The sequence below is a fragment of the Micromonospora sp. NPDC023869 genome (assembly GCF_055559695.1).
On the sequence record NZ_JBVHKD010000014.1, the window covers coordinates 56982 to 113949 of the forward strand.

Sequence of the window (56968 nt, forward strand, 5' to 3'; positions counted from 1 at the left end):
CCTCGCCCAAGATCATCGTCGGGGACTACACGTACTACGACGATCCCGACGACGCGACCGGCTTCGAGCGACACAACGTGCTCTACGGCTACGGACCGGAAAGGCTGATCATCGGCAAGTTCTGCGCGATAGCGGCAGGTACCCGGTTCCTGATGGCCGGCGGAGACCACCCGGTCATGGGCCCGTCCACCTTCCCGTTCACCCTCTTCGGCGGCGAATGGGCCGAGCGGACCCTCGATGTCGTGAGCGCCATGCCCAGCCGCGGCGACACCGTCGTCGGCAACGACGTGTGGTTCGGCTACCGGGCCACTGTCATGCCAGGCGTACGCATCGGCGACGCAGCGATCATCGCGGCCGGCGCGGTGGTCGCCACCGACGTCCCGGCCTACACCATCGTCGGCGGGAATCCGGCGAGACCGATCCGGCAACGCTTCAGCGACCAAGACATCCACCGGCTGCGGCGGGCCGCGTGGTGGGACTGGCCCGCCGACCTGATCGACCAGCACTGCCGCACCCTGATGGCCGGCACACCGGCCGAGATCGAACGCATCGCCATCGAGAACGGACTGGAGCAGGCCCCGTGACATCAGCCGTCATTCAGGAACACGCAGTGACCGACGCCAGCGGCGGTCTGTACGCCGTCACCACCGGCCCCGACAGCGCCCTGTGGTTCACGCTCGCCCACAGCGGCCAGATCGGACGCATGGTCCCCGGGGAGAAGCCCACCACGTACCAACTCGACCCCGCCGGGCAGCCCACCATCATCGTCGCCGGCCCCGACGGCGCACTGTGGTTCACCGAGTCTCGGGCCCACCACATCGGCAGAATCACCACCGACGGTGAGACCACCCGATTCCCCGTACCCAGCCGCAACGGCGGACCATACGGCATCGCCCCCGGGCCCGACGGCGCCCTGTGGTTCACCGAGATGAACGCCGATCGCATCGGCCGGATCACCACCGACGGCGAGACCACCGATTTCCCACTGCCGGTCACCGGCGCCTACCCGTCGGCCATCGCCGCCGGTACCGACGGCGGAATGTGGTTCACGATGAACCAGGCGAACGCGATCGGCCGGATCGACACGGACGGCGCCATCACCACGCACCCATTGCCGACGGAAGCCGCCGCCCCCGTAGGGATCACCGCCGGCCCCGACGACGCCGTCTGGTTCGTCGAGATCGCTGCCGGCCAGATCGGGCGGATCACCCCCGACGGCACGATCCACGAGTTTCCGCTACCCGACCGCGCCAGCCGCCCTCACGCCATCGCCACCAGCAACAACGGCGACCTATGGTTCACCGAGTGGGAAGGCAACCGGGTCGGCTCCATCACCACGAACGGGAAGATCGAAGTCCATGATCTGCCCACCCCCCGCTCCGAGCCGCACGGCATCACCCTCGGACCCGACGGCGCCCTGTGGACAGCGCTGGAAAACGGCACCCTGGCCCGCATTACCACCCCTGGTCGCTAATGGCGGCTGCGTCCCGATTGACCGTTCGGACTGCAAATCGCATGATCGTCCGTACGCACCTGCCGCCGACCGCGCATCGTCCGTCGGCGGCATCGTCGCACTCCGTGCACTGTAGTTCGACGGCTGGAGCCTCCCTGCGGCACGCTCGCCTTCGCCGGACTTGCGAGCGGTGTGGATTTCAGCGTCTCTTCTGGAGTGCTCGGCTGATGTCCTGCCGCAGATGCGCCGCTTCTTCGTCTCGGTCACACAGCAGTAGAACCTTGAACGGGACGGCCTTTCCCTCCGGTTGCCCGAGGGGGCTGGCCCAGTGGTGAACTGCCTGGGCGAGGATGCGGAAGAGTGTGTGCCGGTCCTGGGAGTTGTCCGGCAGTAGCTGGGGCGCGTTGTCGATGATCACCAGGTAGCCGTCCGCCGGCAGCCAGTGCAGATCTCTGAGGCAGTCGGACAGTGCGTTCCAGTTCCAGCCGAAGTAGCTCGGAAACAGCAAGGCGTCCGAGAAGTCGTAGGAGACGTGGTCGGCGTCCGCCATTCTCGTGCCGTCGAGGCGGGCGACCACGAACCGGCCGGACGCCGGTAGCACCGCGGCCAACTCCACCAGCGAACCACGCGAGTAGACCATGAGCGGTTCCCTGGAGCGATGCCACGCTTCGTCCGTCATCCTGTCCACCTCGATCGACGGTCTCTACAGCAACTACGGCATCATGCGCCAGACCGCTCAGCACTGCCGGCCTCCGACAGGTTCCTGACGAGTCGAGTCTGTTGTCGGAACAGCGCCGGAACTGAGCGTGCCCTGAGCGTCACCCGAGTGGCTCGCCTTCACCGTCTTGCAGCGAACCTGCGGCTGCGGCTAGACGCCGGTAACGGCCATGTTCAATAGTTGTGGCCGCTACCAGGCGGTCTGAAATCAGCCGCTTCGACGGTTGCCGTACTGGCGAGGACTCTGCACCGTGCCGGAACGGCCGTGGGCGCGGCTCGGGGTACCCCCGGTGTGGTTGGCGGTCGCCTTGCCCTTGGACCGGCGTGCCGCCCGGTTCTGGAAGGGCTGTGGCTGCTCCTCGGCTTCCGTTTCCGCGTCGGCGGTGGGATCGGCGTCGCTGGTGGCGTCGGTCATCGGTGTCTCCTCGTGCTGTTCAGGACTGGGCTATTCGCGGCGGATCTGGAAGCGTGGCCGCCGCGATACGCAGACGGTAGCGGGCAGGCCGACCCGAGTCGGGACCGACTGCCCGGTTACACCATCCAGCCACGCCAGAGCCCTCGCCAGGGTGATCCAACCACGACGCCGTCCGAGCACCATCCGTACCTCTGCCGGTTCCCACCGCACGTCCGCGAGCACCGTAGCTGGGATCCGACGCCATCGCCCTAACGATTTGCGGGATCACGACGACGCTCAGGTGTCCGGATCTCCCGCGACCCGGAAACGAGGGCGAACGGTGGGAGAGCAGACTGAGCAGCACGAATCTCGTGTAGTTCGATGCGTTAGTCGAGCCGCTGCGTCAGAAATCGGTGGCCTCGTCAGCCGAGCAAGGCTTAGCGCTCATCGAGGGACGCACCGCCACCGCCGCCGAGGTTGCCAACCTAGAGAAGCAGCTCGGCGTGACGTTGCCCGAGAAGTGCGGCGGGCTCGACGGACGTCGCCAAGGCTGCGGTGACAGATGCCTACAGCGGCCTGAAGAACCTGCTGCGAGGCCGCCTGGCCGGACGCCCGCAGGCGGAAGCGGCACTCGATGCGCGAGAGATCGAGCCGGGCCGCTGGCAGGCTGCGCTGAACGCCGACCTGACCGACAGCGGCGCGGACACCGACGAGCAGATCCTCGCCGCCGCACGTCTGCTGCTGGCGCTCGCGGACCCAGGTGGGGTGGGGGCCTGCAGGCATCAGGTCGACGTGCCCCATCCCGCCCGCCGCCGGGCTCGCGCTGTCTCGCGAGGGTCCAGGCGTTGCGGGCGGGACGTTTGCCGCTGTGGTGGTGTGCGGTCAGCAGCAGGTACCGGTGGTGGCGGGCTGCTTGTCGGCGGCGGGGGTGTCGCAGGCGCTCGCGGTGGTCTTCTCCAGGTGGTCGGAGTCGGCCTTGACGGTGTAGACCTCCCAGGGTTCGTCACCGGGGCCACGCACCCAGACCTTGTCCTGGAGGGCGTAGCAGCATTCGGTGCTGTTCTCCTCCAGGGTGATCAGGCCGGATTCGGTGAGGCGCTGGGTGGCCGCGTTGACCTCTTCGGTGGTGGAGACCTCGACGCCCAGGTGGTCCATCACGGTCGGCTGGCCGGGCTCGCCCGCCAGGAGCACGAGCTTCAACGGCGGGTTCTGGACGGCGAAGTTGGCGTAGCCGGTGCGACGCTTGGCCGGTTCGACACCGAACAGCTTCGAGTAGAAGGCCACGGAGCCTTCGAGGTCGGACACGCGCAGGGCAAGTTGAACGCGGGACATGGGCTCTCTCCTCTCGACAGGACCGCCATCACCGACCCGTCCTGCCTAGATGAATTTCGAATCAACCCCCACGTTGCCCCTTGTTTTGAAATCTGTCAACCTAGACGCATGTCGAAACAAGCCGTACCGGTGGTCGACCTGAACGCCGTGGCCTGCTGCGCCCCGATCGCGGCCCGTCCGATGGACGACGACCAGGCGGCAGTGGTCGCCCCGATGTTCAAGGCCCTGGGCGACCCGGTCCGGCTCCGACTGATGTCGATGATCGCCTCGGTACCGGAGATCTGCGTCTGTGACCTGACCCCGGCGTTCGACCTGTCCGGGCCCACCATCTCCCACCACCTGCGGGTGCTGCGAGACGCGGGCCTGGTGGACTCCGAGCGGCGGGGCACCTGGGTCTGGTACCGGGTCCGCCCGGAAGCCTTCCGGCAGCTCGGCGCACTGCTGGACATCCCCACGGCCCCCCGGGTCTGCGGGTGAGCCTCGCGCTGGCCCGGCGGGCAAGCGCAGAGTTCACCGGTACGGCCCTGCTGGTCACCGCCGTCGTCGGCTCCGGGATCGCCGCCACCCGACTCTCCCCGACAGATGTGGGGCTCCAGCTCCTGGAGAACGCGGTTGCCACCGCCCTCGCGCTGGGCGCGTTGATCCTGATGTTCGGCCCCGTGTCGGGCGCGCACTTCAATCCGGTCGTCTCGGCCGTCGACTGGTGGCTCGGCCGCCGGTCCGCGACCGGTCTGACCTTCCGGGACCTGGCCGGCTACGTCTGGGCGCAGGTCACCGGGGCCGCCGCCGGGGCGGTTCTGGCCGCCCTCATGTTCGGGCTCCCGCCGGTCACCTCGTCCCACACCGACCGCACCGGCGGAAATCTGTGGCTGGCCGAGGTGGTCGCCACCGCCGGGCTGGTCCTCCTGGTCTTCGCCCTCGCCCGCTCCGGCCGCACCACCGCGGCCCCGGCCGCCGTCGGCGCCTACATCGGAGCGGCCTACTGGTTCACCTCCTCGACCTCCTTCGCCAACCCGGCGGTCACCATCGGCCGGGCCTTCACCGACACCTTCGCGGGCATCGCCCCCGCCTCCGTGCCCGGCTTCGTCGCCGCCCAGCTCGTCGGCGGCCTGGTGGCCGTCGCCGCCCTCGCCGCCTGGTACCCCCACGCCGGACACGCCGCCGACGCGGTGGTCGTGCCCCACCCCACCCGAGAAAGCGAAGCTCGATGACCGACAAGCCCAGCGTCCTGTTCGTCTGCGTCCACAACGCCGGTCGCTCCCAGATGGCCGCCGCCTGGCTCCGCCACCTCGCCGGGAACACCGTCGAGGTCCGCTCCGCAGGCAGCGCACCCACCGACCAGATCAATCCCACCGCCGTCGAAGCCATGCGAGAAGTCGGCATCGACATCACCGACCAGACCCCGACCCGACTCACCTGGGACACCGCCGAAACCAGCGACATCATCGTCACCATGGGCTGCGGCGACGCCTGCCCCGTCTTCCCCGGCAAACGCTACGAAGACTGGAAACTCACCGACCCCGCCGGTCAACCCCTCGACGTCTTCCGCCGAGTCCGCGACGACATCAAGACCCACGTCACCGAACTACTCGCCAGCATCAAGCCGGAGACCTGACAACCACCCACCCGCAACTCCCGGTCTCCCTGAGGGGGTCTGCTGCGGAGGTGGGGGACGCGGTTGGTGTCGGCGTACTCGGCGTGGCGGGTTCAACGTCCGTCACAGGCAGACCAACGAACGCGAACCGAACTCGATTCGCCTTTCTCAAGGCGGATGGTTCGCCGGACCCATCGCCGTAACCGTCGAACTGATCGCGCGCCGCCTGCTGGTCGGTGATGCCCGCCTGGGTTGAGGCGACGCGGACAGGTGGACGCGGCCTCGACGGCCAGCTGCGGGGCCGGGGGTCGGCCCAGGGCTTCCGCCTACCCGAGACTGTTTCCGGTGGTACCCGGTGCGCCCCGGTAGGTGAGGCGGCGCAGCGCCACCTCGGCCGGTCCGCGTACGCCCCGGCGGCGCATGAGGTCGGCGAGCAGCACCGTGGTCAGCCACACCGCCACCGCGATGCCCACGCCCACTGCGGGTGAGGTCAACTGCAGGTGGAGTGTGTAGGAGGAGAACAGTGCCGCCCAGGCCACCGACTGGGCCAGGTAGAAGGTCATGGAGCGCTGTCCGAGTGCGGCCAGGGCGTTGGCCACCGGTCCCTGCCGGCCGGCGAGGCGGGCCGCGACGAGGGCGATCAGCGCCGCATAACCCAAACCGCCCGCGTAGCCGCTCGCCTGGTGCAGGGCGGTGGTGACCAGGACGTCTCCCGGGTTGACGTCGGTCCACACCCCCGCCTTGTCCAAGGCCAAGGGGAGACCGGCCACCGCGGCCAGGGGGATACCCACGAACGCGGTCACGCGCAACAGCCGCAGGTGCTCGTGGGGCCGCTCCAGAAGACGGTGCCGAGCCGCCAGCACGCCGAGCAGGAACGGGACGAGGGTGCTGACGAGCATCATCACGAACAGGACCGAGTACAGGGTCAGACGGAAGACGAGTTCGTTCACGAACCCGTCGGGCAGCACTGGCATGCCCTGCCCCGTCATGGCCATGTCGGCAGCGACCAGGGCATGGACGGCTGCAGCCACGGGCATCCAAAGCACTGCCAGGAGCACCAGGGTCCGGTCTCGCAGCCGCAGAACGCCCACCAGGAGCAGCGCCACCAGGCCGTAGACCGCCAGGATGTCCCCGGGGAAGAGCAGCACCGCGTGTCCCAGCCCGAAGACGATCAACCACAGGCCGCGCCGGCGTAGCAGCCCCCGGGTCCGGGTCCAGGCGTGCTCCTGCTCGCTGCGGCGTCGGTAGATCACGGCCAGGCCGTAACCGAACAGGGCCGCAAACATGGGGTAGCCGCGCAGGTCGACGAACATGACGGTGCCCGCGGTGGTGATCTGGTCCGCAGTGGTGAGGGAGTTCTCGGGACCACCGATGAACACGGTGAACAGGTGCGTGTGGGCAAGCGCGATGACCAGAAGCATGACGCCACGGGCCAGATCCGGCGCCAGGGAACGGCGGTCGAGCGGGAGCGGACCGGAAGCGGGAGCGGTCCGCTGCCCGGTAGTGGACGTGTAGGACATGGTGGCCTCCAAAGGGCCGCAGATTATGCGAAACGGCGTACGCGTCGAGGTGCACTCTCCGGGGCGGAGTGTACATAGTAAACACGCTGTAGATTTCCGTGTTGAGCCCCGTTGCGCCGGTATTACCACCCTAGAAGCACTAGTGCAGTAAGGGCGATGGAAGACTCGCGGGTTCAGCCTGGCGCCTGGAGAACAGGCAGTTCGCGCTCCCCTGTGCACTAGTACACTGAAGCGATGGGGAACAGTCGAAGGGGCCAGTGATGTCCGCCACTGCGGAACAGAAGTTGCCGCCCTACGCGCAGGTTGTCGCCGATATCCGTGCGCGTATCGAGGCCAGGGAACTGCGACCGGGCGAGCGGGTGCCCTCCACGAGAGAGATCATGCGCGAGTGGGGTGTGGCCATGGCCACCGCCACCAAGGCGCTTGCGGCCCTGCGCCAGGAAGGCCTGGTCGAAGCGGTGCGCGGGGTAGGGACCCTCGTGCGGGATGCGCCCGTCGCTACGCCGAAAGCACGTGGGCCACAGGGGCAGCGGGTGCGCCCGCGTCCGGCGGAGGCAGGAGGAGGCCGCCCGACCACCGAGACCGCCATTACCAGAGAGGCCATCGTTCGGGCCGCGATCACCATCGCCGACGCCGAGGGCATCGACGGCCTGTCCATGCGCAGGGTCGCCACCCACCTGAGGGTGAGCACCATGGCCCTGTACCGCCACGTCGCGAGCAAAGAGGCGCTGGCAACGGCAATGATCGACCAGGTCTACACGGAGCACGCCCTGCCCGAACCGCCGCCCGCCGACTGGCGACGAGCCCTCGAGTTGGCGCTCCTGACTGAGTGGGACATCTACCGGAGGCACCCCTGGGCAATTCGACTGACCATGCTCGCCGGGGCGGTCCAGTCCCCTGGGCTTGTGGAGAACGCCGAGTGGATGATGAAGGTGATCACCGCCCCGGGGCGCTCCCCGGACGACGCCCTGGCGATCCTCACCTTCGTGTCCGCCTACACCTCCGGCATGGCTCTCCAGGCCACGCGGGCGGTGGTAGAGGAGTACGAGTTCGGAATGGACGCCGAACACTGGTGGAGGTCCAGGGGTCCGGAGTTCCTCAGGATCGCCGAGCAAGGCCGGTTCCCCCTGACGTTCAGCGTCTCGGGGCCGCCCGACGTACACGCGATCTTCGGCCTCGGTATGAAACACCTGCTCGACGGACTCGCGCCGCTGATTGAAGGTCGAGGAGGCTCACCACAGGATCTGACGGCAGAGCCGTGATGGCACTCAGGGTCCGGGGCTACCGCCGCATCACCGCCTACGCGGGAGGCCGAGCTTGTAGCGGGCTTGGAAGCGGATCGCCGGGTCGTTGTCGTCGGCCAGGATGCGGAGAATCCGCGGCGGGATGGGGGACTTGACAATGAGCGACCAGCGCACGTGGACGGAGCGGTCGGTGGCGAGTCTCGTCAGGTCCTCGTCTTCGAGTTGGGTCTGCTGTGCCGATAAGTGACGTCTGAGTTGGCTTGGCCTGGTGGCAGGCTGGAAGGAAATCGCTGTGCCCGAGCCTAAACCCCCTTACGAGGTGGCCCGGTACGGCCGCGAACACGACAGGCAGTACCCGGCACTCGGATGGTCCTCGCCCTGCGCGACCACCCATCCCGACCATGGATTGAGAGTATGACCTCCTCCTGGACCACTACCCCGATCAGCACGGACCTCCTACGCGGCGCACTCGACGTCGAGCACACCGCATGTGGGCTGCTGCCGCACAGGCTGCCCGCCTGGGCACGCGCCCAGAACACCGACGGACAGCTCGCCATGGTAGAGGCCCAGCCCGCCGGCGTGCGGCTGGCCGTTCGGACCCAGGCCACCGCAGTCGAGCTGGACACGCTGCCCACCCGATACACCTACCCCGGCCTGCCGTCCCGCCCCGACGGCGTCTACGACCTGCTCGTCGACGGCCAGCTGGCCGGCCAGGCCAGCGTCACCGGCGGCGACACGGTGACCATCGACATGACCACCGGGACCACGGAGCGTCGGCCCGGTCCACCCGGCACCGTCCGCTTCACCGGCCTGCCCGACCGGATGAAGGACCTCGAGATCTGGCTACCGCACAACGAGACAACCGAGCTCGTCGCCCTGCGCACCGACGCACCGGTGACACCGACACCGGAGCAGGGACGCCGGGTGTGGCTGCACCACGGCAGTTCCATCAGTCAGGGCTCCAACGCGACCAGTCCCAGCGCCACCTGGCCCGCTCTCGCCGCGTCCTTCGGCGATGTCGACCTGGTTAATCTCGGCTTCGGCGGGAGCGCGTTGCTCGACCCGTTCACTGCCCGATCCATGCGCGACACCCCGGCTGATCTCATCAGCGTGAAGATCGGCATCAACCTGGTCAACACCGATGTGATGCGGCTTCGGGCCTTCGCCCCGGCCGTGCACGGCTTCCTCGACACCATCCGCGAGGGCCACCCGAGCACGCCGTTGCTGGTCGTCTCCCCGATCTACTGTCCGATCCACGAGGACACCCCCGGCCCCGGTGCGTTCGACCTCGCCGCCCTCAGCGCCGGCCAGGTGCGGTTCCGGGCCACCGGCGACCCGGCGGAACGGGCAAGCGGGAAGCTCACCCTCGGCGTCATCCGCGACGAACTGGTGCGGATCACCGCCCAGCGCGCGGCCCGCGATCCGCATCTGCATTACCTCGACGGCCTTGACCTCTACGACAAGACCGACTTCGCCGAGATGCCGCTGCCCGACGAGCTTCACCCGGACACCGCCGCCCACCGACGCATCGCCGAACGTTTCGCGAAGCAGGCATTCACTGGGGAGTGTCAAGTTAACGGCTGATCTTGGTTGTTGAGGTGGTCAGTTGTTGGCCGGGGTGAGCCGGCCTTCGAAGGCGATCTGGAAGGCGTTCAGGGGTGCTTTCCAGCGCATGGTCCAGCGTCGGCGCCCGGTGCCGGTCGGGTCGAGGCTCATCAAGGCCATGTAGACACACTTCAAGGCGGCTTGCTCGTTGGGGAAGTGGCCGCGAGCTCGCACGGCCTTGCGGATGCGGGCGTTGACCGACTCGATCGCGTTGGTGGAGCAGATGACCGTGCGGATCTCGACGTCGAAGGCGAGGAAGGGCACGAACTCGGCCCAGGCGTTCTCCCACAGCTTCACGATCGCCGAATACTTGCGGCCCCACGCCTCGGCGAACTCGAGGAACCGTTCGGTCGCGGCGTCCTCCGTCGGCGCGGTGCAGACGGGCTTGAGCGCTTTGGCGATCTTGTCCCAGTCCTGCCTCGCCGCGTAGCGGAACGAGTTGCGCAGCAGATGTACCACGCACGTCTGCACGATTGTGCGCGGCCACACCGTCTCGACCGCCTCGGGCAGGCCCTTGAGCCCGTCGCAGACGAGCATGAGCACGTCGGCGACGCCGCGGTTCTTCAGCTCGGTCAGCACGTGCAGCCAGTGCTTGGCGCCCTCGCCGCCGTCACCGGCCCAGATACCGAGGATGTCGCGGTGGCCGTCAACAGTGACCGCCATCGCGAGGTAGATCGGCCGGTTCGCGACCTGCCCATCGCGGATCTTGACGTTGATGGCGTCGATGAACACGACCGGGTAGACCCTGTCGAGGGGCCGGTTCTGCCACTCGGCCATGCCGTCCATGACCTTGTCGGTGATGGTGGAGATGGTCTGCTTGGACACCTCAGCCCCGTAGACCTCGGCCAGGTGCGCGGCGATTTCGCCGTGGGTCAACCCCTTGGCCGACAACGACAGGACCATGTCGTCGACGCCGGTCAGGCGGCGCTGCCGTTTGCGCACGATCTGCGGCTCGAACGTGCCCGCCGCGTCTCGCGGAACGCGGACCTCGACCGGCCCGACGTCGGTGAGCACGGTCTTGGTCCGGCTGCCGTTACGAGTGTTCCCACTACCACGACCAGTAGGGTCGTGCTTGTCGTAGCCGACGTGATCGGTGATCTCACCGTCCAACGCCGACTCCAGGACCCGCTTGGTGAGCTGCTGCAACAGCCCACCCTCACCGGTCAGCTTCAGCCCGTCACCACGAGCTCGATCGACCAGCATCGCGATCAACTGCTCATCCGTGACCGCATCCGCCGGCCTCGCGGCCGGCTCCTGTCCCGAGGTGATCTCGGTCGTCATCTGGCGTCTCTCCCTTGATCGGTCGATCAGCCGTTATTTGTACAGTCCCGCGCCTGGCTGGCCCGGCATCCCCGCTTTCACATGCACTTCACCCCAACCGGCTCCAGCTGGCTCAACCAGGTCGAACGCTGGTTCGGCCACCTCACCGACCAGAAGATCCGCCGCGGCGCACACAAAAGCGTCCAAGCCCTGGAAACCGACATCCGATCCTGGATCGCCGACTGGAACGCCAACCTCAGACCGTTCACCTGGACCAAGACCGCCGACGAGATCCTCGAATCACTCGCCCGATTCTGTAAACGAATTTCCGGCGCAGGACACTAGCGGCACCGCCTCGGCGGTCAGCGCCCGGGACCGCTGGGATGACTCGTCGGCGGCGCCGCCGGCAGCACGCGGATCCGGATGAGTTGTCCGGCCTGCGTGGTAGCCCACACCGCGCCGCCGGCATGAATGACCTGGCGCAGCCGCCCGACGGTGAAACGGCCGAGCGGCTGGAGGTCCGCCGTCGACACCAGATGCAACGTCCCCGCGTCCGTGCCCAGCCAGAGCCCCTCCGTGCCACCGACCAGCGCGGTGAGCTCGTGGGTGGATGGTCTGCTGCCGAGCGCGGTCGCGGAGTCGGGGCCGAGCCTGCTGATCACCCGGTTGGTCCGGTGCCCGCCCCATGCCCCGGCTGGGTCGCAGCCGAGCAGGTCGCCGTCGGCCGATCCGCGCGCGGCCTCGCCACTCGCCGGGTCGATGCTCCAGCTCTGGCCGTCCCCGGCCACCCAGATCCGGCCCTGGCAGACCTGGAGTGCGCTCGGTGCCGCGTCGATGGGGAAGCGGGCGGCGATCCGGCCCGTGCTGACGTCCAGGCGCAGCACGGCCCGGTCGCTCGGGCTGGCGAGCCAGAGCGAGCCCTCGTGCATGACGATGGCTGTCACGCCGTCGGGGACCGGATGGTCGGCCGTGATGCGCTCCGCACGAGGATCGATCTGGGACACCCGGGACGGGCCGCCCCGCAGCACCCAGAGGCTGTCGCCACCGACGGTGAGGGCCCCGGGCGGACCGTCCACCGGGATCCGGCTGGCAACCCGACCGCTGCCCGCATCCACCCGAAGGACGGTCCGGGTGGCCTTGTCGCCCACCCAAATCGCCCCGAATCCGCCGGCCAGCCCACTCGCGTCCGCCGCGACGCGGCTGCGGAGCAGGGACCCCGGCGCGGAGTCGACGGCGTCGTACGAGGGGAGCGCGACCACTTCGGAGGCCGTGAACCACGAGACGGTGCCGTCCTTCGCGTTCGCCACCCAGACCTGGTCCCCGGCCACGACCGTCGTCGTGGGGCCGCGCCCCACGGCCACCGCCGCGGTCCGTCTGCCCGTGGCCGCGTCGTACCGGGCGACCAGGTCTGCTCCGTAGCTCGCCACCCACACCGTGTCGCGGTCGATCGCTATCCCGTACGGCAACGTGGCCGCGTCTCGGCGGTCCCCGCTCGCGCCAGCACCGGCCGGGTACCGCCCAATCGACTCGTCGCTGCCATCGTCCGTCGGGTGCGAGATCCACACGTACGCCTCGTCGGCCGCCATGCCCAGGACGTTGCCACCCGGCTGGAAGCGCTCCACCTCGCGGTTGTTTGCCAGGTCGATGCGGTGCACCGTGTGGGCCGGTGCGGCGCTGTCACCGACCCAGAGCATCGTCCCGTTGGTCGCCAGGCTGATCGGGTTCCCGCCGACCGGAACCCGCTCCGCCACCCGCCGCCGGGCCGGGTCGACCCGGGCGATCGACCCGCCCATCGTCTCCGCAACCCACAAGCTTCCCCGGGCGACCGCGAAGGCCGCCGGTCCGGCACCCACCGGCAGCGTCTGCACCACCTTCCGCTTGCGGGGGTCGATGCGGGCCAGGGTGCTGTCCTCGTTGTTGGCCACCCATACCTGCCCCAGCGGGTCGAGCGCGATAGCAAGCGGCTCGTCACCGACCGGGATGGTGTCGGTCGGCTCCCCGCTGGCTCGGTCGAGCCGTGTCACCGTGTCGTCGTCCCGGTTGGCGACCCACACCGCGTCGGAGCCGACTGCCAGCGCGGTGGGCGCCTGGCCCACCGTCGCGACGTTCACCCGAGCCAGGTCGGTGTCGTCCAGCACGGTGCCGGCCGGCGCGGGGCCCGTCGGCAGTCCCAGGAGAACTGCGGCCGCCACGGTGCCAACAGCCGTGACCGCCGCCAGGGCGGCGGTGGCCCGCCGCACCGGACTCCAGCGGGTGTGGATTCCGTTGGCGCGGATCCGCGCCACCACCTTCTCGACGTCGGAGCCGGCGCCGCGCAGTGGTTGCGGCAGGCAGTCGCCGAACTCCCGGATGTCGTCGGGCAGTGCGTCGACGGGCGGCAGCGTGGCCGGCCGGACTACCACCGGGATGATCGGGATCGCCCGCTCCAGTGCCGTGCGGATCTCCCAACGCACCCAGTCCTGCGGGTCGTCGAGGCGTCGGCGACCGGTGACGTCCCGCGCGTCCAGCCACTTGCAGTCAATTACCACGGTCATCACACGGCAACGCCGCGCGGCATCCCGGATAGCGCCGCTGTACCGGTCCCCCGGGCGCAGCGAATCCACGTCGCGGAAGACCCGGTCGGCGCCGAACCGCTGGCGCAGCCGCTCGTACAGCCACGCGGCCTGCTGCGCGCCGTCCGTGACGCGGTAGCTGATGAAGATGTCGGGATGTGAACGCTTCGCCACGGCACCGGACCTGTCGTCAGTGCAGCGGAGACAACCGCAGCAGGGAGTTCGACCGGGTACAGGTGAACCAGGTGTCGCCGGCGTAGCCGGTGACCGACTGCGGAAGGTCGCACACGGACAGCCGCAGGGTGACCTCGAGCTCCCGCAGGTCGATCGCCTGCAGGGTCGGCTGCTCTGCGGTGACGACCCACACCCGATCCGCGTCCGCGCTGAGCCCGAGCGGGCCGCCGCCGACGCTCACCTGGCCCGTCTCCCGCCCCGACGCCGGGTCCAGCCGGATGACGTCGCCCTTGCGTGCCTGGCTCACGAAGATCCCGTCGGCGGCGCCGACGACGCCGCCCCCGGGCATGCCCTCCACCGGTCCTGTCCACAGCACCTGGGTCGTCCGCGCGTCGAACTTCGTTACGGCGCCGCCGGACCCCGACAGTGAACCGCCGTTCGCTACCCATATGGCACCGTCAACCGCGTCCACCCGTAGGGGTCGGCGCGCCGCCGGCACCCGAGCGACCTCCGCCATCGAGGTCGGGTCTATCCCGACGAGGACGTCGGCGTCCGCGCTCGTCAGCCACACCCGATCGACGGAGGCCGCCATGCCCAGCACCGTCGGTGGAATGGGCACCCGGCGCACCACCCTACCGGTCCGATGGTCGATCTTCGCGAGTTCGTGGCTGTCGTTGACCGCCACGAAGATCGCGTCAGCGCCGGCCGCCAGGGTGTGCGGCGACCCACCCACCGGAACGGTGCGCCTCACCCGACCGCTGACGGCGTCCACCTCGGTGACGGTGCCGTCGTCCGCGTTGCCGACCCAGATCGAGCCGAACGCCGCGACCACGCCGACCGGATCCTCCCCGACCCGTACCGTCGTAAGCACCGCGTGAGGATGGAGCCGGGCCCCCGCGTTCAGGCCGTGCAGCTGCGCGCGGGACAGCCGGGTCACCGTGCCGTCGGCCATGCCGGTGGCCCACAGCGAATCCCCGGCCACAGCGACGGCGGACGGTCGGCGGCCCGTCGGCGCCACGCCGACGACCTGCCACGTTCGCATGTCGATCTCGATCAGCCGGTTTTCGTTCACCAGCGCCGCCCACGCCGATTCGTCGTCCACGGCGACCGCCGCCGGAAAGTCGCCGACCTCGACCGCGGCGATTGGGTGGTCGTCATCGAGGCCGATCCGCAGCACCGCGTGCGCCGTCCGGTCGTCACCGGGGCTCGCTACCCACAGTGCGCCGGCACCGGCCGCGATGCCGAGGACGGAACGACCGACCGCGATCACCTCACCGGTGCGGTTGTCAGCCGGCAGGATCCGGGTGACGGTGTGATCCTCGAAGTCGGCCACCCACAGGGTGGAGCCATCGAAGGTGAGCGCCCCAGGCAGCCGACCCACCGGGATCCTGGCGAGAATCTTTCCGCTGCGTGGGTGCAGGCGCACGACGGCGTCGGCGCCCGAGACGGCCACCCACACACCACCCGCCGCGACCACCACCCCGGTCGGGGCACTGCCCACGGGGATCCTCCGGACGACTTTCCGGGTCTTGCCGTCCACCTGGAAGACCGTGCCGTCCTCGTTGTTGGCGACCCAGACCTGGCCCTCTGCGTCGACCGCCACCCCCATGGGTTGGTCTCCCACCTTGACGGGGGCGCTGGCGTTGCCCGACCGACGGTCGATCCGGGTCACGGTGTCGTCATCCGAGTTCGCCACCCAGATCGCGTCGGGCCCGACCGCTAGGGCGCGGGGGTCGGCGCCGGTCGTGTACACGTCGTTGCGGACTACGTCACGATCCGTGGTGTGTCGCGCCTCCCCGGGCAAAGCGACGTCACCCGGCCACAGAGCCACCCCCGTCCCCAGGACCGCCGCGGTCACGACGCCGGCGACAGCCCCGAGAAGAAGCCGCCGCCGCCGCGGCGGCACCCCCACCTGCCGGGGAATCGCCGCAGCGTCCAACCCCGCGGTGTCGTGCCGAATCCACCGTGCCTGGATGCTGGCGAGCGGACGCAGGTCTTCGGGCAGGTCATGCGCTTCCGGCGATTCGGCCCGGTCGACCAGAATCGGCACCACCCGCACCGACGGGGCGCATAGCGCAGCGGCCACCGTGCGACGGAGCGCGTCGTCCACGTTCCACAGCAGGGGGCGGCCCTGGTCGTCCGCGGCGGTGAGCCACTCGGCGTCCATGACCACCAGCACGAAGCTGCACCGCCAGGCGAGCTCGGCCGGGTCCGACCCGCCGGTGGCATGGTGGTCGACGGTGCGGTGTACCCGGCGGGCACCCACCCGCCTCGCGCACGCACGGGCGAGGCGGTCCGCGGCGAAGTCGCCCGGACCGGGCCGGCTGCAGATCAGGATGTCACCGTCGACGCCCCGCCCGAACTTCAGAACTTCCCCCCAATGTCGCAGGCCGAGCTGCAATCGGCACCGTTCGGATGCCTGCATTGAACCCGACCGCCACGGCGCGCCACAACCGATCGACTGTCGTATCAGCGACACCGGAACGCGATACGCGGATGACAGACTGACCGGTGAGGGGAGGACCGCCGTGCGGGCGACGCCGCCGTACCGACTCGTCGTCCTCGGCGCCGATCGCGCCTGGGCTGACGAGGTGGCGGGGGCATGCGACCGGGCGGTCAGTGCGATCGTCGGACTGCGGCCCATGATCGCGGTCGACCGCCGCCTGCCCGAGTCGGAGGATCCGGCCGACGCCCCGCCACACTCCCTCGTGGTCTTCCTGGCCGACCGGCGCAGCCGCCGCGACGGGGAGCTGCTTGGGCAGGTGGCGAGGGCCCGGGCACGATCACTCCCGGTCCTGCCGTTGGCCCGCTCCGCCGCCGACGTTCCGTCGGCCTTGCCGTCGGCGCTACGACCGCTGCACGCCGCCGTCTGGACCGACCCGGGCACCATCCGCGCCGTCCTGCGGCTGCTCGGCCTGGTCGAACGGCGACGCCGGCTGTTCCTCTCCTATCGTCGTCAGGAGACCAGCGAACTCGCGCTCCAGCTGCGGGAGCACCTCTCACGGCGGTCCTTCGACGTCTTCCTCGACCGGTTCAGCGTGCCGCCGGCCGCGGACTTCCAGCGTCGCATCGACATCGAACTCTCGGACAAGGCGTTCGTCCTGTTGCTCGAGGGCCCGTCCGCCACGGAATCGCCGTGGGTGCAGCACGAGGTGACGTACGCGCTGGCCCACGGCATCTCCCTGATGGCGCTCACCCTGCCGGGCGTGACCGACCGGGAGCGGTTTCCCACGGTGGACGAGGCGTTCCGATATCGACTCACCGCCCGCGACCTCTCGGCGGCGGGCCCGGATGCGCCCGGCGAGACCGGCGTAGGCGGGCCCCCACTTACCGCTGCCGCGCTGGCCGCGGTGCTCGACGAGATCGAGAACCGGTACGCCCGACAGCTGCGTCAGCGACGTGAGCAGTTGCTCGGTAGCCTGGCGGGCTGGCTTGACCTGGCCGGCCACCGCCCGACGTCGACCGACAACGAGTGGGCACTGGTCACCGCGCCGCCCCGGGGACGGGCCGTTGCCTATCTGGTCACCCCGCGCGCCCCCGCACCGTCCGACGTGCGGGACCTGGACCGGCTTCGGGGCCCGACTGCGCGACCTGGCGGTCGCCTGCCCGACGGATGCCTGGTTCACGCGGCACGGACCCTTGACCCGGACGAGGAAAATTTGATCAAGTGGATCATCCACAACCGACCGTTGACCACGCGTCCGCACCACGCGGTGCCCGATCTATTAGGCCTGTCATGACCACGCTTGACAACCAGCGCCTGTTCCTTTCCACGAGCTTTCCCAGCGGTGAGCGCGGGGAGCGGTTCCGCCCGTACGACGTGGGGGCGATCGCCGACGCGGTGACCGCTCTCGTCCGAGCGATCCTGCGAGCACGCGGCCAGCTGGTCTTCGGTGCTCATCCGACCATCAGCCCGCTCGTGCTCACGATCGCCGATGAGATGGACGCTTCACCTACCATCGAGATGTATCAGTCGCGGCACTTCGCCGAGCAGCTACCCGAGGAGACCCTGCGGCTGATCGACCGCGGGCTCGCCCGGGTCCACTGGACGGAGCGGGATCCCGACGGCGACCGTGAGCGCAGCCTACGCGTCATGCGGGAGCAGATGGTGACCACTGGTGCGCTCACGGCCGCCCTCTTCGTTGGCGGGATGGAGGGGGTGATCGACGAGTATGAGCTCATGGGGCGTCTCCAGCCGGCGGTCCCCCGGTTGCCGCTGCGGGCACCGGGCGGAGCGGCGCGGCGACTGCCGTCCGGTGCTCACCCGGTCGAGGAGCACCTGTCCGAAGCGTTGGCCTCTCCGCGCTATCCAGCGCTCGCCCACGAGGTCGTGGCGACGCTTACGGCCACCCTGCCATGACCGATATCCCGCAGATCAGCGAGCCCGCCGTCGTCGCTGGCGAGAGCGTGCTCGGCACCGACCGGCTCAAGCACCTGGAGTTCATCCAGGCGATCGTAGCCCGGCTGGGAAACAGTTCCTTCCTCATGCGGGGATGGACGCTGACGATCGTCTCGGCGCTGCTCGCGCTCCTTACGACCCGATTCCACCCGTGGCTGGCCGCGGCCGGGCTCGTGCCGCTCACTGCGTTCTGGTTCCTCGACGGCTACTTCCTCTGGCAGGAGCGGCTGTTCCGGGCCCTGTACGACGACGTGCGCATGGCATCCTCATCGGTGCCTCTCATGTCGATGGACGTGCGGCCCTACACCCGAGTCAGGACCTGGCGGGCCGCCACCTTCTCTCGGACGCTCGCGCTGTTCTACGTTCCACTCGGTCTCCTGAACGTGGCTTTAGTCACCGCAGCCGCCATCGCTGGTTAAGAGGCGTCTGCACGGCGGCTGCGCCCGCCGTTATACGGAATCCCCGGCAGCTCTGGATCAAACCGCAGTACGTCGCCGACCACCTGTGGCTCACCGTCTAGTGCCCCGTCATGCAGCCTTGAACGGGTAATCTGGGTGGCGGATCTTGGATTTGATCGCGAATTCGGATTCGGGCGTGCTCGCTGGTTGCGCCAGCGGATGTAGCCTCCGATGGCCAGGGCCCCGGCAAAGTTGTCAGGTGATGCCGAGTAGGGCCAGCGGGCGGGTGCTGTCGCGGGCGTGATGCCGGTTGGCGGCGGCGATGTTGGTGACGCCAGCGGTGCGGAGTGCGCCGATGGCAGCGTTGCGTAGGGCGGCCATGACTTGGGCTCCGGTGCCGGTGCGGATCTGGCTGCGGTCTTCGTCGTAGGTGACGTCGCGGACCCAGTGGATCTTGTTCTCGATCGACCAGTGGCCGCGGACCCAGCTCGCGAGTTGCGCCGGTCTGGCCTGGTGCACGCGGAGGTCGGTGATCGCGTAGACGGTCTCGGTGGTGAATCGTTTCGGCTGGTCGAGGCGGCGTCTGCGGCGGCGGATCTGCAGGGCCTGAGCGGCCTGTGGGAAGTCGATCCCGGTGGAGACGGTGAGGATCTTGCAGGTGCGGATCTCGCGGCGGCCGTGTCCCCGGTCGATGTCGCGTGCGGCGTCGGGGAGGGCCCGCCAGGGCAGGCCGGCGAGTTGGGCGTGCAGGCTGGGCTGGTTGGCCTTGACGGTCAGGATCCAGTGCGCGCCGCGCTCGGCGAGGTAGGCGACGTGCTCGCGTTGGCAGTGCAACGCGTCGGCGGTGATCACGGTGTCGCGGAGGTCGCTGATCTGGTCGAGCAGCGGTGCGAACCGGGTGATCTCATTGGTCTTGCCGTCCACATCGGTGCTGGCCAGGACCACACCGGTGACCTGGTCGCAGGCCGCGAGGACATGCTGGGCGGCGACGTCACAGGTGCGGGAGCCGCGCAGGGTCTTGCCGTCCACGGCGATCACCCGCCGCTGGGCTGGCGATGTCGCCATGGCCCGGGTGGACAGCCACCCGCTGACGGCCGCGGTGAGCAGGTCCGGGTCCAGGGCCTGCAACAACCGGCGGATCATCGCCTCCGACGGGCGCCGGTCCGGGGCGATACCTAACGCAACGATGGTCGCAGCGGGGACATCAGCGATCCACTCGGCGATTGCGGTATAGGAGCGGTAGCCGGCCACCACGGCACAGACCGCTGCGGTCACCACCACGGTCAACCGGTGCCGGACACCGCGACGGGCGCGAGGATCCGGCAGACCTGTCAACGCAGCGGGCAGCCCAGCTGCGGCTTCGTGCACGGTGACAGCCGGTGCGTCGGACACGGACGAGATCAGCGATGATGGCAAAGCGGGCATGGCTCACTTCGGACGATCGATAAGGCGTAGGAACCTCGATGATCATCTGAACCGGTCATGCCCGCCCTGCTACCACCAGCAAGGGCGCGTCTACACCAACCACATCAAGCCGGGCACCCCACGACTTTGCCGGGGCCCTGCTCCGATGGCGGCGTCCTGCTCGGCATGGCTGCGGTGGTCGGTGCCGTTGAGAGCGAAGTACCGCACTGCGGCGAACTCGGCCTCGATCCAGTTCAGCCACGACGCGTAGGTCGGTAGGAACACCAACTCCACCTGACCGGCGGCGCACCAGGCGCGAACCTCGGGATGCTTGTGCAGGGAGAAGTTGTCCACGATCAGGTAGAGGCGCTGGTCGGGCCAGCGGCGGCGAAGGGTTCTGAGGAAGCCGAGGAACTCGCGCCACCGCTCGCGGTCACGGATGCGGTAGTGGACCTTGCCAGTCGCCAAGTCGAGGGCGGCGATCATGTGCCGGACGCCCTGGTCACGGGTGCAGGTGGCCCGCAGCCGCACCGGCTCGGCCTGAGGGCGCCAGGCCCGGCCGGGGCGGGGTTGCAGGTTCAGCGGCCCGAACTCGTCCACGCAGATCACCCGCCCGTGCGCAGACGGGTGGTCGTAGAGGTCCAGGACCCGGCGCATCTTGGCCGTGAAGTCGGGATCGTTGCTGGCCTTCCACGTCTTGGTGGCCTGCCAGGAGACCCCTCTCGTGCAGGACGCGCCGGGTCGCCTCCACGCTGATGGTGCTCACGTAGCCGGCCTCGATCAGGTAGTCACGCAGCTTGACCAGGGACCAGCAGGAGAACGGTTTGCCGAGGAAGCGGGGTCGCACTGGGCGATGACGCAGATCCAGTCACGGGTCTGCTCATCGATCCGTCTCGGTGCGCCCCCGCTCCATTTTGGGGACAAAGCGTCGAACCCCCGCTCGTTGAACGCGTGGATCACGTCCCGGACATAGTCCTCGCTCGTCTTGAGCAGGTGGGCGATGTCCGGGGCCGGCTGGCCCTGGGCGGACATCAACACCACGATCGCCCGCCGCAGCTTCACCGCGTCCTTCGCCGTTCGAGTGATCCGCTGCAACCGTTGCCCCTCGGCCATCGACACCCGCCGGACGAACACCTCCGGGCATCTACCCATCCGGCACCACCTCCCACAGCCTCAACCGCCGAGAGACAGCCTGCTTGACCGGTCTTCAGAACCGGCGGATTGGGCCTGTTTCCATAGACCCCATTTAGCAGTTGGGGTTGGGCAACAATTGGCCGGGCGCTTGCCTGTTCGCTTCCGACTCCTTCTCCTGGGCGCCGAGGAGAGGAGCATCTACCTCAGCTCGCTGACGACCTCGGCGATCCGTCGCTTCGCAAGGTCGATATCTTTCTCGCTGGTCCATCTGCCGACGCCGATTCGGACCGTCGCTCTGGCCTCTGAGGGGCTGAGGCCGATGGCGCTAAGTACGTGCGACGGCTGTGAGGTTCCCGTCGTGCAGGCCGAGCCGGCCGAGAGCGCGATGTCGGGAAGCGCCTGGATGACGTCGGTCGCGTCGATGCCGGGAATGGTCAGGCTCAGGTTTCCGGGTAGTCGGTGTCGGGCGCTTCCGTTGGCGTGGGCATCTGGGATGGCGGCGAGCAGTCCATGCTCGAGCCTGTTGCGCAGACCGCTGACGCGGTGGGTTTCCGGGGTGCGTTCCTCGATGGCTATGCGCAGTGCGGTGGCCAGCCCGACGATCCCAGAGAGGTTCGTCGTGCCGGCTCGCAGGCCGTACTCCTGGGTGCCGGTGAACTGTGCTTGGATCTGGGTACCTCGGCGCACGTAGAGTGCCCCGACGCCCTTGGGGCCGTAGATTTTGTGGGCGGAGATGGTCAGCAGGTCGACGCCGAGTTCGTCGACGTTGAGCGGCAATGCTCCGGCGCCTTGCACTGCGTCGACGTGGAGTAAGGCGCCGCGCCGTGTGACAACGTCTGCTATTGAGGCGATCGGTTGGATGGTGCCGATCTCGTTGTTCGCCAGCATGACGGAGACCACAGTTATCTGTGGCGTCATCGCGGCGGCAATGTCTTCTGGGTGGACGAGGCCTTCGCTGTCCACGCCGACGGTCGTGACCGAGTACCCCTGCTTTCTCAGCCGGTCGCAGGCGGCGTGGACTGAGTGATGTTCGATGGCGGTGGTGACGATGTGGCCGCCGTCCAGCCGCTGCCTGCCCGCGACGGTGCCGATGATTGCGAGCGTGTTTGCCTCCGTCGCACCTGAGGTGAAGATGATCTCGCTCTCATGCTTGGCGCCCAGTGCGTGCTGCACGCTTTTTCTGGCCTCGCGCAGACGGCGCTGGGTCTGCCGTCCGAAGTGGTGTGCACTGGAAGGGTGGGCGTACTGGTCGGTGAGGAAGGGCATCATCGCCGTCAGGACTCTGGGGTCAAGCGGCGTGGTGGCGTGGTGATCGAGATACACCAGTCGTGGGCTGTTGGCGTCGCTGCTCATCGCGGGACACCTGGTCCGAACTTGCGGGCGGCGTCGACGATGTCCCAGTACACGGATCGGCCGTCGCCTAGGTCGGAGACGGCGGTGGCCAGGCATCGCCAGTCACGGTTCGGGTGTGTCACGGCGATGCCGAAGGCGGCGTCGAACCATGCCCGGGCGGTGCGCAGCACTCGCATCGTGGGGTCGGAGTCGTTCCAGAGGCTGGTGTAGCCGTGGGTGCGTAGCCACCGCTCGGCATCGGCTCTTGTTTGGCCGGGTAGGTGGGTTGCGAGCCGTTCCAGGCGTTGAGTGCGACGTGTCTGCTCGGCATGTTGGTGGAGGAAGCGTGTCACGCGGAAGTCGTACAGCCAGGGCTTGGCGTAGCAGCGCCAGTTCACGTCGTCCATTGATAGCCGGACTTGGGGATGTATGCCGCCCCGGGTCAGGTCGCCGACGTCGTAGCCGGGGCCGAGCGCTTCGATGGTGAATGAGCCTTTCCCACGGGTGCCGTCGCGGTCCAGCCGCAGCAGGACCGTGAGGCGGTTGATATATCTATTGGTCGGTTCGAGGAGCAGTACGGCGCGGCCGCCGGCCAGCAGCGTTGTGGCGTGCGGGACGACCTCGTCGAGGGGGTAGCTGTTGCCGCCGCGGTAGTAGTCGCGGGTCTCAACGCCACCGTCGGATCGGACCATGAGTCGTGTTGCCGATGTCGCCGAGGCGAGCAGAGCTGCCGCGCTCGGCAGGTCGTCGGCGTGTTGCGGCGGGACGCAGACGGCGTTCAGAACGGGAAGCCCTAGCCAGTGCAGGTGGCACATGGTCGACCATTTGGGCCATCGTCTGTCCCTGGCGACCTCGGCGAGGCCGTCACGATCGATGCTGTGCAGCAGTCTTGGGCGGTAGAGATCGGACATGCTTCCCGCCCGCCCTACGCCGCCGGACGTACCGCTGTGCGCAGGATGCGCAGGGTGTCCTGCTGCGTCTCGTGGAAGGGGTGGTCACGCCAGTCGTATTGGTCGCCGATGCCGTGCAGTCGTGCGGTGACTCGGCGCACGAACTGGCGGGGGAAGCCACGGGCACCCCAGATCAGATGCTCGTTCGGGCGTATGGACAGGTACAGGTAGGCGCCGGTTACCGCCGCAGGCAGGTCGCCCATCCCGCTCAGCCTCTGGCCGGCGCCGCCGACTTCACGGTATGCGGCGACGACGGCATCGGGATCGGGGACAGGGATCAGGTGAAGGTGACAGTGGGTGCAGCAGGAGGCGCCGAGGTCGCAGTCGCGTGCGCCGTGCTCGGCGACGATAGTTGGGCCGAACGTGGACTCGAGCAGGGTGCGGTGGCGTTCGATCGCCTCAGTCGTGCTTTTCAGGTCCAGCGGGGCCAGGTCGGCGGCGGCGTCGACATGTTCGATCGGCATGAAAAGGCAGTAGCCTGGCGTGAAACAGCCGACGGTTGGCAGGAGGACCCAGCCGCCGGCCGAGGTGATGATTCGTGTGGCTCCCGGCGCTGCAAATTCGAAGCAGAATGCACAGTCCATGGCGGTCACCTACGGTATTTGTCGGCTGCGAATTCGTCGGCGAAGCGGCTCCCCAGATGTGAGGTTTCGGCCTCGCTGCCGTAGTAGGGATGAGGTTTGGCCACTGTCCGCGACCCTGTCGTGGTGAACAGGACCAGACGGGCGACGGGCATGTCCCGGTAGATCCGCAAGGTGGCAGGGCCGTGATTCTTTAGTTCGAGGGTGAGATGGCCATTCCATCCCGGCAACACCCATGGGCTGGTGATGTGCGTGGCGAGGCCGACGCGGGCCAGGTGGGACAGGCTGGCGATGGCGCCGACCAGACCGTCACCAAGGCGCAGGGGCTGGGAGGTTGGACACAACACCAGTTGGTGGGGTTCAAGGTGACAGGACGACCACCGTGGCTGGGCAGGGCCGTAAAGACAATTGATGCTGCCTTGGTGAGCGAGATCCACGAGATTCGGCGGGTCCGCGCTGACCAGAGTTTGCAGCGGGGTTCCGAGGCGTAGGAGTAAGGCGTCACCGCGCAGCTCGCCGCCCCAGGCCAATTCCCCGCAACCGATAAGTCGAGCGATTTGCGCCGCCGTCAGCATATTGATCGAGCCTCCCGTTGGGGCCGCCCCGTTCGTCAGACCATACCATCGAGAAGCCCGGTTCATAGAGTATGAAAAATGTGTCAGATGGATTACACTGCCAGGCGTCCGGCGAGTGAGATAATGCGCCACAGGGTCTGCCGCCACGAGAAGGGAGTGCGCGCGTGAGATTGGCGTCGGTGAACCTGAACAAGCGCCTCGGCAACCCCGCGGTGCGCGCCGCCGTGTCGACGTGGCTCGAGCAGCACGGGGTGGACCTACTGATCGCGCAGGAGGCGTGGAAACCGGTCGACCGCCCGGCGGTGGAGTTGGCCGGGCTCCGCGCCGTCGGCGGTGACGGCAACTTGCACGTCTGGATGGCCGAGCGCTGGAGCAAGCCCTCGCAGAGTCGTCCGGAAGCCTTTGTTCAGCGGATCGAGCTGGACTGGATCCTGATCTTCAACACCTACTTGAGCGCGTACTCGCCTTCCGAACGTGGACTTCAGCTCACACGCCTCAATGAGCTGCTCGCCAGTGAGAAGGGTCGCCCCAGCCTGGTGTGTGGGGATTTCAATCTCGCCCCTCGCCCCTGCGATGGGCTGACGGCGGGGCGGACGAGCACGTTCAACAACGCCACAGACAGGGCCCCGTTCCGGGCGCTACTCACCGAGCACTGCTTCGTGGACACGACCGCGGGCACCGAGTTCAGCTACACCGTCGAGCGGACGGTGAGGGATCAGTTGGTCCAGTTCCGCTGCGACCTTGCCCTGGCGCCCGACCACCTAGCGCCGGAGCTGCACGTCTCCGTTGACCACACGCCACGCTCGGGCAACGCGTTCACCGATCACTCAAGTGTCATCCTCGACGTGCCGATCAGCGTGCGTCCGGCGACGGCCGAGGAAGCCGACACGCTGTTTGCGTTCCTGCCCCAGCCGATAGTGCCCGAACCTGTGTCGGAGTATCAGCCGCACAAGACCGCGATGAGCAGGAGAGCCGAGTCGAGCTATGCCCGGATTGTTGTGGAGGTTCTCTGCCCGCAGTTCGGTCTGAAATCGGTGTTGGACCATGGTTGTGGGCGCGGAAGCGATGTGAGCTTCTATCGCGGCGTAGGGTTGGACGCTGATGGCTGGGACCCACATCCGGGCTTTGGTGCCACCGCCGAACCGGACCGCCAGTACGACCTGGTGACCAGCATCTTCGTGCTCAATGTGCTGCCGGATCCCTGGCAACGCATCCAGGCGCTGCAGCACGCGGCGCGCTTTATCAAGCCGGACGGATACCTGCTGGCAGTTGCCCGCTCGCCGGCCGAGATCGACACCCGGGCGGCTGCGGCGAACTGGCCGGTGCATCACGACGGCTACTGGTCCAGCGCCGCGAAGGGGACGTTCCAGAAGGGGGTGAGCGCGGAGGAGATCATCGCGCTCGCACGGCGGGCTGGCCTCGTCCCCGCGGACAAACAGCGCCTGTTGTCCCCCTCCCCCCACTCCGCGCAAGCGCTGCTGCGCAAGCCAGGCTAAACGTCGGCGACGGGAGTCCGGCCAACGGCGCCAGTTCCCCTCGATCCTCCGAGCTGGGTGTCGACGATGGCGCAGACGGGTGCTCGCGACGATCCGTCAGGTCAGCTTGGGACGATTTCCGTACCAGACGATCCGCTGCGAGAACCCGCCACGCTTGGACGCCTTGTGATCTCGGATTTGCTCCAGCGTGTCAAACTCGGTACCAAGGTCGACGACCAACGCTCTGACCACCTCGAGCACGTCGGCCAGTTCCTCGACATCGTCCGACGCTACGAATTCCTCGACCTCCTCGCGGAGCTTGAGGCGCAGCAGTTGCCGGTACTCAGTGTCGTCGGCGATCGACGTTATGGGCTCTTCTCCGCTCGCCCGCACAAGCTGGGGAATCTTGTCGCGGACCAGTTTCGCGGGACGTGATGCACGGGCGATATCGTCTGGAACAGACACAGAGTCATCCTGTCGTGGCGGCTTACGACACGGACGGCCCGCGCCGACGGGCTGAGTCTAGGAAGGTTGGGACTGTCCCGCTGCCCCCGACACGCCCGTCAGGGTCGGCAAGCATCGTCGCAGCCAAGCAAGCAGCGACGATCACGGAGGTGGCGTCATCGCGGCGGCGAGCCTGGCTATCGCGTTGTCCCAATCGTCAATAAGACTCACCTGCTGAAGGTCGTTCAGCGTCTCCCCCGGTCCGATGGGCGCGTCAGGCACGACGTGAGCGCCCAGTGTCACCGGGAGGAACCAACGGCGGTGACGAGGGCGTAGACGCAACTCCTCCACCGCTACCAACAGCTCCTCGTTCATGTAGGTCTGGCGCCGCTGCATGTAGGCGGGAGAGAAGACCGCAAGGAAGTAGTCACCCTCGCGGATCGCTTGCCTGATGGCGTCCTTCCATCGCACTCCGACCTGCAATCTGTCGCGGTCAAGCCACACCTCGATGCCTCTGGCCCGCAGCTCGTCGGCGAGCCGGGAAACCTCTGCCACATCCTCACGCACGTAGGAGATGAAGACCCGCACCGACAGGGCCGCTTTCTCGGATCCCTGCTCCGGCAGCTTGGCCAGCCGGTCGAGGTCTGTTTCGTCGAACTCCACTGGTACCCGGCCTCCCTGTTCAACGCGCGTGGACAACACGCTGAGGAACCCCACGTCCATGGTACGCAAAGGCACATCGGACCAGTTCATGCCCAGAAGCCGCCGACGTAGGCGCGCCAAACGCTCATCATCGGCTGCGCACGCCAATTGCGCGGCGGCGAAGGCCACCCGGACTGCCAGTACCGGCTCCGGCGCATCCCAGTCGGCGCCGATGTGCGGCTCTATCAGCCGCCCTATCGGGTTGAGCGCATCCCGCAGCGCTCGGTGCACGTCGGCGGCCAGGGGTGCCGGCATGTAGATCCCCAGATCAGCGACGATCGCGGCGGTGTTGACAATCCACGGCATGCCGCTCATTGACCACCGGTCTGCATGCCACCGTTGCGCGAGGTAGCGCCAGGTGCGTGCCACGGCCCCGGTCGCGGTGGCTTTGAAGCTCGGCAGCTCCGGCACGGTCCCTTCCCAGCTCGGATCAAGGCACACCGACGAGAGCAGTTGCTGCGCGTACATCGAGGAGTAGAGGGTGGAAAGCGCCTCGGGCTCGTTGCGGAACTCGCCCCATCCACCGTCGTGTTTGATGCTGATCTCGGCTTCGGTCAGCACGTTCCACGCCACTTCGGCGGCCAGGTCCAAATGGCGTTCGGCGACGAGAAGGATCATGGCAGCACGGGCGGTGTGGCGAATCGTCTGTACCCGGCGACGGCCCAGCGGGGGTGGCGCGGCATAGTCCTCCAGGTCGACGCCGATCCAGCCCGTCTGGCTCAGGCGGTCGGCGACAGCGACGGCAGCAGCCTCAGCCTGCGAGGCAAAGAGATCCGGCAGCAGGATCTTCGAGCCGACGAGGCCCCAGTAGGTGTGGTAGTAGGCCGGTCGGGCGGTCAGCTGCTCGCCGCGGTGTGGCTGGTAGAAGCGATCTTCCATGCGGCCACCAAGGCGGGCGAACTCGCCCCGCCGGGGTCCGTCCCAGTGAAAGTCCTCCCTCAGGTGGCGGCGTAGTACCTCGTGGAGGTTCGCGATCTCGCTTCGCGACCTTCCGGCCACGGAGGCGTTGCGGCGTGTCTGTGCCACCTCCCAATCCCAGTCGCGTCGGTGTCGGGACAACTGCGCGAACTCCAGTGCCGGGCTGGCGGCGGCTGACCGGCGGGAGGTTGCCCAACAGGAACCGCACACGGCGGCGAGATTGTCTGGATCATGGTCGGCTGGTAGCTCGTTGATGAGGTGCACGCGTGCCTGCACATCCGGTTGACGACAGACACAGCATGTGCCATCGGCGCGTCGCAGCACGTCAGCCTGCAGGTCTGCTGCCAGCGCCCGGGCCGGTTCCAGAGCAATTCCATCCGCGTTCAACTCCCGCCGCAGGTCGCCCAGCGCCACGCGCCCACCCAGCCCCCCAAGGGCTGCAGCAGCTATTCCCAGCCGATCCAGCAGCGCGTCGGCGTACGCCGAATCCTGGCAGACATGAAGGGCCACCGTGTGGGCGAATCGCTCCTCCCACTGGCCGGGTCGGTGGCACAGACGAAACCGCCGCCCGAGGCCTACGGCATCACTGCCCAACTCGCGACTGAGGGCCGACATCATCGCGTTGTCGGAACTTCGTCCGGATGAGGAGGCGGCTTCGGCCCACGCTCGCAGCGCCTGGGTGGTCGATGTGTCCTCGTCGTACACCACGACGTAGTGCTCGCCGCGCGGTTCATCGGCGCTGCGCCGAAGCCACGCGAGCAACTCATTGTCAGTCGGGCACGGCAGGATCTTCAGAGCGGGGCTGCGGGGCGAGGCGACGCGAAAATCGAACTCGGTTCGGCGATCGGCAGTGGGAACCTCAATAGTGATCGTCTCGGCTGACACCGCATCGTGCGAGGCAAGCTGTCGCAGCAGCTCATTACGCACCACGGCTGTCCAGTAGGTCATGGCTGGTCCCCGCTCGTCACCGGACATCGCAACGCCTCACTTACACCTGTGGACGGAGTTAAGCGACCTTCGCATCCTCTATTGTGAGCGCATGACTACGTTCGCGTCTCACGAGCGAGTCTGGGCGCCATCAGTGGATGGCGGGAGGTATGAGCCGGACCTACATGTGACGCTGCGTGATGGCCGAGGCGTGTGGGCAACCACGGCAGAGGGCCGGCACCTGCTGGACGCAAATTCCGGACTGTGGCATCTGAGCCTCGGCTACGCGCCACCCGACGTCACGGATGCCGCCGCCAACGCCCTACGCCGCCTCGGCGGCACCTCACTGCTCCGCCGCCTGCACACCGACGTCGGTCCCCTGGTCGAACTCCTGACGCGGCTGCTGGCTCCGATGGACCCCGTCTTCTTCTTCGCCACCTCAGGAAGCGAAGCCGTCGACGCTGCTTTGCGCATCGCCGCGGCCGACGCCCACCTGCAGGGCCGCACCACCATCGCCTACCTCGCCGGCGCCTACCACGGCGCTTCCTTGGGCCCGTTGGCGCTCAACGACAGTCCCCGATACCGCAGCGGAGCCCCATCGGCGTTGCCGACCGTGCAGTTGCCGTCGCCGACCGAATGGTCGAGCAACCCCGCATCCTGCGCCACCCGGGTCGAGCACGTCTTCGCCGAACGAGGTGCTGATCTTGCCGCGGTGATTGTCGAGCCCATACAGTGCGTCGGCGGCATGATGGATGTACCTCCGGGCTACCTGCGCCTGTTGGCAGCGTTGGCGAAGGCGCACGACTGTCTCCTCATCGCCGACGAGGTCAGCACCGGAGTGTTTCGTGCCGGCCAGTTTGTCGCCTCGGCGGCTGCCGGCTTCCCCGCCGATGTCGTCGTTCTTGCGAAGGGCCTGACCGGCGGGCTGTCTCCAATGGCAGTGGTAGCCGTGGAGCGTCATGTCGCCGATCGGATTCGGTCATCGGTGCCGATGCACCGGCTACCGGGCTCGACTCAGGCTGGCGACCCGGTGGGCTGCGCCTGCGCGGTGGCGGTCTTGCGGCGCTGCCTCACCCCGGAGTTGATGCAACAACGGGCGCAGGTCGCGGTGGCACTCTGTCGCCAGGTCACGGCACTGTCCCACAATCCTGCGGTGGACGGGGTATCCGGATCAGGCCACCTCTGGGGCATAAGGGTGCGCCCCGATCTCGTCGGCTCCGGTCCGTTGTTCATCCGACGCGTCACCGCCTTCGGTCTTGACGCGGAGCTGCTCCTGCATCCGTTGTCGGTGGGCGTCATCCCCCTGGTACCCGCGTTGACCGCCACCGAGAAGGAGACCAGTGAAATGATCGACAGGCTCGAAGCGGTACTGACTCGCCTGGGTTGAGAGCGCGCCCATCGCCGTTACAGATCTTGAATGATCAGGTTGTGTCGGGTTCGAGGGTCAGTCCGGTGTGAGCGAGGAAGCCGTCGAGTAGGTCGGTGCGGTACTGGATGCTCTTGAGTCGGTTGCGGATGATCGCTTGGAGGTGGTCGACGCCGGTCACGGCGAGGTTGCCGATGCTGCGTTTGAGGTGGGACCAGACTGCTTCGGTCGGGTTCAGGTCCGGGGCGTAGGCGGGTAGCCGGATCACGGTTAGCCAGTCCCGGGCGTCGATCATCTGTCGCATGGCGGCGGAGACGTGGGTGTTCAGGTTGTCCCAGACGCACACGATCGGGCCGCCGAGTTGCTGGTGGGCGGCATCCAGCAGGGCGATGTAGTCGCGTTCGCTGAAGCTGCGTCGCTCGTACTTGCGTCCCCGGTGCACGAGCGTGCGGTAGATCAACCGGGACCGCTGCCCGGGTCGGTAACAGGTCAGCCCGGCGATCGAGACACGGCCGGAGCCCTTGCCCGATACCGGGACCACCGGGGTGTTCCCGCGTCGTCCCCAGGTGCGTGCCTTCGGTGGGCGCAACGTTTGACCGGCCTCGTCCTCGAAGACCAGCCACGCCTGCCGCTGCGCCGCTACCGTTTTCCCGCCGGCCACGTCTCCCGCCGCCACGTGATGATCGCGGCCTCGTCCCGCTCGACCGCACGATGTGTGGGGACCTGCACCGACCAGCCCAACCGGTACATGATGTTCGCCGTCCCGCGCAGCGTGTACCGGGTACGGAACATCCGAGCGATCAGGTCTGACACCCGGGCCAGGGTCCACCGCTGATCGGCACCGAACCCGTGCGCCGCCGGACCCTCATCCAGGGCATCGGCCAGCCGCCGCAACCGGCCATCATCCAAGACGGCACCGAGACCCGCCAGGCCCTTTCGATGCCAGAGCCTGCTCACCACCGGCCCGCCACCGCTTGCGCCAGCCGTACACCGCGGTCTGCGACAACCGCAGCCGACGCGCGATCTCCGGCACCGACACATCCTCGGCGAACCACCCGGCCGCCTGCCGTCGTACCGCCTCACGCTTCGCCCGCCCCCGCGTGGACAACCCACCTCCATCGGGATACCTCATCCCACGGATCTACCCGAGCCCCAAGCCGTCACACAGACCACATCGGACGAACCTGACAATTCAAGATCTGTAGCTGGCTGCACCTCGCTCGCAAGTGCGAGGCCGCCGGATTCGACGTCGTACTCGTCGCCTCATCCTGGCTCGGCGGCCTCGCCCTTGTCGCTCTCGCGGCCGCTGCGGCCGTCACGTCGACGATCGGGCTCGGCTCGTACGTGTCCAACGCCGTGGTCCGCGAACCGATCCTGCTCGCGGCCGATGTCGCCACGCTCGACCTGGTCTCCGGCGGACGCGCCCGCCTCGGCCTCAGCGCCGGCCAATCCCCGGGCGAGTGGGAGACCATCGGGCGGCCTCGTCCCGATGTCGCCGGGCGGGAGATGACGCCGACGTCGTCGGACTCACCGGATTGACTGGCCACGCGCTTTGTGTTGATCGGCACCGAGGCAGCGATCAGGTCCGCTTGCGGCTCGCGTTCTCGTCAGCGAGCTGCTGCACGCGGGCGGGGTCCGCATCCTGGGCAAGGGCGACGTAGTGGTCCATGACGGCCGGCCGGTAGCGCACGGGCATCGTCTGTCCTGGGGAGAGTCGGGCGAGCTCGGTGATCGTGAGGTCTTCGTCTGCGATGCCGCGGAATGAGGAGCCGTCGGCGGTCTCCACGTCGAACATCAGGACCACGCGGGGGCTGCCGTCGCTGCTGACCTCCCGCCAGTCGACGAGTACGCCGAGCGCAAGCGCCCCCGTACGCAGTTCCGCATTGCGCTTCCGTGCAGCTCTGCTGAGGAGCGGGTTCGGCGCGACGCCCGGGAAGTCGGGCCCGACGCCGAGCGATTCCCGACTCAGGTCGGGCCTGAGCTGCGCCACCAGGTCGTTGAGCTTCTTCCGACCGAACACCCTGACACCTCTCTCACACCGGTGCCGAAATCCCGGCCTCGCGCTTCGCCCGCACCGCGATCCTAGGTCGCCGGCCATTCCCTGTTGGAGCGCGACGCGAGCAGCCTCCCGTACGCCCCGAACCCGCCACGGTGGTAGGCGCCCTCGTCCTCGGCGCATGAGGCCTCAGCCGCTGCGCATGCCCCGGTCTCGGGGCGGGATCCGATCGTTGTAGGCCCCCGGCGGACCGGAGTAGCGCCTGCCGTCGAGGTACGGCAGGCCGTTGGCCGTGCAGCCGTGCAACCCCAGTGTCTGCTGCTGCATCACCGGAGCCGGTCGGCCACGTCCCGGGCACAATTCGTGACCCATGCCGAGGCGGTGACCGACCTCGTGGTTGACCACGTACTGGCGGTAGCCGTCGATGTTCTTGCCGAAGCCGGGCGCCCCCTTGACCCACCGGGCCACGTTGAGGACGACCCGATCGCCGTTGCGGCAGGAGGTGTAGCCGTCCGGCGTGTCCTGGCACAACACGTCCCGGGTGACGGGGGTGGCCAGGTAGACGGTGAAGTCGGGCCGGCGGCCGGGGCCGACCCGACGCAGTTGCCACCGTCCGCCTGCGGTCCAGCCCTGCGGGTGGGCGAGGGCCTCGGTGACCTGGTCGGCAAACTCGGCTAGCGGAATGCCCTGGATGCCGCGTTCCATCGCGACCTGGTAGCGCAGCAGCTGCCCGGCGCCCCGCCGCCCCGAGGCCGGCTCGCCGTGGGCGATGTCCCACGTGTTGTCGCCCCTCGCCGGATAGCCGACCGGCGGCGGGGGTGGTTGCGCGAGGGAATCGGCGGTCACCGCCGGTGCGGCGGTCACCGTCGGCCCGGGGGATTCGGCGGCCCGCGCGTCCGCGTCGGCGGTCGGGGCGCATCCGGCCAGCAGCACGGCGATCAGCGGTACGGCCAACGGCGGAAACGGAATCCGGCCGGTACGCACCCCGGTGTCGAACGAGCTCATGGTCCTCCGTCCATGTGCCTGCCGCTGGTCGTGGCAGGTGGGAGAAGGACGGCCGACGTTTCCGGAAAGTTGATCCGCTGGCGGCTCAACCTTTTCGCGGTCCCGTCCGTCAGAGACGTCGTGAGGCAGCATGGCCAGGGGTGACGCGGAGTTCGTCGAGTTCGTCCAGGCGGCATCGGGACGGCTGGCACAGGCCGCATACCTGATGACCGGCGACCATCACCAGGCCGAGGACGCCGCGCAGGCCGCTCTGGTCCGGACGTACGCCTCCTGGTCGAGAGTGCGACGCGACGACCCCTACGCCTACACCAGACGGGTGATGACCAACTACATCGTGGACGGTTGGCGGCGTCCGATCCGGGAGCATCCCACCGACGAGATCCCGCACCGGCATCGAGATGACGTCGCGGACGAGGTCGCCGCCAGGCGGACGTTGCAGCACGCTCTCGGCACGCTCACCGCTCGTGAACGGGCGATCGTCGTGTTGCGCTACTTCTTCGACCTGCCGGAACTGCAGGTGGCCCGCGAGCTGGAGGTCTCGGTGGGCACGGTGAAGAGCACGAGTTCCCGCGCGCTGGAGAAGCTGCGCCAGACCCTTGTCGAGCTTCCGGACACGCGGGGAGGGGATCGATGACCGAGGCAGACCGCCTCCGTGCGGCGATGCAGGCGACCGAACACGCCGAGTGGGGCCGGTTCGACGTCGAGGCCATCATGCGCGATGGCCGTCGGCTGCGCCGTCGCCGCTGGGCGGTCCAGGGCGGTGCCATCGTGCTCGCGATCGTGCTGGTCGTCGGCGTCGCGGTCGCGTGGGACCGACCTCGCCCCCCGGAACCGGCCTCGCCACCGGATCCGGCACCCAGTGCCACGGTGACCGCACCGACTGACAAGACACCCACCGCCGCCGCGACACCCCCGCCGGTGATCGGCGAGATCGTGCGGACCGGCATCTGGTACGGCGACGAGGAGCGGGTGTTCTACGTCGTCCCGGTCAGCGTGCCCCGCGCGCCCGAGGTGACGATCGGGTTGGGCGCCGGCCGGCGTACCCCCACCGGTCGATTGATCCTGGATTTCCTGGTCAACGACGTCGAGGGCGCCGACCGCCGGCCCGGTTTCCACCAGATCGGGTACGAGCCGTCGGGTGAGGTGCTGCCGGACGACCCGGTGCCCACCTTCGGATACTTCGTCGGTCCCGCCGCGCGCATCGACGGCACGGCCGGCGGCCAGACGGTCACGGCGCGGTTGGCTCGCTGGAGCGAGGACACCGACGTGGTGATCTTCTGGTTTCCTCCGCAGGCGCTACGGCCGGGGCAGCGCTTGGACGGCATCCGCGCCTGGGACGCAGGCAACCGACGACTCCGTTGATGCGCTCTGGGGTCAATATCAGACTCCTAGCGTCATAAGTATACGGATCGGATGTGACCCTTGCCTCTTTATCGACGGTTCTCTATGGTTGTCGGAAAGCGCTTTCCTATCCCATGTAGCAACGTCTGAAAGGTGACATCCGATGAGACGCAAAGTCGCCACGCGGTGGCTGGCCGGCAGTGCCACTGTGGTCGCAGGTGCCGTCGTCGCGCTGGCGCTGCAGGTCCCTAACGCCTCGGCCGCCACGAACCTGAGCCTCGGTGCCGGCGCCGACGGCTCCAGCAAGGCCAGTGGCACCAGCTATGGCAACGTCATCGACGGCAACGCCAGCACCTACTGGTCGCCGAGCGGCTCCACCGGCACGGTCTCGGTCAAATGGGGCAGCGCCACCACGGTGTCCTCGGCCGTCATCGTGCAGGCCTCGGGCGGTGGTTCGATCAGCGGCTGGCAGCTCAGAAACCACGATACGGGCACCGTCCTGGCCAGCGGCAGTAGCGCCCCGAGCACCATCAACTTCTCCTCGACGTCGCTGAAGAAGATTTCCTTCGTCATCACCAGCGGGTCCGGCACCCCTCGGATCGCCGAGTTCGAGACGTACTCCAGCGGCGGGTCGACCCCGACCACCAGCCCCACCAGCGGTCCGACGGCCGGCCCGACCGGCAACCCAGGCGCGCCGACCGGCGCATGGCCGTCATCGGCTGGCCCGGCGAGCATCTCGGGCACGGTCAGCGTCTCCGGCACCTTCGACGGCGGGATGAAGACCTACTGCTGCATCGGTGACGGTGGACAGGGCGAGTCGCAGGACCCGATGTTCAAGATCGCCAACGGCGGCACGCTGCAGAACGTCATCCTCGGTTCGCCCGCAGGCGACGGCGTGCACTGCGAGGGCACCTGCACGCTGCGCAACGTGTGGTGGAACGACATCGGTGAGGACGCCGCCACCTTCAAGCAGACCAACGGCGGCACCTCCTACGTCATCGGTGGTGGCGCGCGCAACGGCAGCGACAAGAACTTCCAGCACAACGGCAACGGCACGGTCAACATCTCCGGCTTCTACCTCAAGGGGACCGGCAAGCTGTACCGCGCCTGCGGCAACTGCTCCACCTCGCACACCCGCCACGTGCGGATCGACAACGTCCTCGTCGACGACATCGACATGCTCGCCGGAATCAACAGCAACTGGAACGACACCGCGACGATCACCCGCGTGGTCGTCATCGGCTCGGCCACCATCTGTGGCAAGTACAAGGGTGTGCCCAAGGGCAGCGAACCCAGCTACCTCGGTGAGGGCTGGAACGACGCCAACTGCAAGGTCAACAGAAGTGACGTCACCTTCCGGTAGTCACCAGACACGCCTGTTCACGAAGGGGCACCCGCCGGCCGGCGGGTGCCCCCCAGTATCTGTTGCACCAGTAGGGGAGCGGCCGGGGTGACCGGTGCCGGCGTACTCCGGTCAGCCCGGCCTTGTGCAGGGATCGGGGACCGTGGTGGCCGAGGTCCGAGCGGCCTGGCCGTCCACACCGGTTGCTTGTACCCACCACGTCACCGTCTCCGTCCGCAGGCGCGGCACTGTGGCCTGCGCCGAGGTTCCCTGTCCGGTCATGGCCCGACTCGCCGTACGGCCACCCGCCGGCCTCCAGTACACCTGCGCCGCCTCGACTGTGGTGCTGCCGGTGGCCTGGACGACCAGGCTGTAGCTGTCCGCGCCGCAGCGCACGTGCGCGTCGGCCGAGACGGTGAACGGCGCGACCAACCGCGCCGTGGCCGACGGTCGGGGCGCCGTCGGGCGGGGGGTGGTCGGCCGGACCGGGCTCGGCCGCGCCGTGGTCGGCCGCGCCGTGGTCGGTCGGAGTGCTGTCGGTCCTGCGGTGGGCGGCGCGCTCGGCGCGGGCGGCGGTTCCGCACCGACGGTCCCGCCGTCCTGCCGGGGCGGAGGTGCACCGCCGGAGAGGCCGTCGGCGTCGTCCCCTCGACGGCCCGCCGGGTCCGCAGCCCCGGCAGTCCCCGTCGGCCCGTCGGCCGGTACGCCGGCGACAGTCACCCGGTCACCGGTGAGCGGACCGGGCGTCAGCGCCCAGACACCGGATCCGACCAGGAGCGCCCCCAGGAGGGCGGTCGCGGCCACCCGACGTCGCCGACGCGACCTCGCGGACGCCTGACGACCGGAAGACCCTGCGGTACGCGCCGCCCTCCCGCCTCGGGCCGGCCCGCCGCTACGGGCCGTCGGCTCGTCCGTCTCGGCGGCGGTGTGGTCGCCCGCTTCCACGCCCTGCCCCGCCCCACCGACAGACCCCCCGGACCGCACCGCCACCTTCCCCGACGAGCCGTCCTCCGCCACGTCCCTGGAACCGTCCCCCGACGGACCCTCCGGGGAGACGTCCTCCGACGAATTCCCGGACGAACCGTCCCCCGACGGACCCTCCGGCGAGACGCCCTCCGAAGGGTCCCCGGACGAACCGTCGCCCACCGGATCGCCCGGGGAGACGCCCTCCACCGTCTCCCCGGACGAGACCGCATCGGTGCCGTTCTCGGCCGTCTCGGAGGTGGTCGGGCTCGGCCACGTCGCGTCGGCGGCGACGAGGAACGCCGGTGCCGTGTAGGCCGACAGCAGCGCCGCCGGATTCAGCTGGTCCCGCCGGAGCAGCCCGCACTGCCCACAGTCGTCGACGTGCCGGGCGACCCTTTTCCGCAGGGTCGGGGTGAATCGGCCCTGCCAACCCGCCACCAGGTCGCCCAAGGCCGGACAGTCCCGGGCACCGCTGCGCGCGACGAGCAGGGCGCCGAGCGCCCGTTCCAACTGCGAGCGGGCCCGGGACAGGCGGGCGTGGGCATGGTTGGCGGGCAGGCCGAGGGCCGCGCCGATCTCGGCGGACGACAGGTCGTGGCGGATCGCCAGGTGGACCACCTCGCGGTCACCGGGGCTGAGGGACGCCGCGGCGGCGTGGACGAGGGCGCGCACCTGGTCGGCGTTGACACCCGCCCCCGGGTCGGGAAGGTCAGCGACCGGGTCGTCGGTCTCGCCCAGCGGCCTGGAACGGGCCCCCTCGCGAAGGTGCCGCAGGCACTCGTTGCGCACGATCGCGTACAGCCAGGGCCGGAGCCGGTCGGGGTCGCGTAGTTGATCCATGCGCCGGCCGGCGACGAGGAACGCGTCGTGGAGGGCGTCGGAGGCGGCCTCCGGTTCGTGCACCATCGCCCGGGCGTACGTGTGGAGCCGGTCGGCGTAGCGCCGGTACACGCCCTCCAGCCCGGCCGGGTCACCTCGGCGTACCGCCTCGACCAGGCTTCTGTCGTCCTGAAACGCCGTATCCATCCCTGCTCCCGCCCCCGTCGACGATTCCATTAGAGCGAAGGGGAAAAGTTTCTGAACTTTTCTGTTGGCATCCCGACCGTCGGCTGCTCCTACCGGTGTCACCGCATCACCGACATCGAGGAGACACCGATGACACCGACACGTTCCGTCCACCGGCGGGCACCCGTCCGCCGCCTGCTGGCCGCCGCCGTGGTGGCAGCACTCGCCGGTGGGCTCGTCACGTCCACCCCGCTGGACGCCGTCGCCGCGCCCACCCCCGACGGCCCGGCTACGGCCTCCGGCACCAACTCGGCGCAGCCCCTGGCCTTCCGGGTCGACCCGGCACTGTCCGCGCCCCGGTCACCGATCGACCCGGTGGGTCGGCTCGGCACCGACCGGGAGGTCGGGGTGGTGGCGGGTCCGAGCGGGTCCCCCGCCGGGCTGGTCCTCGACGAGGTGATGGTGCGGATGGCCGACCAGGCCGAGTTGGACGCCTTCCTGACGCGCTGGGGTGGCCAGGTCCTCGACTCGTTCGCCCCCGACGACCAGGGGCAGGACCACCTGGTCCGGGTGGACGCCGACCGGGCCGACCCGGCGGCGTTGGTCGGTGACCTGCTCGCCGCCGAGCCCCGACAGTCGGGGGTGTACCGGGTCGGTGACGAGCGGGCGCTGCGGCTGCTCGCACTGGCCGCAGCCGAGTGGCGGGTCGGCACCGAACTGGTCCTCGACTGGCTGGTGGAGCCGACCGGCATCGCCGACGGTGAGGTGTTCGAGGCGCCCGACTTCGAGCACAACGTCTTCGACTGGTCGTTCATGCGGGCCGGGGGCGCGATGGACACCGGCGTCGCGCCTGCCTGGCAGCTGCTCCAGTCCAAAGGCCGGCTGACCAAGCAGGTGAAGTACCTGGTGCTCGACGGCGGGTTCACCCACAACCCCGACTTCCCGGACAAGGTGTCGCTGCACACGGTGGAGTGGGGCAAGGCCAACACCAACGACTGCACCGGCGGTACGCCCTGCCCGTGGCACGGCACCGACGTCGTCCTCGCCGGGATGGGCCGGGTCGACAACGACTACGGCACCGCCGGACCGGCCGGACCCGTGGTGAAGGAACTCGTCGCGGTCCGCAACGGCATCGACTACTGGACGGTGCTGCGCCGGCTGGAGAAGGCCGCCGAGGCGACCCACCCGGACGTGGTCAACCTCAGCTTCACCCGCGACGTCGACCTCGGCAAGTCCCACGCGCGCACCTGGACCGACCGGCGGATGAAGAACGTGCGGGACACCGGCGCGTTGATCGTCGCCGCCGCCGGGAACAACGGTGTGGACATCGACGGCGACACCCTCTACGTGCCCTGCGAGAGCACCCACGTGATGTGTGTGGGGGGCATGCGGGACAACGCGGCGGTGGCGGGCGGGTCGAACTACGGCACCAGCGACCACACCCGCTCGGTGGAGATCTACGGTCCGATGTGCGTCAGGGGCCTCGCCGACCCCGGTACGCCGGGGAACAACACGACCCGCTCGAACGCCTGCGGTACCAGTGTCGCCGCACCGTTCGTGGGTGGGGTCGCCGCCCTGGTGCTGGCCGCCGACCCCACCCTCACCGCCACCGAGGTCCGGGACATCCTCAACGACACCGCCCACGTCGGTGGGCTGGGCGCCAAGGTGACCGGCAGCCAACGCCGGATCGACGCCCTGGGCGCGGTCGCCGAGGCGCTGGGAGTGAAGGTCGGCAAGCCGACGGTGACCATCAGCACCCCGAAGACCGGCCAGCAGTTCGGGGTGGGGCAGACGGTGGACCTGTGGGGTTCGGCGACCGACTTCCTCGGCAAGGAGATCCCACTGACCTGGACCAGCAGCGTCGACGGGACACTGGCCCAGGGGTCGCAGACCTTCGCGTCGCTGTCGGCCGGCACCCACGTCGTCACCGCCACTGCCACCGACAGCCTCGGCCGCACCGGCTCCGCCGCGGTGACCGTGACGGTGGTGGACAGCCCGACGACGGTAGCGGTCATCTCGCCGCCGGTGGGATCGACCCTTCCCGCCGGGCAGTCGGTCGGTCTGGTCGGCACCTCCCACGACCCCGACGAGCCCGGGTCGGTACCCGACTCGCAGGTGTCGTGGACGGTGCGGCGCGGCAACACCGTGGTGTTCCAGAAGAGCGGACACCAGGCACTCCTGCCGGCGGCCACGGTCACGCCAGGGTCGTACACGGTGACCTTCACCGCGGACGGCGTCAGCGCCCACCGCGCCTTCGTAGTCGTGGCGGCACCGGCCGGGAAGACCGCGCCGACGGCCACGATCACCGCACCGGCACAGGCCCTGACGCTGACCACTGACGACGGCACTCCCCGGTCGGTCGCCTTCGCCGGTACCGGCACCGACGCCGAGGACGGGGTGATCAGCGGGATGCGCCTGCGGTGGACCGCGTACGGCGACGGAGGTGTCAAGAAGATCCTCTGCCAGGGCAGCGGAGTGCCCACCGGCGGCTCGGTCGACGACGTCGTGCAGCCGAAGAACTGCTCCGGTTTCACCGCCCCGCTGGGCCTGTTGAACACTGGGACCACCGTCACCACCTGGGTGGTGTGGCTGGAGGTGTTCGACTCCTCCGGTCTGGTCGGGGTGGACTCCGTGCCGGTCCGGATCGAGTCGGTCACTCCCTGACCCCGGCTGCGACACCACCTGCTCCCGGTGGCGTGTCCCGTGTCGCTCCGGCGGCGCGGGACACGCCCGGTACGGCCCGGGGGGCGTGCGTGGACGTCCACCGCGCAGTCCGCCGCCGACCGCGACAACGACCGGGCGAACCTGCCGGTAGGGACGCATCTGTGTCGCGCTGTGTCGGCGTGGGGAGAACCGTTTTCCCGACAGATGCGTCCTAACCTGCGTGATGGACGTGGGCGATGAGGAGCTGTTGCGCCTTGTCGGCGAGGGGGACTGCGAGGCGTTCGACGCGTTGTATGCGCGTAACGCGTCGTGGTTGGTGCTGCGTCTGCGGAGACGGTGTCGCGATCCGGAGTTGGTCCGGGAGGTGCTGCAGGAGACGTTCCTGACGGTGTGGCGGGCGGCGGCCGGCTACCGAGGGGACGGTACGGCGGCGGGCTGGCTGTGGACGATCGCCGCTGGTCGGTTGATCGACGCGCGACGTCGCGCGTCGGTCCGTCCGCAGAGCGCGGGGTTGCCGGGCGAGGACGTGCTGGCGTGGTCGCCGTCGGCGGAGGACGAGGTCCTGGCCGGCATGTACGACGAGGAGTTGGCACGTGCGCTGCACCGGCTGTCGCCGCAGTTGCGAGCGGTGTTGCAGGCGACGGTGCTGGACGGCCTGACAGTGCGTGAGGCGGCGACGCTGCTGGGGGTGCCCGAAGGCACGGTGAAGACCCGGGCGATGCGCGCCCGCCGCGAGTTGCGGGAGGCGTTGTCGTGAACGACTTTCACCCCGAGGCCGAGGTACTGGCGGCGTACGCCGAAGACCGCCTCGTCGACGTCGACGCGTGGTCGGTGGAGGCGCACCTCGACCGCTGCGAAGCCTGCCGGAGGAGCATCACACCGGACGCGACCACGGCCCTGATAGTCGAGGCGGTCGCGATGTCCCTGACTCACCGGCCGTCGGCACCGGGCCGAGTGCGGCGGGGGAGCAGGTGGCGACGCGTACGTGTGTTGGCGGGTGCGGGACCCGCGGCGCGGACGGCCTGGTTGCTGTCGGTGGCCGTGACCGGAGCGCTCGCCACCGGTACGGCGGTCAGCTCGACGATGGTGCCGTCGTGGCTGCTCCTGCTGATCGCGCCGGTGCTGCCCGCTGTCGGGACGGCCCTGTCGTATGGGCCGAGGACCGATCCGTTGCACGAGCTGATCGCCGGGACACCGCAGGGCGGCCTGCGGATCGTCCTGTGGCGCACGCTGACGGTGCTCGCGGTGGCGGCACCCGTCGCAGTCCTGGCCGGCACGGTGACGCAGATCGGTGCCCCGGTGACGTGGCTGCTTGCCTGCGTCGCGTTGACCGTCACGACGCTGGCGCTCGGCTCGTTGATCGAGCCCACGTACGCCGCGCTCGTGGTGGCGGGGGGATGGGCGGCGGTGGTGCTGGCACCGACGGTCGGGGACCTGTCGGTCGTGTCGGCCCGCGGTCCGGTATGGCTGGGCGTCACCGCGGTCGCCGCGGTGGTGGTGTACGTGCGTCGGGACCAGGTGGGGAGACAACCGGCATGACCATGGTGAACGTCGACGGCCTGCGCGTGGGGTACGGCAGGCGGGTCGTCTTCGACGATCTGGACCTCGACTTGGGGGTGGGCGTGCACGGGTTGCTCGGTCCGAACGGCGCCGGCAAGACCACCCTGATGCGAGTCCTGGCCACGGTGCTGCGCCCCGACCGGGGTGACGTCCGGCTGCTGGGTCATCGCATCGGCGACCCCTCGGGGTTGCGGCAGGTACGCCGCCAGGTGGGCTACCTGCCCCAGGCATTCGGCTTCTACCCGCGCTTCACCGTCCGGGAATTCGTGGAGTACTTCGGCTGGCTGCGGGAGATGCCACCGGGCAGGATTCCACTGGCGGTGGATCGGGCGATCGAGCGGGTCGGTTTGCTCGACCGGGCTGACGACCGGATGAAACACCTCTCCGGTGGCATGCTGCGTCGTGCCGGCATCGCGCAGGCCATCGTGAACGAACCTCGGCTGCTGTTGTTGGACGAGCCGACTGCGGGTCTGGACCCGGAGCAGCGGGTGGAGTTGCGGGCGTTGCTGCGGGAGGTGGGGCTGGACGCCGTCGTACTGGTCAGCACCCACCTGGTCGAGGACGTCGTGGCGGCATGCTCCCGGGTGCACCTGGTCGACGGGGGGCGGATGGTCTTCACCGGACTTCCCGACGAGCTGATCGCGGCCGGCGGCGACGGCGACAGCGGCGACTCCCCGATCGAGCGGGGTTACACGGCGGTGCTGCGCGGCGCGCGGACGGCACCGCGGTGAGGCGCGTGCTGGGGGTGGAGCTACGCCGGGGTACGGCGCCCGCCGCCGCGCTGGCGATGTTCGGCATCGGAGTGTGGCTGCTGGTCATCCATCCGGACGACTGGGGCGGCCGGTGGGCGGGGCTGGCGAACTACCTGCGTATGTCGATGCTGGTGCTCTGTGCCCTCATGGTCGCGGCCGGAGCGTGGCAGTCCGGTCGGGAACGGCGGCGCGACATGGACGAGCTGATCGCCTCCACCCCGCGCCCGAGATGGCAGCCGCTGGCGGTGGCCTGGCTGGCCGTGACCCTGTCCGGTACCGCTGGGCTGTTGGCCGCGTTCGCCGGGGCGGCGGTGCTGGTCGCCCGGGTCGCGACATACGCCGGTGGAGGCTGGTGGTGGACGCTGATCGTCGGTGTCCTGGCCCTGGCCGCTGCCGGTGCGCTCGGTGTCCTCGTCGGACGGCTCGTCCCCCTGCGGGTGGCGGCGCCGATCGCCGCGCTCGCCAGCTACCTCGGCCTGGCCGTCGTGGCGTACGGCGACGGCACGGCCTGGGCGTGGCTCTCGCCCCTTTACGGCGGCTGGGCGGCGCACTCCCTCATCCCCGCGCGCGTCACCGTGTTGCAGGCCGCCTGGCTGGTGACAGTGACGGCTCTGCTGCTCGCCGCCGCCGCGCGGTGGCGCCGAGCCGCCCTGCTGACCGGCGTCCTCGCCATCACCGTCGCGGTGCCGATCGTCATCGGGCGGGACACCCGCCACCTCCCGGCCGACCCGGCGGCGCTGGAGCTGGTCTGCACCAGCAGCGGCCCCCAGGTGTGTCTCTCCAGGATCAACGCCTTCCTGTTCGATGACGTCACCGCGGCCGTGCAGCCGGTCCTGGAACGTCTCGACGGGATACCCGGAGCACCTAGCAGGGCGGTCGACGAGGCCGCGAAGCCGATCGGCCAGGCCTTCGGCGAGGACGACGACACGGTCTGGCTCAGCCTCGGCCACCAGTCGACCGCGCTCGGCGGCCTGGCCAGCCCCGACCATCTGCGGGCCGACCTGCGGCAGATCACCCGCGCCGTCTGCGCGGATCCCACCGGGGTACGCAGGATCGACCAGCGGGTCTACTGGACCGATGAGCTGGCCGCCGAGTGGATGCTCGACGAGTCGGCGACCATCGCCGACGCACCCATCGCCAGGCTCCGCGCGATGCCGGAGCACGCGCAGCGAGCCTGGTTCGCCGACTACCTCGCCGCCGCTGACCGATGCGACGAGCAGACTCTGATCCGGCTCGGCCAATGGCCCTGACCCGGCGGTTTCTCCGGCTGCACCTGGCCGCCCGAGGCGCGTCGACCTTCGCAGTCGGCCTCGGCGTCATCACACTGCTGGCCGGTGCCGGCGGCACGTGGCTCGCCAGCAGGACCTACTTCGACGGGGCCGCCGCCCGGATCCCCGTGATCGCGCTCGCACCGCTGCTGGCCGCACTACTGCTCGGGCCCACCCTCAGCGGCGCCGACGAGAACCTCGAACGCAGCACCTCCCTGCCGTGGCGAGCCTGGCGAGCCGGGCACCTTCTCGTCGCCACCCTCGTGACCGCCATAGCACTCAGCCTGGCCGGGCTACGGGAACCCGACACGTACGGTGCATATGCACTGATCCGCAATGCGCTCGGCTGTATCGGACTGGTCGTCGGCGGCGCGGCGCTGCTCGGCGTACGGCTGGCGTGGCTGCCAGCCTTCCTCTACGTCTGCGCCGTCTACGCTGCCGCTCCGCGCCACACCGGCGGCATCGTGGGGGTCTGGGCCTGGCCGATCCAGCCCTCCACCTCGCCAGCGGCGTGGCTCACCGCCATCATGATTCTCGCCGTCGGTGCCACCACCTACCTCCACCGCGGATCCCGCGCCTAGGGTGGAAACCCACTGCGCCTCGCATCGGGCGAGCGGCCGGGCGTGGTGGCGGAGGAGTCTGGCTCGCCAAGCTCCGACCGCCAGCTCGGCATCGGTGCGCAGCACGATACCCGCTGCATAACCCCGAAGGGTTCACGACCGGAACCACCTAGCGGTCGACCGCTGCCGTCACCGACTGTTCCAGAATGTCGAGGCCCTCGGCCAGTTCCTCATCCGTCAGGTTCAGGGGCGGCATCAGCTTCACCACCTCGTCGGCGGATCCGGACGTCTCCACCAGCAGCCCACGGGCGAACGCCTCCTGGGCGACCCGTCGGGCCAGCGGCGGTTCCCGGAAGGCCAGACCCCACAACAGGCCCCGGCCGCGTGACGTCACTGCGTGCGCCCGGTGCCGACCGGCGAGTTCCGCCAGCCTCGCCTCAAGCAGGATGTCCCGTTCCGCTGTCTGCTTCTCCAGTTTGCTGTCGACCCAGAATTCCTTGAGCGCGGCCGCCCCGGTGACGAAGGCGAAGTTGTTGCCGCGAAAGGTGCCGTTGTGTTCGCCGGGCTGCCACACGTCGAGTTCGGGGCGGAAGAGCGTAAGGGACATCGGCAGGCCGTACCCGCTGATGGATTTGGAGAGGCAGACGATGTCGGGAGTGATTCCGGCGTGCTCGAAGCTGAAGAACGGGCCGGTGCGACCGCAGCCCATCTGGATGTCGTCGACGATCAGCAGCACTTTGCGGCGGGCGCACAGCTCGGCGAGGTCGGCGAGCCAGATCGCGCGGGCGGGGTTGATGCCGCCTTCGCCCTGCACGGTCTCCACGATGACGGCGGCCGGTAGGTCCATTCCGCTGCTGCTGTCGGCGAGCATGGTGTCGAGCAGGGTGAGCCCGGAGACCTGGCCTCCGGCGAAGCCGTCGTACGGGACGCGCCAGGTGTTGCCGAGTGGGACGCCGGCACCTGCGCGCAAGGTGGCGTTTCCGGTGACGGCCAGTGAGCCCAGTGACATGCCGTGGAATGCGCCGGTGAAAGCGACGACGGTGTGGCGTCCGGTCACTTTGCGGGCGAGTTTGAGTGCCGCCTCGACGCTGTTCGTGCCGGTGGGTCCGGTGAACTGCACGCGGTAGTCCAGGCTGCGGGGGGCGAGGACCTGCGATGCGAACTCGGCGAGGAAGTCCTGTTTGGCGGAGGTCAGCATGTCGAGGCTGTGGGTGACCCCGTCCCGCTCCAGGTAGTCCAGCAGGGCTCGCTTGAGGACCGGATGGTTGTGACCGTAGTTGAGGGCACCCGCGCCGGCGAAGAAGTCAAGGTAGGCGCGGCCGTCGTCGGCGAACATTCGGCTGCCCCGCCCGTGGCCGAACACGATCGGCCAGCTTCGGCAGTAACTACGGACCTCTGACTCGATAGTCGGGGCCATCATGATGTCTCCTCGGAGTTGGAGCTGCCCGTCCATGACGGTTTCGGAGCCGTGTCGATGTGGCTGCCTGCGTCCACGGCCCTGAGCTGCCGGCCCTCGGCGACGGGACGTGGTGCTGCCGCCCCGCCGCATGCCACGTGTGGCGGGGCGGCACGAGGTGCGGTACGGACTTCGGCCGTCAGACCCGGGCCATCTGCTCCCGCAGGCTTCGCGGCCGCATGTCCGACCACACCTTCCCGATGTGGTCCAGGCACTCCTGCTTCGACCCGGACGTCCCCTCGGCGGTCCAGCCGAGCGGCAGATCCCGGTCGGCCCACCAGATCGAGTACTGCTCCTCGTCGTTGCGCACGACGCGGTAGACACCGTCGTCAGTCATGACCCCTCCGGTGTGGTCGGGTGATCCGAATAGCTGAGCCCGATGCTGCCGGGCCCACGCGTCCCGCCCATAGAGACGAACACGCAGACGCGTCGTGCAGCTCCGTCCCTGTTCGTCGGTCCGCACCTCGCGCAGGCTCTCAGGTCACGGCCGATCGCCACCTGGAAGGGGGCTCGGCATGACCGAGCGACGCCATCTGATCTCCATTGAGGACCTCTCCGACGACCAACTGCGCTGGATCGTGCAGCGCGGCGCCGAGTACTCGCGTGGTTCCGCGGGAGCCGACCAGCCCCTGTCCAGGGCGGTCGTCGGTGTGCTGTTCCGTAAGACCTCCACCCGTACCCGGACCGCGTTCTCCGCCGGTGCGCTGCGTCTCGGTGCCCGCCTGATCACGTACGGCCCGAACGACCTGCAACTGGCCACCGGCGAGTCGGTGGAGGACACCGGCGCGGTGCTCTCCGGCATGCTCGACGTCCTGGTCGCCCGCACCGCCGGGCCGGAGTCCGAGCTTCGGGCGTACGCCGCCCAGAAGCGCATGTCGGTGATCAACGCGATGAGTACGGTCGAACACCCGACTCAGGCCCTCGCCGACCTCACCACGATCGTCCGGCACTTCGGTCGGGTCGAGGGCGTACGGGTGCTGTACGTGGGGGAGGGGAACAACACCGCCTCGGCGCTGACCCTTGCGCTGTCCCGGTATCCCGGCGCCGAGCTGCACCTGCGTACCCCGCCCGGGTACGGCGTGGAGCAGCGGTACCTCGACCAGGCGGCGGTGTCTGCCCGGCGTAGCGGTGCGCGGGTCGAACAGCGGCACGACCTGTCGGGCCTGCCACCGGTGGATGTCGTCTACACCACCCGCTGGCAGACCACGGGTTCGACGAAGCCGACGCCCGATTGGCGTGACGAGTTCGCCCCGTTCCAGGTTGATGAGGCTCTGATGGCGTCCTGCCCGGGCGCGGTGTTCATGCACGACCTGCCGGCACATCGGGGCGAGGAGGTGACCGGCGCGGTACTCGACGGGCCCGACAGCATCGCCTTCGCCCAAGCCGAGAACAAGTACCACAGCGCCCGGGCGGTCCTGGAGTGGTGCGCCGCCGACCAGTCGAGCGGCGGAGCGGGGCGGTGACCACGTTTCTCGACGACATCCTGACCCACGCCACGACCCGGCCCGACGCACCGGCGATCGTCACCCCGGACACCGCCCTGTGCTACGAGGACTTCGCCGCCCGGACCGACCGGCTGGCCCGGGCGCTGGTCGCCCAGGGCGTCGGACCGGAGCAGGTTTGCGCGGTCATGGTTGACCGGGGCCCGGAGGCCGTCATCGCGATGGCGGCCGTGCTTCGGGCCGGCGGCGCCTTCCTCACCCTCAACACCGAGCTGCCCGATCAGCGACTGGCGGCGATGGTCCGCACCGCCCAGGCCCGGTTCCTGGTCACCACACCGGTCCGGGCCGGGCAGCACGACCTCGCCATCGACGGCCCGACCGTGTTCGTCGACGCGCCTGACGTGCCGGCACGCCTGCGACCGTTGTCGCCCCGCTCGCTGGCCTACGTCAGTCACACCTCCGGATCGTCCGGGCCGCCGAACGCGGTACTGCTGGAGCACCTCGGCGTCACCAACTACCTACGGTTCATCGTCGACGACTACCAACTCGGTCCGGACACCGTGGTGCTGCAACTCGCGCCGTTCGGGTACGACGCCTCGATCCGTGACACGTTCGCCCCGCTCGTCGCCGGTGGGCAGGTGGTCCTGGTGCCGCGCTCCACCCTGTTGCGCGCCGGTGAGTTCGTCGCGGCCCTGGGCAGGTGGGGGGTGAACACGATCCTGTCGGCCACCCCGACCTTCCTGACGTCGCTGCGGCGCAGTGATCTGCCCGACCTGCGGCTGACCGTGTCCAGCGGTGAGTCGCTGCGACCGTTCCTCGTCGCCGATGGCCGCAACCGGGTGCCCGGACGGCTGATCAACCAGTACGGCCCGACCGAGACCACGATGACCTCGACCCGCTTCGCCGTGCCGCCGGTCCCGGACACGACGCTCGACCTGATCGGGGCACCGATCGACGGTGTGAGCGTGCATCTGCTCGACGACGAGCTGCACGCCGTGCCGGACGGCGGTGTCGGCGAGGTGTGGATCGGTGGATGTGGTGTCGCGCGCGGGTACAGCGGCCGACCGGGCTTGACCGCGGACCGTTTCCTGCCGGACCCACACGGCGCGCCCGGCGCGCGCATGTACCGCACCGGTGACCTGGCGCGTCGGTTGCCCGACGGTGGCCTCGTGTATCTCGGCCGCATCGATCGGCAGATCAAGGTCCGGGGCTACCGGATCGACCCGGCCGAGATCGAGGGCACGCTGCTGGCCCATCCCGCCGTCACCGGCGCGGTGGTCACCGCGGGTACCGATGCCGGCGGACGGGTCTTCCTCATCGCGCACGTCGCCGCCGCGTCGGCGCAGGTGACCGACGCCGCGCTGCGCGCCCACCTGGCGATGACGTTGCCCCACTACATGATCCCGCGACGGTTCGCCCGGGTCGACCGCCTGCCGACGACGGTCAGCGGCAAGACCGACCGCAGGGCGGTCACCGTGGACGGGCCATGAGGACGACAGGTGTCGGGCCCACCCTCGCGGACGTGCGCCTGGCGGCCGACCGGATCACCGGCCTGGTGGATCGCACTCCGGTGCTGCCGCTGGATTCGCGGGTGCTGGTCAAGGCCGAGCACCGCCAGCGCGGCGGCTCGTTCAAGATCAGGGGCGCGGCGAACGCGATGCTTACCCGGTACGCCGACGAGGTGGTGGCCGGTTCCTCCGGTAACCACGGCATCGCCGTCGCCATGGTCGGTGCCGCGTTGGGCATCAGGGTGACGATCGTGATGGCTGCCGGCGCCAGCGACGGTAAGGCCCGGACGATCCGGGCGCTCGGCGCCAGCGTGGTCCAGGTGACCGGTGGCGTGGTCGAACGCGACCGCCGGGCCGCCGACATCGCCTCGGCGACCGGGGCGGTCTTCGTGCCCTCCTCCGACGACGAGTTGGTGGTGGCCGGGGCCGGCACGGTCGGGCTTGAGGTGCTCGAACAGGTGCCGGGCGTCACGACGATCTTCGTACCGACCGGTGGTGGTGGCCTGCTGGCCGGCGTCTGCCTGGCGGCGTCGGCGCTGTCCCGGCGGGTGCGGGTCGTCGGGGTGGAGCCGATGTCCGCACGCCGCTACGCCGTTTCCGTTGCCCAGGGTGCGCCGACCGAGCTGCCCCCGTCCATGACGATCGCCGACGGCCTGCGCGGGCAACGACCCGGTGCGGTTCCCTGGCCGATCATCCGGCACCGGGTCGACGACCTGATCGGCGTGACCGACGAGGCCGTCACCCACGCGATGGGTGTCCTTCGCCGAGCCGGTGTCAGCGCGGAACCAAGCGGTGCGGTAGCGCTGGCCGGCGCGCTAGGGCGCGGATCTGCCGGCCGTGCGGTGGTGATCGTTTCGGGTGGAAACGGCGCGGCCGGCGGCAGCAGTACGAAGAGAACAGAAGAACCTCCGGCAGAACTGCTGCCGGCGTCAACCGGTGAGTCTGCATGTTCTTCCCTGCGCTGTCTCGATGGTGCGGAGGAATCTCGTAGTAGGCGCATCGCGGCGGAGGCAATTCGAGGAGCGGCTCTATGACCGAACAAACCCCCACCGGGTCAGGAGTGCTGGCGACCATCGGAGCGACACCGATCGTCGAGCTGGTGAAGCTCGACCCCGAGAGTCCGTTCAGGACGTTCGCTAAGTTGGAGTCGCACAATCCGGGCGGCAGCATCAAGGACCGCTCGGCGCTGGAGATGCTGCGAGAACGCATTCACGACGGGCGACTCGTACCCGGCAGATCGGTGGTGATCGAGTCGAGTTCCGGCAATCTCGGAATCGGGCTCGCGCAGGTCTGCGGGTACTACGGAATTCGCTTCATCTGTGTGGTGGACCCGCGCACCAACAAGGACAACATCGCCATCATGCGGGCGCTGGGCGCGCAGGTCGAGGTGGTCACCGATGTCGATCCGGCCACGGGGGAGTACCTGCCCGTCCGTATCCGTCGGGTGCGTGACCTCGTCGCGACGATCGAACACGCGTACTGCCCGGACCAGTATTCGAACCCGCTCAACCCGCGAGCACACCACACGACCGTACAAGAGATCGTGCGCGCCCTGCCGGACATCGACTACCTGTTCTGTGCCACGAGTTCCTGCGGCACTCTGCGGGGGTGCGCCGAATACATCCGGACGCACCAGCTGCCGGTGACCATCGTGGCGGTGGACGCGTTAGGCAGTGCGATATTCGGCCCGGCGGTGGGGTGGCGGATGATTCCCGGCCACGGCGCATCGGTGCGTCCGAAGCTGTACCGCAGCGATCTGGCCGACATCGTGGTCCGAGTCGACGACCTCGACGCAATTGTGGCGTGCCGCCGACTGGCCGCCCGCGAGGCGATTCTCGTCGGTGGCTCGTCGGGTGCCGTCGTGGCGGCCCTGGAGCAGATGCGCGACCAGATCCGACCCGGGGCCACCTGCGCGATGGTCTTTCCCGACCGCGGTGAGCGGTACCTCGACACCATCTACGACGACGACTGGGTCATGACGTACTTCGGTGACGTGTCGCACCTGTGGACCAAGCCCGACATGGAGGTGGCGCCATGTTGATTCTCGGAGCAGGTGAGGTCCGTTCCGTCCTCGACGGGGGCGAGCGCGATGTGGTGTCCGCGGTGGAGGCGGCGTACCGGTCGCACGCGTTGGGCCGTACCCGGGTGCCGCAGTCGGTCTTCCTCCGCTTCGCTGACGCGGAGCGCGAGCGGATCATCGCGCTGCCGGCCTATCTGGGAGGTGAGACGCCGACCTGCGGGGTGAAGTGGGTGTCATCCTTCCCCGGCAACCTCGACCGGGGGATGCACCGGGCCTCGGCCGTGATGATCCTGAACTCGGTACACACCGGTGTGCCGGAGGTGATCCTCGAAGCGTCGGCGATCTCGGCCGGACGTACGGCCGCGAGCGCCGCCCTGGCGGCGTCCACGCTCTCCTCGTCCAGCCCGGAATCCGCGGTGACGCTCGTCGGCTGCGGTCCGATCAACTTCGAGGTGCTGAGGTATCTGCGCACCGTGCTGCCGACGCTGGGCACGGTGACCCTGTACGACCTCAGCGCCGAGCGGGCGCAGTCCTTCGCCGCCGAGGCACGGTCGGTGTGGCCGACGTTGAAGATCGACGTGGCTGAGAACGCGGCCGACGCCATGTCCCGCCACAAGCTGGTGTGCCTGGCTACGACGGCGAGCGCCCCGCACCTGGGTACCGAACATTGCCGCCCGGGAACGCTGGTGCTGCATCTGTCCCTGCGTGACCTCACCGTCGACTCGATCCGTGCCAGCGTGAACATCGTCGACGACGCGGACCACGTGTGCCGGGCCGCGACCTCGCTGGACCTGGCCCAACAGGAAGCCGGCCACCGCGACTTCATCGCCGCCTCGCTCGGCGAGGTCCTGGTGGCCGGTGAGCGGTACGTCAGAAGCGACGAAGCCGTGACGGTGTTCTCCCCGTTCGGGCTCGGCTGCCTGGATCTGGCCGTGGCCGACCTGGTCCGCCGTACGGCGTCGGGCCGCGGCCTGGGCACCACATTGGATGACTTCCTACCGACGAAGCAGCAGGTGTGCGCATGACTGACATCCTCGAAGCCGACAACCAGCTCCGACTGTCGTTCGAGCAGGAGCAGCTGTGGTTTCTCGACCAGGTCCGGTCCGGCACCCAGGAGTACCTGTTGCACTGGGGATTCCGGCTGCGCGGACCGCTGGACCGGGCGGCGCTGACCGCGGCCTTCACTGACATCGCCGGTCGGCACGAGATTCTGCGTACCCGCTATTCGACGGTCGACGGACAGCCGGTGCAGATCATCGACGAGCCGGCGGCGGCCGACCTCACGGTGGTGGACCTCACCGGGTACCCGGCCGCTGAACAAGACCGACGGGTACGGGAGATCGCCGAGGCGGCGGTGACCACGCCGATCGACCTGCGTGCATCAGCCCCCTGGCGGCTGACCCTCGTGCCGCTTTCCCCCACTGACGCGATCTTGATGCTGGTGGTGCATCACATCGCCTTCGACGGCCCGTCGCTGGGCATCCTCGCCCGGGAACTGGGCGTGCTCTACGCGGCCCATGCCGCTGGCGAGAAGTCGCCACTGGCGCCGCTTCAGCTCCAGTACGCCGACTTCGCCGACTGGCAACGCCACCGATGGGACGCGAACGACGCGGCGTTCGTCCGGCACCTGGACTACTGGCGTGAGCACCTGGCCGGACTGCCGTCACTGGAACTGCCCACGGACCGGCAGCGCCCCGCCGCCTGGGAACCGGCCGGCGACGTGGTGGCGTTCGCGGTGCCGGCCCCGTTGGCGGCCCGGATCAGCTCCGTGGGACGCGCCGCCCGGGCGACCCCGTTCATGGTGTTCCTGGCCACCTACCAGCTCCTGATCAGCCGTTACGCGGACCAACTCGACTTCGGTGTCGGGGTGTCGACCAGCGGGCGGAACCGGGTCGAGCTGGAGCCGATGATCGGCTCGCTCGCGCAGACGGTGGTGCTGCGAACCGACCTGTCCGGCGATCCCACCTTCGTCGAGTTGCTCGGCCGGGTCCGCGAAACCGCCCTGGACGCCTTCGAGCACAAGGACGTACCCCTGCAACGCCTGGCCGCCGAACTGTCACCGGACCGCGGCCTGTCCCGCAACCCGCTCTTCCAGGTCGGGTTCGCGGTCCTGAACGGCCAGGGGGAGCCGCTGAGTCTGCCCGGCATCGAGGTCGACTGGGCGCCGACCCCCGTACGCAGTGCCACCTTCGACATGTCGCTTCAGATGACCGAGGAGCCGGACGGATCCTGGGCCGCCCGGATCACCTATCCGACCGCGATCTTCGACCGGGCCCGGATCCAGCGGATGGCCGACAACTACGTGGCGCTGCTGGAGAACCTGGCGGAGGCGCCGGAGACGCCGCTGCGCGACGTGCCGACCGTGGCGGCCGCGCAACAGCAGCAGTTGCTCGGCTGGCACCCGGCACCGCGCGGAGCGACCGACGCGCTGCTACCGGAGCTGTTCCGGGCGCAGGCCGAGGCCACGCCGGACGCGGTGGCCGTGGTCTGCGGTGACACCGAGCTGACCTACGCCGAGCTGAGGTCCAGGGCGGACAACCTGGCCAGACTCCTGCGCATTCGCGGAGTCGGCGCGGAGACCGCCGTCGGCGTCGCCCTGCACCGCGGTACCGATCTCGTGGTCGCGCTGCTCGGCTCGCTTACCGCCGGCGCGGTCTACGTCCCGCTCGCACCCGACCTGCCCGACGAGCGACTCCAGTTCATGATCGAAAATGCGGGCGTCGAACTGGTGCTCACCGACACGGCGCTGCGACAGCGGATGGGGCAGCAGACCTCGGTGGTGGTGCTCGGCGAGCAGTGCGACGACATCGCCCGCGTCACGCCACCGCCGCCGGTGGCGCTCGACGCCGCCAACGCCGCCTACGTCATGTACACCTCCGGCTCCACCGGTCGCCCCAAGGGCGTCGTGATCAGTCACGGCGGGATCCGGAACCGGGTGCTGTGGGCGGTGGACCGGTTCGGGCTCACCAGTACCGACCGGGTGCTCCAGAAGACGACCATCGGGTTCGACGCGTCGATCTGGGAGTTCCTGGCGCCGCTGGTGTCCGGCGGTTGTGTGGTGATGGCGCCGCAGGACGCGCACCGCGACACCGCCGTGATGGTCGGTGCCCTCGCCGCGTACCGGATCACTGTGGTGCAACTCGTCCCGTCCGTGCTGCGCACCGTGGTCGAGGAGCCGGAGCTGGCCGCCTGTGACGCGCTGCGGCTGGTGTGCTCGGCCGGCGAGCCGCTGCCGACCGAGCTGTGCGAGCGACTGCTCGGAGTGCGGGAGGTGGAGCTGTACAACACCTACGGGCCGACCGAGTCCTCGATCGACGTGACCGCGTGGCGCTACGCGCGTGGCGAGACCGACGGTACGGTTCCGATCGGTGCCGCGCTGCCCGGCGTCGACCTGTACGTGGTGGACTCCGCCGGCCGGCTCGCGCCCATCGGCGTACCGGGTGAGTTGTGTATCGGCGGTGTCGGCCTCGCCCGCGGCTACGCCGGGCGCGGCGACCTCACCGCCGAACGCTTCACCCCGAATCCCTTCGCCACCCGGCCCGGCCAGCGGTGGTACCGCACCGGAGACCTCGCCAGGTGGCGTGACGACGGGGTCCTGGAGTTCGTCGGCCGCCTCGACGCGCAGGTCAAGATTCGGGGGGTGCGTGTCGAACCCGGTGAGGTGGAGGCCGCGCTGCGGGCACATCCGTCGGTCGCGGCGGCCGTGGTCACCTCCTACCGGTCCGTCACCGGTGACCTGGAACTCGCGGGCTACGTGGTGCCGGCCGCCGGGGCGATGGTGGAGACCGACGAGTTGTCGGGATTCCTCGGCACCCGGCTGCCAGCCGCGATGGTTCCCGCCAGCATTGTCCCGCTGGCCGCGCTGCCGTCGCTGCCCAACGGAAAGGTCGACAGGTCGGCGCTGCCGCCCCCCGGCAGCCGCCCGCCCGGCGACGACCCGGATCACGTCGCGCCCGATGACGTAGCCGCCGGTCACGTCGCCCCACGGACGGAGACCGAGCGGGCCGTCGCCACCCTCATGGGCGAGCTGACCGGGGCCGAGCGGGTCGGCGTCGCCGACGACTTCTTCGTGCTGGGTGGACATTCGCTGCTGGCGATCCGGCTCGCGCACCGGTTGCGTCGCCGGTTCGGGCTGGAGCTGACGGTGGCCACCCTGTTCGAAGGACGGACCGTGGAGCGGGTCGCCGCAGCGATCGACGCGGGCACGGCACCCGACAGCGGGCCGCAGATCGTGCCCGTACCCCGCGACGGCGCCCTGCCGACCTCGTTCGGCCAGCAACGGCTGTGGTTCCTGGACCAGCTCGAACCGGGCAGCGCGGAATACCTGATCCCGATGGTGTACCGCCTCACCGGAACGCTGGACACCGCGACGCTGCGCCGCGCCGTGGAGCAGGTCAGCGCCCGGCACGAGGTGCTGCGCACCCGCTACGTCGGGGACAGCGGTGTTCCGCTGCAACTGGTGGATCCCCCCGGCCCGGTGCCCTTCGACGTGGTGGACCTGACCGGCACCGCGGACGCCGCGCAGCGTGCCAGGACGATCGTCGAAGCGGTGAGCGCCCGGCCGTTCGACCTCACCCACGAGCGTCCGCTACGGGTCACGGTCGTGCACACCTCGGCCGACGAACACCTGGTCGCGATCACCCTGCACCACATCGCCTTCGACAACTGGTCGCTGGGCATCTTCCTGCGCGAGCTGAACGAGGCGTACGTGGCGGGGCTCGCCGGTACCCCCTGGGCGACGCAGCCGCTTGCGGTGCAGTACGCCGACTTCGCCGCCTGGCAACGCGAGCGGCAGGCCGACGGCACCATCGGCAACCAGATCGAGCACTGGCGACACCGGCTCGCCGGGCTCGTACCGGTCGAGCTGACCCCCGACCGGCCCCGCCAGCCCGGTCGTGACCTGCGCGGCGAAATGCTGATCGTCGATATCCCGCAGACCACCGGAACGGCAGTACGGGAGCTGGGCAACCAGACCGGCGCAACCCTGTTCATGGTTCTGCTGGCCGCCTTCGACGTGCTGCTGAGCCGCCACACCGGCCGCACCGACGTCGCGATCGGCACGCCGGTCGCCGGTCGGACGCGGCCGGAGACCGAGGACCTCGTCGGCTTCTTCGTCAACAACCTCGTGGTCCGGGCCGACCTGGGCGGGAACCCGACCTTCCTCGACCTGGTCGACCGGGTCCGCCGCAGCGCCCTGGAGGCGTTCGCCAACCAGGAGGTGCCGTTCGAACACCTCGTCGACGCCCTGCAACCGGACCGCGACCTGTCCCGCAACCCGCTGTTCCAGATCATGTTCGAGGTTCAGCACACCGGCGCCGGTAACGCGGTGTCCACCCTCGCCGGGTGCACCGCCACCGGCCTGGACAGCGGCCTGTCGGTGGCCAAGTTCGACCTCACCCTGTCGGTGATGGAGCAGCCGGACGGCCGGCTGGAATGCTGGTTCGAGTACGCCACCGCGCTGTTCGACCGCTCGACGATCGAACGCCTCGCCGGCCAGTACCTACGCCTGCTGGGCGGCGTGACCGCCGCCCCGCAGGCCCGGATCAGCGAACTGGATCTGCTGTCGGCCGACGATCGTCACACGATCGTGCACCAGTGGGCGGACCCCGACGCGGACCGGCTGGACCTGCTCG

General features: G+C 69.3%; 51 protein-coding genes and 2 pseudogenes (2 of these 53 only partly in view). 29 read left to right on the forward strand and 24 right to left on the reverse strand.

The window, feature by feature from the left end; all coding sequences use genetic code 11:
- Together ACZ31C_RS28305 and ACZ31C_RS28310 are read left to right on the forward strand one after the other, a co-directional pair.
- Window positions 1-584: the 3' portion of a CatB-related O-acetyltransferase gene (locus ACZ31C_RS28305; RefSeq protein WP_465797877.1), read on the forward strand. The gene continues 73 nt to the left of window position 1, outside the view; 584 of the gene's 657 nt are visible here — the last part of the coding sequence; the start codon falls outside the window, past its left edge; the stop codon is at window positions 582-584.
- On the forward strand, window positions 470-1474 hold the full coding sequence (locus tag ACZ31C_RS28310; RefSeq protein WP_465797878.1) for a Vgb family protein: 1005 nt from the start codon (window positions 470-472) through the stop codon (window positions 1472-1474). Before ACZ31C_RS28305 ends, ACZ31C_RS28310 begins: the two co-directional genes overlap by 115 nt.
- Window positions 1475-1652: 178 nt before the next feature.
- Here the strand turns inward: ACZ31C_RS28310 and ACZ31C_RS28315 are convergent, their stop codons facing one another.
- From ACZ31C_RS28315 to ACZ31C_RS28325, 3 genes are all read right to left on the reverse strand, one after another.
- Window positions 1653-2093, reverse strand: a complete 441-nt coding sequence (locus ACZ31C_RS28315) for a barstar family protein (protein ID WP_465797879.1) — start codon at window positions 2091-2093, stop codon at window positions 1653-1655.
- A gap of 285 nt (window positions 2094-2378) precedes the next feature.
- Complete coding sequence (locus tag ACZ31C_RS28320; protein ID WP_465797880.1) at window positions 2379-2585, reverse strand: hypothetical protein; 207 nt, start codon at window positions 2583-2585, stop codon at window positions 2379-2381.
- 861 nt (window positions 2586-3446) lie between these two features.
- On the reverse strand, window positions 3447-3896 hold the full coding sequence (locus tag ACZ31C_RS28325) for an ArsI/CadI family heavy metal resistance metalloenzyme (RefSeq protein ID WP_465797881.1): 450 nt from the start codon (window positions 3894-3896) through the stop codon (window positions 3447-3449).
- Window positions 3897-4004: 108 nt separating this feature from the next.
- Here ACZ31C_RS28325 and ACZ31C_RS28330 point away from each other — a divergent pair, with 108 nt between their 5' ends.
- Genes ACZ31C_RS28330 through ACZ31C_RS28340 form a run of 3 tightly spaced genes read left to right on the forward strand, consistent with a single transcriptional unit; the run spans window position 4005 to window position 5511 of the window.
- Window positions 4005-4373, forward strand: coding sequence for an ArsR/SmtB family transcription factor (locus ACZ31C_RS28330; RefSeq protein ID WP_465797882.1), 369 nt, complete (start codon window positions 4005-4007; stop codon window positions 4371-4373).
- Window positions 4370-5107, forward strand: coding sequence for an aquaporin (locus ACZ31C_RS28335; protein WP_465797883.1), 738 nt, complete (start codon window positions 4370-4372; stop codon window positions 5105-5107). Before ACZ31C_RS28330 ends, ACZ31C_RS28335 begins: the two co-directional genes overlap by 4 nt.
- On the forward strand, window positions 5104-5511 hold the full coding sequence (locus ACZ31C_RS28340; protein WP_465797884.1) for an arsenate reductase ArsC: 408 nt from the start codon (window positions 5104-5106) through the stop codon (window positions 5509-5511). Before ACZ31C_RS28335 ends, ACZ31C_RS28340 begins: the two co-directional genes overlap by 4 nt.
- Before the next feature lie 305 nt (window positions 5512-5816).
- Here the strand turns inward: ACZ31C_RS28340 and ACZ31C_RS28345 are convergent, their stop codons facing one another.
- Window positions 5817-7010: a DUF418 domain-containing protein gene (locus ACZ31C_RS28345; RefSeq protein ID WP_465797885.1), complete on the reverse strand. Its 1194-nt coding sequence runs from the start codon at window positions 7008-7010 to the stop codon at window positions 5817-5819.
- 260 nt (window positions 7011-7270) lie between these two features.
- On the opposite strand from ACZ31C_RS28345, the gene ACZ31C_RS28350 reads away from it, so the two are divergent.
- Together ACZ31C_RS28350 and ACZ31C_RS28355 are read left to right on the forward strand one after the other, a co-directional pair.
- Window positions 7271-8272 (forward strand): GntR family transcriptional regulator, encoded by a 1002-nt coding sequence (locus ACZ31C_RS28350; protein WP_465797886.1) that lies wholly within the window; start codon window positions 7271-7273, stop codon window positions 8270-8272.
- 396 nt (window positions 8273-8668) lie between these two features.
- Window positions 8669-9838: a GDSL-type esterase/lipase family protein gene (locus ACZ31C_RS28355; protein ID WP_465797887.1), complete on the forward strand. Its 1170-nt coding sequence runs from the start codon at window positions 8669-8671 to the stop codon at window positions 9836-9838.
- 18 nt (window positions 9839-9856) lie between these two features.
- Here ACZ31C_RS28355 and ACZ31C_RS28360 read toward each other — a convergent pair whose 3' ends face one another.
- A complete protein-coding gene (locus ACZ31C_RS28360; RefSeq protein WP_465797888.1) occupies window positions 9857-11140 on the reverse strand; it encodes an IS256 family transposase in 1284 nt (427 codons plus the stop codon).
- A 48-nt stretch (window positions 11141-11188) separates the two neighbouring features.
- Here ACZ31C_RS28360 and ACZ31C_RS28365 point away from each other — a divergent pair.
- Window positions 11189-11464: pseudogene (locus ACZ31C_RS28365) on the forward strand (IS630 family transposase); the annotation flags it as partial.
- A gap of 17 nt (window positions 11465-11481) precedes the next feature.
- Here ACZ31C_RS28365 and ACZ31C_RS28370 read toward each other — a convergent pair.
- Window positions 11482-13845: a TIR domain-containing protein gene (locus ACZ31C_RS28370; RefSeq protein WP_465797889.1), complete on the reverse strand. Its 2364-nt coding sequence runs from the start codon at window positions 13843-13845 to the stop codon at window positions 11482-11484.
- A 16-nt stretch (window positions 13846-13861) separates the two neighbouring features.
- Window positions 13862-16111 carry a Vgb family protein gene (locus ACZ31C_RS28375; protein WP_465797890.1) on the reverse strand — a complete coding sequence of 750 codons (2250 nt, stop codon included), beginning with the start codon at window positions 16109-16111 and terminating at the stop codon, window positions 13862-13864.
- Window positions 16112-16373: 262 nt separating this feature from the next.
- On the opposite strand from ACZ31C_RS28375, the gene ACZ31C_RS28380 reads away from it, so the two are divergent.
- From ACZ31C_RS28380 to ACZ31C_RS28390, 3 genes are read left to right on the forward strand one after another with little or no spacing between them, the layout of a single operon-like run.
- Window positions 16374-17585: a toll/interleukin-1 receptor domain-containing protein gene (locus ACZ31C_RS28380; RefSeq protein WP_465797891.1), complete on the forward strand. Its 1212-nt coding sequence runs from the start codon at window positions 16374-16376 to the stop codon at window positions 17583-17585.
- A complete protein-coding gene (locus ACZ31C_RS28385; RefSeq protein ID WP_465797892.1) occupies window positions 17582-18205 on the forward strand; it encodes an SLOG domain-containing protein in 624 nt (207 codons plus the stop codon). Before ACZ31C_RS28380 ends, ACZ31C_RS28385 begins: the two co-directional genes overlap by 4 nt.
- Window positions 18202-18663: a hypothetical protein gene (locus tag ACZ31C_RS28390; RefSeq protein WP_465797893.1), complete on the forward strand. Its 462-nt coding sequence runs from the start codon at window positions 18202-18204 to the stop codon at window positions 18661-18663. The genes ACZ31C_RS28385 and ACZ31C_RS28390 overlap by 4 nt, the downstream gene beginning before the upstream one ends.
- 234 nt (window positions 18664-18897) lie before the next feature.
- On the opposite strand, the gene ACZ31C_RS28395 is transcribed toward ACZ31C_RS28390, so the two are convergent.
- From ACZ31C_RS28395 to ACZ31C_RS28425, 7 genes and pseudogenes are all read right to left on the reverse strand, one after another.
- Window positions 18898-20034, reverse strand: a complete 1137-nt coding sequence (locus ACZ31C_RS28395; RefSeq protein ID WP_465797894.1) for an ISAs1 family transposase — start codon at window positions 20032-20034, stop codon at window positions 18898-18900.
- A gap of 123 nt (window positions 20035-20157) precedes the next feature.
- Window positions 20158-20706: pseudogene (locus ACZ31C_RS28400) on the reverse strand (IS630 family transposase); the annotation flags it as partial.
- 120 nt (window positions 20707-20826) lie between these two features.
- Entirely contained in the window at window positions 20827-21198 is a 372-nt protein-coding gene (locus ACZ31C_RS28405) for a helix-turn-helix domain-containing protein (RefSeq protein ID WP_465797895.1), read from the reverse strand.
- 180 nt (window positions 21199-21378) lie between these two features.
- The gene (locus ACZ31C_RS28410) at window positions 21379-22533 is read right to left on the reverse strand and encodes a cysteine desulfurase family protein (RefSeq protein ID WP_465797896.1); all 1155 of its coding nucleotides are present in this window, start codon (window positions 22531-22533) and stop codon (window positions 21379-21381) included.
- Window positions 22530-23423 carry a hypothetical protein gene (locus ACZ31C_RS28415; RefSeq protein WP_465797897.1) on the reverse strand — a complete coding sequence of 298 codons (894 nt, stop codon included), beginning with the start codon at window positions 23421-23423 and terminating at the stop codon, window positions 22530-22532. Before ACZ31C_RS28415 ends, ACZ31C_RS28410 begins: the two co-directional genes overlap by 4 nt.
- Window positions 23424-23437: 14 nt before the next feature.
- Window positions 23438-24046, reverse strand: coding sequence for a hypothetical protein (locus ACZ31C_RS28420; RefSeq protein WP_465797898.1), 609 nt, complete (start codon window positions 24044-24046; stop codon window positions 23438-23440).
- A gap of 5 nt (window positions 24047-24051) precedes the next feature.
- Entirely contained in the window at window positions 24052-24618 is a 567-nt protein-coding gene (locus ACZ31C_RS28425; protein WP_465797899.1) for a dCTP deaminase, read from the reverse strand.
- A gap of 179 nt (window positions 24619-24797) precedes the next feature.
- Here ACZ31C_RS28425 and ACZ31C_RS28430 point away from each other — a divergent pair, with 179 nt between their 5' ends.
- The gene (locus tag ACZ31C_RS28430; protein ID WP_465797900.1) at window positions 24798-26114 is read left to right on the forward strand and encodes a methyltransferase domain-containing protein; all 1317 of its coding nucleotides are present in this window, start codon (window positions 24798-24800) and stop codon (window positions 26112-26114) included.
- 96 nt (window positions 26115-26210) lie between these two features.
- Here ACZ31C_RS28430 and ACZ31C_RS28435 read toward each other — a convergent pair whose 3' ends face one another.
- Both ACZ31C_RS28435 and ACZ31C_RS28440 read right to left on the reverse strand, forming a co-directional pair.
- The gene (locus tag ACZ31C_RS28435) at window positions 26211-26558 is read right to left on the reverse strand and encodes a nucleoside triphosphate pyrophosphohydrolase (protein ID WP_465797901.1); all 348 of its coding nucleotides are present in this window, start codon (window positions 26556-26558) and stop codon (window positions 26211-26213) included.
- A 141-nt stretch (window positions 26559-26699) separates the two neighbouring features.
- The gene (locus ACZ31C_RS28440) at window positions 26700-29105 is read right to left on the reverse strand and encodes a toll/interleukin-1 receptor domain-containing protein (RefSeq protein WP_465797902.1); all 2406 of its coding nucleotides are present in this window, start codon (window positions 29103-29105) and stop codon (window positions 26700-26702) included.
- A 166-nt stretch (window positions 29106-29271) separates the two neighbouring features.
- Between ACZ31C_RS28440 and ACZ31C_RS28445 the strand changes: the two genes are divergently transcribed.
- Window positions 29272-30471: an aminotransferase class III-fold pyridoxal phosphate-dependent enzyme gene (locus ACZ31C_RS28445; protein WP_465797903.1), complete on the forward strand. Its 1200-nt coding sequence runs from the start codon at window positions 29272-29274 to the stop codon at window positions 30469-30471.
- A 34-nt stretch (window positions 30472-30505) separates the two neighbouring features.
- Here the strand turns inward: ACZ31C_RS28445 and ACZ31C_RS28450 are convergent, their stop codons facing one another.
- From ACZ31C_RS28450 to ACZ31C_RS28460, 3 genes are all read right to left on the reverse strand, one after another.
- Window positions 30506-31111, reverse strand: a complete 606-nt coding sequence (locus tag ACZ31C_RS28450) for a transposase (protein ID WP_465797904.1) — start codon at window positions 31109-31111, stop codon at window positions 30506-30508.
- Window positions 31090-31263: a helix-turn-helix domain-containing protein gene (locus tag ACZ31C_RS28455; RefSeq protein ID WP_465797905.1), complete on the reverse strand. Its 174-nt coding sequence runs from the start codon at window positions 31261-31263 to the stop codon at window positions 31090-31092. The genes ACZ31C_RS28450 and ACZ31C_RS28455 overlap by 22 nt, the downstream gene beginning before the upstream one ends.
- 88 nt (window positions 31264-31351) lie before the next feature.
- Complete coding sequence (locus tag ACZ31C_RS28460; RefSeq protein WP_465797906.1) at window positions 31352-31582, reverse strand: helix-turn-helix domain-containing protein; 231 nt, start codon at window positions 31580-31582, stop codon at window positions 31352-31354.
- Window positions 31583-31659: 77 nt separating this feature from the next.
- Here ACZ31C_RS28460 and ACZ31C_RS28465 point away from each other — a divergent pair, with 77 nt between their 5' ends.
- Window positions 31660-31989 (forward strand): LLM class flavin-dependent oxidoreductase, encoded by a 330-nt coding sequence (locus ACZ31C_RS28465; RefSeq protein ID WP_465797945.1) that lies wholly within the window; start codon window positions 31660-31662, stop codon window positions 31987-31989.
- Window positions 31990-32029: 40 nt separating this feature from the next.
- Here the strand turns inward: ACZ31C_RS28465 and ACZ31C_RS28470 are convergent, their stop codons facing one another.
- A complete protein-coding gene (locus ACZ31C_RS28470) occupies window positions 32030-32470 on the reverse strand; it encodes a hypothetical protein (protein ID WP_465797907.1) in 441 nt (146 codons plus the stop codon).
- Between the two features lie 165 nt (window positions 32471-32635).
- Complete coding sequence (locus ACZ31C_RS28475) at window positions 32636-33451, reverse strand: DUF3152 domain-containing protein (protein ID WP_465797908.1); 816 nt, start codon at window positions 33449-33451, stop codon at window positions 32636-32638.
- A gap of 130 nt (window positions 33452-33581) precedes the next feature.
- Between ACZ31C_RS28475 and ACZ31C_RS28480 the strand changes: the two genes are divergently transcribed.
- The 3 genes from ACZ31C_RS28480 to ACZ31C_RS28490 all read left to right on the forward strand — a co-directional run bounded on the left by ACZ31C_RS28480 (window position 33582) and on the right by ACZ31C_RS28490 (window position 36155).
- On the forward strand, window positions 33582-34085 hold the full coding sequence (locus tag ACZ31C_RS28480) for a SigE family RNA polymerase sigma factor (protein ID WP_465797909.1): 504 nt from the start codon (window positions 33582-33584) through the stop codon (window positions 34083-34085).
- Entirely contained in the window at window positions 34082-34813 is a 732-nt protein-coding gene (locus tag ACZ31C_RS28485; protein WP_465797910.1) for a hypothetical protein, read from the forward strand. The genes ACZ31C_RS28480 and ACZ31C_RS28485 overlap by 4 nt, the downstream gene beginning before the upstream one ends.
- 142 nt (window positions 34814-34955) lie before the next feature.
- Window positions 34956-36155: a pectate lyase gene (locus ACZ31C_RS28490; RefSeq protein WP_465797911.1), complete on the forward strand. Its 1200-nt coding sequence runs from the start codon at window positions 34956-34958 to the stop codon at window positions 36153-36155.
- Window positions 36156-36266: 111 nt separating this feature from the next.
- Here ACZ31C_RS28490 and ACZ31C_RS28495 read toward each other — a convergent pair whose 3' ends face one another.
- Window positions 36267-38126 carry an RNA polymerase sigma factor gene (locus ACZ31C_RS28495; protein ID WP_465797912.1) on the reverse strand — a complete coding sequence of 620 codons (1860 nt, stop codon included), beginning with the start codon at window positions 38124-38126 and terminating at the stop codon, window positions 36267-36269.
- Between the two features lie 129 nt (window positions 38127-38255).
- Here ACZ31C_RS28495 and ACZ31C_RS28500 point away from each other — a divergent pair, with 129 nt between their 5' ends.
- The 6 genes from ACZ31C_RS28500 to ACZ31C_RS28525 all read left to right on the forward strand — a co-directional run bounded on the left by ACZ31C_RS28500 (window position 38256) and on the right by ACZ31C_RS28525 (window position 44930).
- Window positions 38256-40769 carry a S8 family peptidase gene (locus tag ACZ31C_RS28500; protein ID WP_465797913.1) on the forward strand — a complete coding sequence of 838 codons (2514 nt, stop codon included), beginning with the start codon at window positions 38256-38258 and terminating at the stop codon, window positions 40767-40769.
- 223 nt (window positions 40770-40992) lie between these two features.
- Window positions 40993-41526: an RNA polymerase sigma factor gene (locus ACZ31C_RS28505; protein ID WP_465797914.1), complete on the forward strand. Its 534-nt coding sequence runs from the start codon at window positions 40993-40995 to the stop codon at window positions 41524-41526.
- Window positions 41523-42308, forward strand: a complete 786-nt coding sequence (locus ACZ31C_RS28510; RefSeq protein WP_465797915.1) for a zf-HC2 domain-containing protein — start codon at window positions 41523-41525, stop codon at window positions 42306-42308. The genes ACZ31C_RS28505 and ACZ31C_RS28510 overlap by 4 nt, the downstream gene beginning before the upstream one ends.
- A 2-nt stretch (window positions 42309-42310) precedes the next feature.
- Entirely contained in the window at window positions 42311-43060 is a 750-nt protein-coding gene (locus tag ACZ31C_RS28515; protein ID WP_465797946.1) for an ATP-binding cassette domain-containing protein, read from the forward strand.
- On the forward strand, window positions 43057-44331 hold the full coding sequence (locus ACZ31C_RS28520) for a hypothetical protein (RefSeq protein WP_465797916.1): 1275 nt from the start codon (window positions 43057-43059) through the stop codon (window positions 44329-44331). The genes ACZ31C_RS28515 and ACZ31C_RS28520 overlap by 4 nt, the downstream gene beginning before the upstream one ends.
- Entirely contained in the window at window positions 44328-44930 is a 603-nt protein-coding gene (locus ACZ31C_RS28525; RefSeq protein WP_465797947.1) for a hypothetical protein, read from the forward strand. The genes ACZ31C_RS28520 and ACZ31C_RS28525 overlap by 4 nt, the downstream gene beginning before the upstream one ends.
- A 148-nt stretch (window positions 44931-45078) precedes the next feature.
- Here the strand turns inward: ACZ31C_RS28525 and ectB are convergent, their stop codons facing one another.
- Together ectB and ACZ31C_RS28535 are read right to left on the reverse strand one after the other, a co-directional pair.
- A complete protein-coding gene (gene ectB, locus ACZ31C_RS28530; protein WP_465797917.1) occupies window positions 45079-46329 on the reverse strand; it encodes a diaminobutyrate--2-oxoglutarate transaminase in 1251 nt (416 codons plus the stop codon).
- A 175-nt stretch (window positions 46330-46504) separates the two neighbouring features.
- Window positions 46505-46702, reverse strand: a complete 198-nt coding sequence (locus ACZ31C_RS28535; protein ID WP_465797918.1) for an MbtH family protein — start codon at window positions 46700-46702, stop codon at window positions 46505-46507.
- 178 nt (window positions 46703-46880) lie between these two features.
- Here ACZ31C_RS28535 and ACZ31C_RS28540 point away from each other — a divergent pair, with 178 nt between their 5' ends.
- The 6 genes in view from ACZ31C_RS28540 to ACZ31C_RS28565 are tightly spaced (at most 5 nt apart) and all read left to right on the forward strand, a layout consistent with a single transcriptional unit that may run on beyond the window.
- Window positions 46881-47828 (forward strand): ornithine carbamoyltransferase, encoded by a 948-nt coding sequence (locus ACZ31C_RS28540; protein WP_465797919.1) that lies wholly within the window; start codon window positions 46881-46883, stop codon window positions 47826-47828.
- Window positions 47825-49297: an amino acid adenylation domain-containing protein gene (locus tag ACZ31C_RS28545; RefSeq protein WP_465797920.1), complete on the forward strand. Its 1473-nt coding sequence runs from the start codon at window positions 47825-47827 to the stop codon at window positions 49295-49297. Before ACZ31C_RS28540 ends, ACZ31C_RS28545 begins: the two co-directional genes overlap by 4 nt.
- Window positions 49294-50349, forward strand: coding sequence for a threonine ammonia-lyase (locus ACZ31C_RS28550; RefSeq protein WP_465797921.1), 1056 nt, complete (start codon window positions 49294-49296; stop codon window positions 50347-50349). Before ACZ31C_RS28545 ends, ACZ31C_RS28550 begins: the two co-directional genes overlap by 4 nt.
- Window positions 50346-51356 (forward strand): 2,3-diaminopropionate biosynthesis protein SbnA, encoded by a 1011-nt coding sequence (sbnA, locus tag ACZ31C_RS28555; protein ID WP_465797922.1) that lies wholly within the window; start codon window positions 50346-50348, stop codon window positions 51354-51356. Before ACZ31C_RS28550 ends, sbnA begins: the two co-directional genes overlap by 4 nt.
- Window positions 51350-52360 (forward strand): 2,3-diaminopropionate biosynthesis protein SbnB, encoded by a 1011-nt coding sequence (gene sbnB / locus ACZ31C_RS28560; protein ID WP_465797923.1) that lies wholly within the window; start codon window positions 51350-51352, stop codon window positions 52358-52360. Before sbnA ends, sbnB begins: the two co-directional genes overlap by 7 nt.
- 5 nt (window positions 52361-52365) lie before the next feature.
- Window positions 52366-56968, forward strand: the 5' portion of a protein-coding gene (locus tag ACZ31C_RS28565) for an amino acid adenylation domain-containing protein (RefSeq protein ID WP_465797948.1). 1853 nt of this gene lie beyond the right edge of the window; only the first 4603 of its 6456 coding nucleotides appear in the window; the start codon lies at window positions 52366-52368; its stop codon lies beyond the right edge, outside the window.

Bases quoted from the DNA above. Each gene is read 5' to 3' on its own strand.
- ACZ31C_RS28515 (WP_465797946.1), top strand. From the start codon at position 42,311: ATGGTGAACGTCGACGGCCTGCGCGTGGGGTACGGCAGGCGGGTCGTC.
- ACZ31C_RS28405 (WP_465797895.1), bottom strand. From the start codon at position 21,198: ATGGGTAGATGCCCGGAGGTGTTCGTCCGGCGGGTGTCGATGGCCGAG.
- ACZ31C_RS28390 (WP_465797893.1), top strand. From the start codon at position 18,202: ATGACCGATATCCCGCAGATCAGCGAGCCCGCCGTCGTCGCTGGCGAG.
- ACZ31C_RS28325 (WP_465797881.1), bottom strand. From the start codon at position 3,896: ATGTCCCGCGTTCAACTTGCCCTGCGCGTGTCCGACCTCGAAGGCTCC.
- ACZ31C_RS28350 (WP_465797886.1), top strand. From the start codon at position 7,271: ATGTCCGCCACTGCGGAACAGAAGTTGCCGCCCTACGCGCAGGTTGTC.
- ACZ31C_RS28485 (WP_465797910.1), top strand. From the start codon at position 34,082: ATGACCGAGGCAGACCGCCTCCGTGCGGCGATGCAGGCGACCGAACAC.
- ACZ31C_RS28550 (WP_465797921.1), top strand. From the start codon at position 49,294: ATGAGGACGACAGGTGTCGGGCCCACCCTCGCGGACGTGCGCCTGGCG.
- ACZ31C_RS28425 (WP_465797899.1), bottom strand. From the start codon at position 24,618: ATGCTGACGGCGGCGCAAATCGCTCGACTTATCGGTTGCGGGGAATTG.
- ACZ31C_RS28410 (WP_465797896.1), bottom strand. From the start codon at position 22,533: ATGAGCAGCGACGCCAACAGCCCACGACTGGTGTATCTCGATCACCAC.
- sbnA (WP_465797922.1), top strand. From the start codon at position 50,346: ATGACCGAACAAACCCCCACCGGGTCAGGAGTGCTGGCGACCATCGGA.
- ACZ31C_RS28540 (WP_465797919.1), top strand. From the start codon at position 46,881: ATGACCGAGCGACGCCATCTGATCTCCATTGAGGACCTCTCCGACGAC.
- ACZ31C_RS28495 (WP_465797912.1), bottom strand. From the start codon at position 38,126: ATGGATACGGCGTTTCAGGACGACAGAAGCCTGGTCGAGGCGGTACGC.
- sbnB (WP_465797923.1), top strand. From the start codon at position 51,350: ATGTTGATTCTCGGAGCAGGTGAGGTCCGTTCCGTCCTCGACGGGGGC.
- ectB (WP_465797917.1), bottom strand. From the start codon at position 46,329: ATGATGGCCCCGACTATCGAGTCAGAGGTCCGTAGTTACTGCCGAAGC.
- ACZ31C_RS28505 (WP_465797914.1), top strand. From the start codon at position 40,993: ATGGACGTGGGCGATGAGGAGCTGTTGCGCCTTGTCGGCGAGGGGGAC.
- ACZ31C_RS28460 (WP_465797906.1), bottom strand. From the start codon at position 31,582: ATGAGGTATCCCGATGGAGGTGGGTTGTCCACGCGGGGGCGGGCGAAG.
- ACZ31C_RS28385 (WP_465797892.1), top strand. From the start codon at position 17,582: ATGACCACGCTTGACAACCAGCGCCTGTTCCTTTCCACGAGCTTTCCC.
- ACZ31C_RS28440 (WP_465797902.1), bottom strand. From the start codon at position 29,105: ATGACCTACTGGACAGCCGTGGTGCGTAATGAGCTGCTGCGACAGCTT.
- ACZ31C_RS28480 (WP_465797909.1), top strand. From the start codon at position 33,582: ATGGCCAGGGGTGACGCGGAGTTCGTCGAGTTCGTCCAGGCGGCATCG.
- ACZ31C_RS28355 (WP_465797887.1), top strand. From the start codon at position 8,669: ATGACCTCCTCCTGGACCACTACCCCGATCAGCACGGACCTCCTACGC.
- ACZ31C_RS28340 (WP_465797884.1), top strand. From the start codon at position 5,104: ATGACCGACAAGCCCAGCGTCCTGTTCGTCTGCGTCCACAACGCCGGT.
- ACZ31C_RS28500 (WP_465797913.1), top strand. From the start codon at position 38,256: ATGACACCGACACGTTCCGTCCACCGGCGGGCACCCGTCCGCCGCCTG.
- ACZ31C_RS28320 (WP_465797880.1), bottom strand. From the start codon at position 2,585: ATGACCGACGCCACCAGCGACGCCGATCCCACCGCCGACGCGGAAACG.
- ACZ31C_RS28535 (WP_465797918.1), bottom strand. From the start codon at position 46,702: ATGACTGACGACGGTGTCTACCGCGTCGTGCGCAACGACGAGGAGCAG.
- ACZ31C_RS28330 (WP_465797882.1), top strand. From the start codon at position 4,005: ATGTCGAAACAAGCCGTACCGGTGGTCGACCTGAACGCCGTGGCCTGC.
- ACZ31C_RS28420 (WP_465797898.1), bottom strand. From the start codon at position 24,046: ATGGACTGTGCATTCTGCTTCGAATTTGCAGCGCCGGGAGCCACACGA.
- ACZ31C_RS28315 (WP_465797879.1), bottom strand. From the start codon at position 2,093: ATGGTCTACTCGCGTGGTTCGCTGGTGGAGTTGGCCGCGGTGCTACCG.
- ACZ31C_RS28490 (WP_465797911.1), top strand. From the start codon at position 34,956: ATGAGACGCAAAGTCGCCACGCGGTGGCTGGCCGGCAGTGCCACTGTG.
- ACZ31C_RS28360 (WP_465797888.1), bottom strand. From the start codon at position 11,140: ATGACGACCGAGATCACCTCGGGACAGGAGCCGGCCGCGAGGCCGGCG.
- ACZ31C_RS28415 (WP_465797897.1), bottom strand. From the start codon at position 23,423: ATGTCCGATCTCTACCGCCCAAGACTGCTGCACAGCATCGATCGTGAC.
- ACZ31C_RS28345 (WP_465797885.1), bottom strand. From the start codon at position 7,010: ATGTCCTACACGTCCACTACCGGGCAGCGGACCGCTCCCGCTTCCGGT.
- ACZ31C_RS28475 (WP_465797908.1), bottom strand. From the start codon at position 33,451: ATGAGCTCGTTCGACACCGGGGTGCGTACCGGCCGGATTCCGTTTCCG.